This window comes from Providencia rustigianii DSM 4541 (assembly GCF_000156395.1).
GTDB classification, from domain to species: Bacteria; Pseudomonadota; Gammaproteobacteria; order Enterobacterales; family Enterobacteriaceae; genus Providencia; species Providencia rustigianii.
The window spans coordinates 168,537-226,207 of the sequence record NZ_GG703819.1 but is presented as its reverse complement, the minus strand read 5'-3'; the positions used below and the strand labels follow the sequence as shown (position 1 = coordinate 226,207).

52 protein-coding genes, 1 other RNA gene and 5 pseudogenes (2 of these 58 cut by a window edge) are annotated in these 57,671 nt (G+C 43.2%); 30 read left to right on the top strand and 28 right to left on the bottom strand.

All coding sequences use genetic code 11. The features are described from left to right. From PROVRUST_RS10955 to PROVRUST_RS10945, 3 genes and pseudogenes are all read right to left on the bottom strand, one after another. On the bottom strand, window positions 1-1,316 hold the 5' portion of the coding sequence (locus PROVRUST_RS10955) for an IS110 family RNA-guided transposase (RefSeq protein ID WP_006814869.1). Its footprint begins 37 nt before the window's first position; the window shows 1,316 of its 1,353 coding nt (coding positions 1-1,316); its start codon is at window positions 1,314-1,316; the stop codon falls past the left edge of the window. Between the two features lie 223 nt (window positions 1,317-1,539). Further along, window positions 1,540-1,792, bottom strand: a pseudogene (locus tag PROVRUST_RS10950) (transposase); the annotation flags it as partial. 59 nt (window positions 1,793-1,851) lie between these two features. Further along, on the bottom strand, window positions 1,852-2,481 hold the full coding sequence (locus tag PROVRUST_RS10945; protein WP_006814867.1) for a glutathione S-transferase family protein: 630 nt from the start codon (window positions 2,479-2,481) through the stop codon (window positions 1,852-1,854). A gap of 242 nt (window positions 2,482-2,723) precedes the next feature. Here PROVRUST_RS10945 and PROVRUST_RS10940 point away from each other — a divergent pair, with 242 nt between their 5' ends. Further along, window positions 2,724-3,326 carry a TetR/AcrR family transcriptional regulator gene (locus PROVRUST_RS10940; RefSeq protein WP_006814866.1) on the top strand — a complete coding sequence of 201 codons (603 nt, stop codon included), beginning with the start codon at window positions 2,724-2,726 and terminating at the stop codon, window positions 3,324-3,326. Between the two features lie 61 nt (window positions 3,327-3,387). Next, a complete protein-coding gene (locus tag PROVRUST_RS10935) occupies window positions 3,388-4,401 on the top strand; it encodes a zinc-dependent alcohol dehydrogenase family protein (protein ID WP_006814865.1) in 1,014 nt (337 codons plus the stop codon). A 13-nt stretch (window positions 4,402-4,414) separates the two neighbouring features. On the opposite strand, the gene PROVRUST_RS10930 is transcribed toward PROVRUST_RS10935, so the two are convergent. Next, entirely contained in the window at window positions 4,415-5,326 is a 912-nt protein-coding gene (locus PROVRUST_RS10930; RefSeq protein WP_006814864.1) for a LysR family transcriptional regulator, read from the bottom strand. Window positions 5,327-5,641: 315 nt separating this feature from the next. Between PROVRUST_RS10930 and PROVRUST_RS20175 the strand changes: the two genes are divergently transcribed. The 8 genes from PROVRUST_RS20175 (at window position 5,642) to PROVRUST_RS10890 (ending at window position 13,819) form a co-directional block, all read left to right on the top strand. After that, complete coding sequence (locus tag PROVRUST_RS20175) at window positions 5,642-6,151, top strand: aldehyde dehydrogenase family protein (RefSeq protein ID WP_006814863.1); 510 nt, start codon at window positions 5,642-5,644, stop codon at window positions 6,149-6,151. 623 nt (window positions 6,152-6,774) lie between these two features. Beyond that, a complete protein-coding gene (locus PROVRUST_RS10920) occupies window positions 6,775-7,941 on the top strand; it encodes an alkene reductase (RefSeq protein ID WP_050767629.1) in 1,167 nt (388 codons plus the stop codon). A 343-nt stretch (window positions 7,942-8,284) separates the two neighbouring features. Further along, window positions 8,285-9,676: an NAD-dependent succinate-semialdehyde dehydrogenase gene (locus PROVRUST_RS10915; protein ID WP_006814859.1), complete on the top strand. Its 1,392-nt coding sequence runs from the start codon at window positions 8,285-8,287 to the stop codon at window positions 9,674-9,676. Between the two features lie 80 nt (window positions 9,677-9,756). Then, window positions 9,757-10,173 (top strand): organic hydroperoxide resistance protein, encoded by a 417-nt coding sequence (locus tag PROVRUST_RS10910; protein WP_006814858.1) that lies wholly within the window; start codon window positions 9,757-9,759, stop codon window positions 10,171-10,173. A 1-nt stretch (window position 10,174) separates the two neighbouring features. Continuing rightward, window positions 10,175-11,332 (top strand): iron-containing alcohol dehydrogenase, encoded by a 1,158-nt coding sequence (locus tag PROVRUST_RS10905; protein ID WP_039855097.1) that lies wholly within the window; start codon window positions 10,175-10,177, stop codon window positions 11,330-11,332. A gap of 12 nt (window positions 11,333-11,344) precedes the next feature. Further along, the gene (locus PROVRUST_RS10900; RefSeq protein WP_006814856.1) at window positions 11,345-12,379 is read left to right on the top strand and encodes an NADP-dependent oxidoreductase; all 1,035 of its coding nucleotides are present in this window, start codon (window positions 11,345-11,347) and stop codon (window positions 12,377-12,379) included. Window positions 12,380-12,535: 156 nt separating this feature from the next. Beyond that, entirely contained in the window at window positions 12,536-13,132 is a 597-nt protein-coding gene (locus PROVRUST_RS10895) for an SDR family oxidoreductase (protein ID WP_006814855.1), read from the top strand. A 9-nt stretch (window positions 13,133-13,141) separates the two neighbouring features. Continuing rightward, on the top strand, window positions 13,142-13,819 hold the full coding sequence (locus tag PROVRUST_RS10890) for a type 1 glutamine amidotransferase domain-containing protein (protein ID WP_006814854.1): 678 nt from the start codon (window positions 13,142-13,144) through the stop codon (window positions 13,817-13,819). 91 nt (window positions 13,820-13,910) lie between these two features. Here the strand turns inward: PROVRUST_RS10890 and PROVRUST_RS10885 are convergent, their stop codons facing one another. The 5 genes from PROVRUST_RS10885 to PROVRUST_RS10865 form a co-directional block, all read right to left on the bottom strand. Next, window positions 13,911-14,942 carry an IS630 family transposase gene (locus PROVRUST_RS10885; protein WP_006814853.1) on the bottom strand — a complete coding sequence of 344 codons (1,032 nt, stop codon included), beginning with the start codon at window positions 14,940-14,942 and terminating at the stop codon, window positions 13,911-13,913. 597 nt (window positions 14,943-15,539) lie between these two features. Next, window positions 15,540-15,995 carry a hypothetical protein gene (locus PROVRUST_RS10880; protein WP_248696638.1) on the bottom strand — a complete coding sequence of 152 codons (456 nt, stop codon included), beginning with the start codon at window positions 15,993-15,995 and terminating at the stop codon, window positions 15,540-15,542. Window positions 15,996-15,998: 3 nt separating this feature from the next. Further along, on the bottom strand, window positions 15,999-16,211 hold the full coding sequence (locus PROVRUST_RS10875) for a hypothetical protein (protein WP_248696637.1): 213 nt from the start codon (window positions 16,209-16,211) through the stop codon (window positions 15,999-16,001). Between the two features lie 97 nt (window positions 16,212-16,308). After that, entirely contained in the window at window positions 16,309-16,629 is a 321-nt protein-coding gene (locus tag PROVRUST_RS10870) for a hypothetical protein (RefSeq protein ID WP_006814849.1), read from the bottom strand. Window positions 16,630-16,722: 93 nt separating this feature from the next. Further along, window positions 16,723-17,457, bottom strand: a complete 735-nt coding sequence (locus PROVRUST_RS10865) for an outer membrane protein (RefSeq protein ID WP_006814848.1) — start codon at window positions 17,455-17,457, stop codon at window positions 16,723-16,725. A gap of 490 nt (window positions 17,458-17,947) precedes the next feature. Between PROVRUST_RS10865 and PROVRUST_RS19290 the strand changes: the two are divergent. Further along, window positions 17,948-18,091, top strand: a pseudogene (locus PROVRUST_RS19290) (IS1 family transposase); the annotation flags it as partial. Window positions 18,092-18,207: 116 nt separating this feature from the next. Here the strand turns inward: PROVRUST_RS19290 and PROVRUST_RS10860 are convergent. From PROVRUST_RS10860 to PROVRUST_RS19755, 7 genes and pseudogenes are all read right to left on the bottom strand, one after another. After that, window positions 18,208-18,429 (bottom strand): DUF987 family protein, encoded by a 222-nt coding sequence (locus PROVRUST_RS10860; RefSeq protein ID WP_006814846.1) that lies wholly within the window; start codon window positions 18,427-18,429, stop codon window positions 18,208-18,210. 8 nt (window positions 18,430-18,437) lie between these two features. Further along, window positions 18,438-18,920, bottom strand: coding sequence for a JAB domain-containing protein (locus PROVRUST_RS10855; RefSeq protein WP_014656726.1), 483 nt, complete (start codon window positions 18,918-18,920; stop codon window positions 18,438-18,440). Window positions 18,921-18,937: 17 nt separating this feature from the next. Further along, window positions 18,938-19,759, bottom strand: a complete 822-nt coding sequence (locus PROVRUST_RS10850; RefSeq protein ID WP_006814845.1) for a DUF932 domain-containing protein — start codon at window positions 19,757-19,759, stop codon at window positions 18,938-18,940. A gap of 101 nt (window positions 19,760-19,860) precedes the next feature. Further along, window positions 19,861-20,295: an antirestriction protein gene (locus PROVRUST_RS10845; RefSeq protein ID WP_006814844.1), complete on the bottom strand. Its 435-nt coding sequence runs from the start codon at window positions 20,293-20,295 to the stop codon at window positions 19,861-19,863. Between the two features lie 240 nt (window positions 20,296-20,535). Then, window positions 20,536-20,961 (bottom strand): antirestriction protein, encoded by a 426-nt coding sequence (locus PROVRUST_RS10840; RefSeq protein ID WP_006814843.1) that lies wholly within the window; start codon window positions 20,959-20,961, stop codon window positions 20,536-20,538. Window positions 20,962-21,052: 91 nt separating this feature from the next. After that, window positions 21,053-21,925: a GTPase family protein gene (locus PROVRUST_RS10835; RefSeq protein WP_039855091.1), complete on the bottom strand. Its 873-nt coding sequence runs from the start codon at window positions 21,923-21,925 to the stop codon at window positions 21,053-21,055. Window positions 21,926-22,336: 411 nt separating this feature from the next. Continuing rightward, window positions 22,337-22,626: pseudogene (locus PROVRUST_RS19755) on the bottom strand (transposase); the annotation flags it as partial. A gap of 75 nt (window positions 22,627-22,701) precedes the next feature. Here PROVRUST_RS19755 and PROVRUST_RS10825 point away from each other — a divergent pair. Then, window positions 22,702-23,094, top strand: coding sequence for a terminase small subunit (locus PROVRUST_RS10825; RefSeq protein ID WP_006814838.1), 393 nt, complete (start codon window positions 22,702-22,704; stop codon window positions 23,092-23,094). Between the two features lie 36 nt (window positions 23,095-23,130). Here PROVRUST_RS10825 and PROVRUST_RS10820 read toward each other — a convergent pair whose 3' ends face one another. Both PROVRUST_RS10820 and PROVRUST_RS10815 read right to left on the bottom strand, forming a co-directional pair. Further along, window positions 23,131-23,823, bottom strand: coding sequence for a tetratricopeptide repeat protein (locus PROVRUST_RS10820; protein WP_169305266.1), 693 nt, complete (start codon window positions 23,821-23,823; stop codon window positions 23,131-23,133). 74 nt (window positions 23,824-23,897) lie between these two features. After that, window positions 23,898-24,317, bottom strand: coding sequence for a hypothetical protein (locus PROVRUST_RS10815; protein ID WP_006814836.1), 420 nt, complete (start codon window positions 24,315-24,317; stop codon window positions 23,898-23,900). Between the two features lie 490 nt (window positions 24,318-24,807). Here PROVRUST_RS10815 and PROVRUST_RS10810 point away from each other — a divergent pair, with 490 nt between their 5' ends. The 10 genes and pseudogenes from PROVRUST_RS10810 (at window position 24,808) to PROVRUST_RS10765 (ending at window position 37,605) form a co-directional block, all read left to right on the top strand. Then, window positions 24,808-24,996: a hypothetical protein gene (locus PROVRUST_RS10810; protein ID WP_006814834.1), complete on the top strand. Its 189-nt coding sequence runs from the start codon at window positions 24,808-24,810 to the stop codon at window positions 24,994-24,996. Between the two features lie 228 nt (window positions 24,997-25,224). After that, a pseudogene (locus tag PROVRUST_RS20785) lies at window positions 25,225-25,494 on the top strand (BrxR family helix-turn-helix transcriptional regulator); the annotation flags it as partial. Between the two features lie 6 nt (window positions 25,495-25,500). Further along, on the top strand, window positions 25,501-26,148 hold the full coding sequence (locus PROVRUST_RS10805; RefSeq protein WP_455566567.1) for a WYL domain-containing protein: 648 nt from the start codon (window positions 25,501-25,503) through the stop codon (window positions 26,146-26,148). Window positions 26,149-26,261: 113 nt separating this feature from the next. Further along, entirely contained in the window at window positions 26,262-28,691 is a 2,430-nt protein-coding gene (locus PROVRUST_RS10800; protein WP_039855086.1) for a type I restriction-modification system subunit M, read from the top strand. Then, a complete protein-coding gene (locus PROVRUST_RS10795) occupies window positions 28,691-29,998 on the top strand; it encodes a restriction endonuclease subunit S (protein WP_006814831.1) in 1,308 nt (435 codons plus the stop codon). Before PROVRUST_RS10800 ends, PROVRUST_RS10795 begins: the two co-directional genes overlap by 1 nt. 9 nt (window positions 29,999-30,007) lie before the next feature. Further along, a pseudogene (locus tag PROVRUST_RS10790) lies at window positions 30,008-30,538 on the top strand (DUF4268 domain-containing protein); the annotation flags it as partial. Window positions 30,539-30,587: 49 nt separating this feature from the next. Further along, window positions 30,588-31,964 carry a DUF262 domain-containing protein gene (locus PROVRUST_RS10785; protein ID WP_006814829.1) on the top strand — a complete coding sequence of 459 codons (1,377 nt, stop codon included), beginning with the start codon at window positions 30,588-30,590 and terminating at the stop codon, window positions 31,962-31,964. Further along, a complete protein-coding gene (locus PROVRUST_RS10780) occupies window positions 31,961-33,907 on the top strand; it encodes a DUF262 domain-containing protein (RefSeq protein WP_006814828.1) in 1,947 nt (648 codons plus the stop codon). The genes PROVRUST_RS10785 and PROVRUST_RS10780 overlap by 4 nt, the downstream gene beginning before the upstream one ends. After that, complete coding sequence (locus PROVRUST_RS10775) at window positions 33,900-36,935, top strand: type I restriction endonuclease subunit R (protein WP_006814827.1); 3,036 nt, start codon at window positions 33,900-33,902, stop codon at window positions 36,933-36,935. The genes PROVRUST_RS10780 and PROVRUST_RS10775 overlap by 8 nt, the downstream gene beginning before the upstream one ends. A 436-nt stretch (window positions 36,936-37,371) precedes the next feature. Continuing rightward, on the top strand, window positions 37,372-37,605 hold the full coding sequence (locus PROVRUST_RS10765) for a lysis system i-spanin subunit Rz (protein ID WP_006814825.1): 234 nt from the start codon (window positions 37,372-37,374) through the stop codon (window positions 37,603-37,605). Between the two features lie 149 nt (window positions 37,606-37,754). Here the strand turns inward: PROVRUST_RS10765 and PROVRUST_RS10760 are convergent, their stop codons facing one another. Beyond that, the gene (locus PROVRUST_RS10760) at window positions 37,755-39,776 is read right to left on the bottom strand and encodes a hypothetical protein (RefSeq protein WP_006814824.1); all 2,022 of its coding nucleotides are present in this window, start codon (window positions 39,774-39,776) and stop codon (window positions 37,755-37,757) included. Window positions 39,777-39,874: 98 nt separating this feature from the next. On the opposite strand from PROVRUST_RS10760, the gene PROVRUST_RS10755 reads away from it, so the two are divergent. From PROVRUST_RS10755 to PROVRUST_RS10745, 3 genes are all read left to right on the top strand, one after another. After that, on the top strand, window positions 39,875-40,105 hold the full coding sequence (locus PROVRUST_RS10755; RefSeq protein ID WP_119246374.1) for a helix-turn-helix transcriptional regulator: 231 nt from the start codon (window positions 39,875-39,877) through the stop codon (window positions 40,103-40,105). Between the two features lie 17 nt (window positions 40,106-40,122). Next, on the top strand, window positions 40,123-41,616 hold the full coding sequence (locus tag PROVRUST_RS10750) for a YfjI family protein (RefSeq protein WP_039855083.1): 1,494 nt from the start codon (window positions 40,123-40,125) through the stop codon (window positions 41,614-41,616). A 305-nt stretch (window positions 41,617-41,921) separates the two neighbouring features. Continuing rightward, complete coding sequence (locus PROVRUST_RS10745) at window positions 41,922-42,593, top strand: inovirus Gp2 family protein (protein ID WP_006814821.1); 672 nt, start codon at window positions 41,922-41,924, stop codon at window positions 42,591-42,593. Window positions 42,594-43,074: 481 nt separating this feature from the next. Here PROVRUST_RS10745 and PROVRUST_RS10740 read toward each other — a convergent pair whose 3' ends face one another. The 5 genes from PROVRUST_RS10740 to smpB form a co-directional block, all read right to left on the bottom strand. Continuing rightward, window positions 43,075-45,216: a DEAD/DEAH box helicase gene (locus PROVRUST_RS10740; protein ID WP_006814820.1), complete on the bottom strand. Its 2,142-nt coding sequence runs from the start codon at window positions 45,214-45,216 to the stop codon at window positions 43,075-43,077. A 100-nt stretch (window positions 45,217-45,316) separates the two neighbouring features. Beyond that, complete coding sequence (locus tag PROVRUST_RS10735) at window positions 45,317-46,948, bottom strand: HamA C-terminal domain-containing protein (RefSeq protein ID WP_006814819.1); 1,632 nt, start codon at window positions 46,946-46,948, stop codon at window positions 45,317-45,319. Between the two features lie 704 nt (window positions 46,949-47,652). Next, window positions 47,653-48,894 carry an integrase gene (locus PROVRUST_RS10730; protein ID WP_006814818.1) on the bottom strand — a complete coding sequence of 414 codons (1,242 nt, stop codon included), beginning with the start codon at window positions 48,892-48,894 and terminating at the stop codon, window positions 47,653-47,655. A gap of 181 nt (window positions 48,895-49,075) precedes the next feature. Continuing rightward, window positions 49,076-49,439: a transfer-messenger RNA gene (gene ssrA / locus PROVRUST_RS19280) on the bottom strand. A 48-nt stretch (window positions 49,440-49,487) separates the two neighbouring features. Beyond that, entirely contained in the window at window positions 49,488-49,970 is a 483-nt protein-coding gene (gene smpB, locus PROVRUST_RS10725; RefSeq protein ID WP_006814817.1) for an SsrA-binding protein SmpB, read from the bottom strand. Between the two features lie 153 nt (window positions 49,971-50,123). On the opposite strand from smpB, the gene PROVRUST_RS10720 reads away from it, so the two are divergent. Together PROVRUST_RS10720 and PROVRUST_RS10715 are read left to right on the top strand one after the other, a co-directional pair. Then, complete coding sequence (locus tag PROVRUST_RS10720; protein ID WP_039855078.1) at window positions 50,124-50,558, top strand: type II toxin-antitoxin system RatA family toxin; 435 nt, start codon at window positions 50,124-50,126, stop codon at window positions 50,556-50,558. Then, the gene (locus PROVRUST_RS10715; protein WP_006814815.1) at window positions 50,551-50,844 is read left to right on the top strand and encodes an RnfH family protein; all 294 of its coding nucleotides are present in this window, start codon (window positions 50,551-50,553) and stop codon (window positions 50,842-50,844) included. The genes PROVRUST_RS10720 and PROVRUST_RS10715 overlap by 8 nt, the downstream gene beginning before the upstream one ends. A 198-nt stretch (window positions 50,845-51,042) precedes the next feature. Here the strand turns inward: PROVRUST_RS10715 and bamE are convergent, their stop codons facing one another. From bamE to nadK, 3 genes are all read right to left on the bottom strand, one after another. Further along, window positions 51,043-51,450 (bottom strand): outer membrane protein assembly factor BamE, encoded by a 408-nt coding sequence (gene bamE / locus PROVRUST_RS10710; protein ID WP_006814814.1) that lies wholly within the window; start codon window positions 51,448-51,450, stop codon window positions 51,043-51,045. A gap of 112 nt (window positions 51,451-51,562) precedes the next feature. Further along, window positions 51,563-53,224 carry a DNA repair protein RecN gene (gene recN / locus PROVRUST_RS10705; RefSeq protein ID WP_006814813.1) on the bottom strand — a complete coding sequence of 554 codons (1,662 nt, stop codon included), beginning with the start codon at window positions 53,222-53,224 and terminating at the stop codon, window positions 51,563-51,565. A gap of 85 nt (window positions 53,225-53,309) precedes the next feature. After that, the gene (nadK, locus tag PROVRUST_RS10700; protein WP_039855403.1) at window positions 53,310-54,209 is read right to left on the bottom strand and encodes an NAD(+) kinase; all 900 of its coding nucleotides are present in this window, start codon (window positions 54,207-54,209) and stop codon (window positions 53,310-53,312) included. Window positions 54,210-54,310: 101 nt separating this feature from the next. Here nadK and grpE point away from each other — a divergent pair, with 101 nt between their 5' ends. After that, window positions 54,311-54,889: a nucleotide exchange factor GrpE gene (gene grpE, locus PROVRUST_RS10695; protein ID WP_006814811.1), complete on the top strand. Its 579-nt coding sequence runs from the start codon at window positions 54,311-54,313 to the stop codon at window positions 54,887-54,889. A 63-nt stretch (window positions 54,890-54,952) separates the two neighbouring features. On the opposite strand, the gene ung is transcribed toward grpE, so the two are convergent. Further along, a complete protein-coding gene (gene ung, locus PROVRUST_RS10690; protein ID WP_039855076.1) occupies window positions 54,953-55,633 on the bottom strand; it encodes a uracil-DNA glycosylase in 681 nt (226 codons plus the stop codon). Between the two features lie 329 nt (window positions 55,634-55,962). Here ung and grcA point away from each other — a divergent pair, with 329 nt between their 5' ends. After that, entirely contained in the window at window positions 55,963-56,346 is a 384-nt protein-coding gene (gene grcA, locus PROVRUST_RS10685; protein WP_006814809.1) for an autonomous glycyl radical cofactor GrcA, read from the top strand. A gap of 160 nt (window positions 56,347-56,506) precedes the next feature. Further along, window positions 56,507-57,671, top strand: partial view of a Tle-like phospholipase domain-containing protein gene (locus PROVRUST_RS10680; protein WP_006814808.1) — the 5' portion only. The gene runs 284 nt beyond the window's last position; the window shows 1,165 of its 1,449 coding nt (coding positions 1-1,165); its start codon is at window positions 56,507-56,509; the stop codon falls past the right edge of the window.

The window sequence follows — 57,671 nt, the reverse complement described above, 5'->3', positions numbered from 1 at the left end:
CCCATTCTCTCGGCTTGGCGTTTGAGATTTTTTAGTACCCTTTCTTTGTACCGCTCTTCGTAATATTCAGCGCCAGGATCTTTATACTTTGTGCCATATTTCATTGCATTGTAAAACAGTATAGCTATCTTTCTTGCAGTGGCAGTTACCGCTTTTGCTTTACCAATCCTAGATGAGAGCCTTCGATAAAATGCACCAAGGGCTGTATCTGAACGACCAACGGTCGTTGCTGCTAGCCTGAGATGAGCGACAACTCGATTATTACTCTTTAGGGAGTGAGAAGACATGACTTTACCACCACTAATTTTTGAGCCTGGGCATAATGTTAACCACGATGTAAAATGCTTTTCAGTCGGCCATTTATTCATATCTGTACCACACTCAGATATCAGTCGTAACGCAAGAAAAGGGCCTATGCCGTGAATTTGCGTGAAATCAGCCCCTATTAAACGATAAAGCTTTTCTCGCACATCAAATGTCATTGCGTTTGCCTGCTTTGCTCTGTGCTTTGGTTTGGGGATAGGCTCATCGGGTTCGCTCGAATTTATGCAAAGCCTATCGAGTACAGCTTCAATTTGTACATCACATTCATTTACTTGTCGCTGGTACACATCATACAAAATAATAGCTTGACGTAGAGCAAATAGATGTTCTGGCTGATAGTTACCTTTTAGGGCCGCACAAATTGTTTGTTCATCCGCTTTACAACGTGGATCTCTGAATTTTGCTAATATAGCTGGGTCGTGCTCGCCCGCAACGATGGCTCTTACAATCTTCATCCCCGTTACACCTGTGATATCAGAAACGACTATATGCAATTGAACGTTCATGAATGTGAGTGCTTTTTGCATATGTTGAATATGTGCTGCTGCATAATCCAACATACGTTCTCTGACTCGCATATATGTCCGAAGTTCAGCTATTGTAGCATCGGGTCTAAAACTGGCTTTTAGCAAACCACATGCATGAAGCCGCTGGATCCATTGTGCATCTCCCACATCAGTTTTCCTACCTGGTACTGCTCGGGTATCACGTGCGTTGGAAAGGACAACCTCAAAACCATGTTCTTCCAAAATTTCATACACAGGTACCCAGTATACGCCGGTCGACTCCATAGCGACGGTCGTTATTCTACATTTAGTTAACCAACGTGCCATGTTATGGATATCGCCAGTAAAAGCTTTAAACGTTTGAACGGATTTGTCACTGCGATCAGGAGGAACGGCGACAACATGAAAACGGCCACCTATATCTATACCCGCAGCATTAGGATTGATGACAGGAAGTGATTGGGATTTTGGTTTTAATTTTGACATAGTAACCTCGGCTCAATTGTGAATACCGGATGGGGAACTCGGATTAATCACTTTCCTAAACGGGGTCTATGCCACCAACATCGGGTCCGCAGATTTCCCTGGGTCAGGTTTTTTGACGGGATTTATGTCTCCAAAAGGCGTACGACCACTATCCGGTTAATTTAGAGTATAGATCTTTCTATGTTTCTAGTCAGATGGGGGATATCGCGAAATGTAGGCAGTTTTTTAATATTTCGTTTTCCATTTCAATACGTTGAAGTTTCTTTTTGAGTTCACGTATTTCAATTTGCTCTGGCGTGATGGGAGATGCTTTCGACGTTTTGCCAGCCCGTTCATCCCGCAGCTGCTTTACCCATCGGGTCATAGTGGAAAGACCGATATTCATGGCTTTAGCTGCATCAGCAACAGTATAGTTCTAATCAACAACTAACTGAGCAGACTCACGTTTAAATTCTGCACTGAAATTTCGTTTTCATTAAGGCACCTTTATTGTTATGAGGTGAGCATATCACCTCTATTCAGGTGGCCAAATTTATTAAACCACTACAAAACGGTAGGTACCACCTCTGGTTAAGGCAGATTGGTATGCGGGGCGGGCTTGGAGCCGTTTGATCCAAGCTGTCAGGTTGGGGCGTTGGTGTAATAGACCAAATGAGCCTGCAATCTCCCCAACAAAGCTCATCTGGATATCTGCGGCACTGAACAGTTCATCTAGCAGAAAGGTTTTACTCTCCAACGAAGCTTCAACAAAACCCAAATGATTATCTAGTTCGCTGTTTATACGCGGCTGCAGAGCTGCACCTCCATCTCCCAGAGGATCAACATAAACCTTCAACAGCAGAGGAAGCATTGCTGATCCCTCAGCGTAGTGAAGCCATTGCACATATTGCTCATACGCCTGGCTTTCAGGAGTAGGGTGCAGGAGGTCTCCAGCATATTTTCTGATGAGATAATCAATAATTGCCCCGGATTCATGGATGATGAAATTGCCGTCTTCAATGACCGGCGACTTACCTAATGGGTGAATGTGCAACAGCTCTGGTGGCGCCAAATGTGTAACCGAATCACGCTCATAGCGTTTAATGTCGTACTCAAGGCCTAGCTCTTCGAGCAACCAGAGAATACGCTGTGAGCGCGAATCGTTTAAGTGATGAATGAGGATCATATATAACTCCGGAAGATTTGTGCGAGATGAATGAAGAGGCGGTTTTGCTGGGTGACTAGCCACTCAAGTGTTAGATTGTTACTATCTCACATCATATGCGACCAGTCTAATCATAATGTACCGCCGTCTTGCAGCCAAGCGTAATAAAAGTATTCGGTCGAGCGTTTGTTTTCCATAGGTTTCCGTGCACAACCAGAGTCTCTAGTCTAGACAATTGGTCTAGTCCGGCTTAGAATCTACCTATGAAATCAAAAGTTAATGTTCACGATGTACGTAGTCATATCTTGGAAACCGGCCAGTGTATTATCAGTGGTAAAGGGTTTAGTGCTGTCGGATTGAGCGAAATTCTGAAGACCGCTGGTGTGCCTAAAGGGTCCTTTTATCATTATTTTGGATCCAAAGAGGCCTTTGGTGAGGAATTACTAAAGAGCTATTTTTCCGACTATCAAACGTCTCTGGAGACATTGCTTTCGCGATCAAATTTGTCTGGAGCAGAACGATTGATGAGTTACTGGGAAGTCTGGCTGGAAACTCAGTCGGCCTGCGACCCGAAAGGCAAGTGTCTGGCAGTCAAACTTGCAGCCGAAGTTAGCGATTTATCCGAAACCATGCGTATTGTGTTGCAGCAAGGGACGGATCGAGTTATCGCAAGACTTGCTCGAGCGGTTGAAGACGGCATTGCTGATGGCTCGTTATCTGCTCATCTGGATGCGAAAACGACAGCGTCTACTCTCTATCAATTATGGTTGGGTGCGAGCTTGCTTGCGAAAATCACACGCAGCCGTGAGCCCTTGGAATCAGCGTTTGAGGCAACAAAAAGTTTGCTGGGGTTTAAAAAGAATTAATCGGTAAAATTTTTTATCTAATTATAGATGACCAGTCTATTTGTAAAAGTAGGGAATCCTTATGAAAGCAGTTGTTCTGCGGGCTCCAGGTGGGTTGAATCGATTAGAACTGAGAGATCTGCCCGATCCTGGTCAACCTGGACTGGGACAGATACGTGTGGCAATACATGCAAATTCCCTCAATTTCCACGACTTATTGGTTGCTAATGGCAGTATCCCAACTGCTGATGGGCGAGTTCTAATGTCTGACGGTGCGGGAGTGGTCGAGGCTGTTGGCGAAGGTGTGACCGAGTTCGCTGTTGGCGAAAGTGTTGTGTCTGGTTTTTTCCCTCAATGGCAGGACGGTCAGGCATTTGATGACGTAGGCAATTTTTGGAGAACGCCAGGTGATGGAATAGATGGTTACGCAACTGAGTATGTGGTGCGGCCAGCACACTATTTTACCCATGCTCCTGTGTGCTGGAGGCATTCCGAAGGAGCAACGATCACCACGGCTGGCCTGACGGCGTGGCGAGCATTAGTGGTTGAGGGTGGAATCAAGGCCGGTGATAGTGTGTTGTTGCTCGGCACCGGGGGGGTATCTATTGCAGCCTTACAGATTGCTAGAGTCATGGGCGCAAGAGTTATTGTAACCTCTTCTTCTGACAAGAAGCTTGAACGGGCTCGGGCCCTTGGTGCAACCGATGTTATTAACTATCGGACAAGTCCGAATTGGGGAGGCGAGGTGCTCGCATTAACCAAAGGGCGAGGTGTTGATCATGTTGTTGAGGTTGGTGGGCCTGGAACGCTTGGACAGTCATTGCAGGCTGTTCGCGTCGGCGGAAATGTAGCATTGATTGGCGTATTGACAGGACGCGGTGGCGAGGTGCCCACTTCGTTGTTGATGGCGAAGCAGGCGCGCTTACAAGGATTGGTGGTTGGCAGTCGCCGCCAGCAGCAGGAATACGTTGCAGCATTGGAACAGAATAATCTTCGCCCCGTGATCGACTGCAGCTACCCTTTGGAACGTTTATCAGACGCGTTCAAACTTCAGGAAAGCGGTAGTCACTTTGGCAAAATTGTTGTTGAGTGGTAACCGTCTGGCGCCCCTATTGGTTAGCACTCTGTTGCGCCGGGAATTCCTGCTGGAGAAGTGAAAGTATCCACTTGTGCAGCGGATCCTGGTTTGAGCGAAGGTGCCATGCGGCAATGACATCGAAGCTGGGCGGTGAATCATCAAGCTGGATCGGACGAACAAGTGGATTCGGAAGAATGCGTGAAGGCAGGAAAGCTATGCAGTCAGTTGAGGCGATACAGGCCGGCGCAGCGGCGAAACTCGGTACCGACATAACAATGTTTCGACTATAGCCCTTGCTTGCAAACCAGTCATCCGCAGAACCGATCAGGTTTGCTCTTGTTGGGGAGACAATAATTTGGGGTAAATCTGCGATGTCACTAATGGTGAATTGCTGGTTTTGCATCGGAGAATCACTCCTTGTTACGCAGATATGGTGTTCGGAGAACAGCCATTTCGTTTGACAACCATCGGGGACGAACGCAGGAAAAGTTAATGCAAGATCGAGGTCCCCCGATGTCAGGAGCGGATATAGTCGATCGCTTTCAAAGTCCCTGATGATCAGTTTTAACCCCGGAGCTTGGGTTCTTACCTTCGCCATCAATCTTGGCAATATAACTGCCACAGCATAATCCGTCGCAGATATTACAAAGGTCGTATACACTTCGGCAGGGTCAAACCGGTCGGGTGGTGATAGTGCTGCAATGCTTTCGAACACAGTATTTACTCTTGGCTCAAGCTGCTCAGCCAGCGGCGTGGGAATGAGACCTTGTGCGGAGCGCAGGAATAAGTGATCTTGAAATGTATCCCTAAGCTTGCTCAGTTGAGCACTTACCGCTTGCTGGGTGAGGCCCATCTGGGCGGCGGCACGTGTCACATTTCGCTCTTTTAAGAGTGCTTTAAAAACCCTTAACTGTTTTAAGTCGATTCGAGTAATACCATTCACATTTGTATTTATAACCAATAATTACTGTTTCTACTTGTAAGTATGCCACAGTAAGATCGCTCTTGTCATTAGGTGAACGCTTGAGAGTGAATGCGGGGAGCGATGGATCGTGCCCACAATGATATTTCGATAAAGGTAGGAGCAGAGAATGAGTCATAGTTTATCAAAAGAAAAACGTTCAGGAATTTATCAAGCCGAATTATAGCATGCTGATTGGCGGTCAATGAGTGAAAAGCCGGTCTGGTAGGACGGTCTAAACGGTTAACCCAGTAACAGGAGCAGTTTTCTCAAATCTGCAGTTAGCAAATAGTGAAAATGTGGATTTGGCAACAAAGGCCGCACGTGAGGCTTTCCCTGCTGGAGCATCAGCGCGCGTTGCTCTTGATAGCTGATTTACTTGAGACTCGCGCACAAGAGTTTACGTACTTGGAAACTCTGGACAATGACAAGCCGTTGCGGGAATTCTGTCAAATCGATACTCCGCTGGTTGTTGAGCATTTTCGTTATTTCGCAGGTGTTGTTCGTTCTCATAGCGACGAGATCACACAACTTGATAACCAGACTCTGAGTTTAATTTTGAGCGAGCCTGTCGGCGTAGTTAGACAGGTTATTCCTTGGAGTTTCCCTTTTTTGATGACTGCGTGGAAGTTGGCTCTGGCTCTAGAGGTTGGCAACATGATTGTTATCAAGCCATCGGAGATGACCTCAATTACCCTGCTTACTTTGGGGGAAATCCTTAACGAAGTTTTACCTGAAGGAACCGTCATTATCGTAACTGGCTACGGCCCGGATGGGCAAGCACTGCTTGACCATCTGGGGGGATAAGTTGGCCTTTACCGGGGCTATAACTGTTGGCTACCGTTGTAGCTAAGGCCTCAGCTGAAAAGCTGATACCGGTGACTTTAGAGCAGGGTGGGGAAATCAGCCAACATTGTGTTCCCGATGCGAATATCGAGAAGGCTTTGGAAGGGATTATCATATCGATTTTCCTCAATTAGGGAAAAGTGTGTGAGTCCGGCGCTTGACTGTTTGTCCATCGGGCTACCTTTGACGAATTTATTGGTGCGCTTAAGGAGCGTTTTGAGGAGATAAAAGTTGGAGATCCTTGGACCTTAACACTCAAATGGGAAGGCAGTTCAGCCAGCAACAGATGGAAAGGATCCTCGGCTATATCGATCTGGCTACTCTGAAAGGCGCAAGGATAATTATTGCGGGAGCGACTGGTTGTTGCGAGTCTGGCCCGTAGTTGCTTTATCTCTCCGACGATTATTGTAGATGCCAGCAACAAAATCTAGTATTGGTCGGGAGGCTCACAAAATGGTGCAGGATAGTTACACCGAGAAGAAAAATATTATTATCAGCCTGAATGAGTCCGGTCTGAGGCTCTTTTAATGTAATGGAGCACTGTTTGCTCCGGTATGAAAACTTTATTTAAAGGAAATAGCGTTATGAATGTAAACCTTCTTTTTGAGCCCTTTCGTCTGGGTTCGCTTGAACTGAAAAACCGTATTGTCCTGCCACCACTCACGCGCTCAAGAAGCACTCAGCCAGGAAATATTCCGAATGATCTGATGGCTGACTACTATGCGCAACGTGCTTCAGCTGGCTTTATGATCACTGAAGGTGCTCAGATAGAGCCTAGAGGTCAGGGGTACGCGTGGACGCCAGGAATTTTCACGGCAGAACAGATTGAAGGTTGGAGAAAAGTAACCGATTCAGTTCATAGGGAAGGTGGTAAGATCTTTTGTCAGTTGTGGCATGTAGGGCGAGTTTCTCACCGCTCTCTTCAGCCAGACGGGCAGCCGCCGGTAGCGCCCTCCGCCATTCGTGCTAAAGGAGTGAAAGTGTTCGTAGAAACTGCGCCTGGAGAGGGGGCGTTGGCTGATCCCGATGAGCCTCGAACACTTTCAACTGGGGAAGTTCAGGAGCTTGTGAAGCTATATGTTCGCGCCGCTCGTAATGCCATTGAGGCTGGATTTGATGGCGTAGAAATACACAGCGCGAATGGCTATCTGGTGAACCAATTCATCTCAGAGCACACCAACCACCGGACTGATCAATACGGAGGCAGTTTGCGAAATCGACTGCGTTTTCTAGAAGAAATTGTGGCCGCAATTTCAGAGGAGGTTGGAGCTGAGCGCCTGGGAGTGAGATTTGCTCCCTTGTTTGAGAGCACGGAAGGGGAGCGTGTCTATCTCGGGCTGGTTGAATCGGATCCTCATGAAAGCTACTTGGAGGCCGCAAGAATTTTAGAGCAAATGGGTGTTGCCTACATTTCAATCGCTGAGGCTGATTGGGATGATGCCTCAGAGCTGCCGGAACGTTTCTACAGTGCACTCAGAGGTGCCTTTAGTGGCGCTTTGATCTATGCGGGCCGATATACTCCGGAGAAGGCACTTCGTATGCTCGATGCAGGATACGGCGACCTGTTCGCTTTCGGTAAGCCATTTATTGCCAACCCGGATTTGCCGTATCGAATACGGCAAGGGCTGCCTTGGAACGAGGTTGATCCCACAACAATGTACGGTGGAACTGACAAGGGATATGTCGACTACCCCACCTACGATTCGCAGGCTGCCTCGGCGCCCAGAATACATGAGAAGGTGTCGGACTAAATTTATCATCGTTCTGGATATGCGGGGCATGTTGATAACGTCGGCACGGGCCTGTCCAGTTTATGGTGGAAAGGTGTGGCATGTTGAAATACCGATCCGAGAGAATTCATGAGGCGGACTAACGACCTTTTGAGGGGTTGTTACCCTTAAAGATTATAGTTATTTCAAAAAACTTATAGACGACTGGTCTATTCGAGGTTAAGCTGAAAATTAGCATGATAAGCAATTAGATTTCATTGTTTTTATTTTCCCGGTCATCTAGATGACCGGTCTAGTAGTTTGCGGGTTATGAATAAACTCGAGATTTACAACCCAAACGCGCCCCACGCGAAAGGATTTAATTATGGCTTATGAAACACGAAACCCTTACACCGGCGAACTCTTGGAAGCGTACCCGGACGCGACCGATACTGAAGTTAATCAAGCTATTGAAAATGCTCATGCGGCATTTTTATTGTGGAAGGAAACTGAGTTTGCAGAACGTGCCTGTGTAATGCACTCCGCTGCAACCATATTACGTCGTGACGTCGATTTTTTTGCCAAGTTGTTGACAGTTGAAATGGGCAAGCTTGTCTCCGAAGCTAAAGCCGAAATCGCCTTGTCAGCGGATATCTTTGACTATTATGCCAACAATGCAGAAGCCTTACTGGCGCCTGAAAAGCTGCCAGTAGCCAATCCCGATGAAGGTGATGCTGTTCTGTCCGCAGAGCCTTTGGGGGTCTTGTTGGCAATTGAGCCGTGGAACTTTCCGTTTTACCAAGTGGCTCGTATTGCAGCGCCACAATTGTCTGCTGGCAATACCATGTTGCTCAAGCATGCCTCGAATGTTCCGCAGGCAGCTGCAGCATTCGAAAAATTAATGTTGGAGGCGGGTTTGCCCCAAGGGGCGTTCAAAAACCTTTATGCGACACGTTCGCAAATCGAAACCATCATTAACGATCCACGTGTCCATGGCGTTGCGCTTACCGGATCGGAAGGTGCGGGCTCGATTGTTGCCTCGCAGGCAGGCAAAGCACTGAAGAAATCCACGCTCGAACTTGGAGGCGCAGACGCGTTTGTGGTGTTGGCCGATGCGGAAATGGAGAAGACCATTAATTGGGCGGTCTTTGGACGGCACTGGAATGGCGGTCAAGTCTGTGTCTCTTCTAAGCGCATGATCGTCGTTGATGACGTATATGACCAATTTTTTGAAGGTTACACCGCCGGCGTTGCGAAGCTTCGGGCAGGTGATCCGGCGGATCCTACCACGACGTTAGCGCCCCTGTCTTCCGAGGCTGCTGCAAACGAGATTAAAGACAAGATACGCCAAGCAGTTTTTTACGGAGCTACGGCAACGGAAGTTGGGCCAAAGGTTCCCAGTTCGGGTGCTTTTGTACAACCGACTATTCTGACTAATCTTTCAGAAGATAATCCGGCTCGATATTGGGAATTCTTCGGCCCAGTCTCGATGCTGTTTCGTGCGAAGGATGAGGTAGATGCAATACGCATTGCCAATGATTCACCGTTCGGGCTTGGCGGGTCTGTATTTACTGCCGACCCAAAGCGTGGTGCTGATGTTGCGAAACAGATTTCTACTGGGATGGTCTTTGTAAATCACCCGACCATGGCCAAGGCTGACTTACCTTTCGGTGGTATCGGGCGGTCTGGCTACGGCCGAGAACTGATCGGGCTCGGAATCAGGGAATTTGTCAACCACAAGCTCATTTCGGTGGTTGATATTGACGCGCCATTTTAGATGGTGACGCGCCAAAAGATGCCCCCGAGGTATTTTTTTATCATCAAATAGTCGACCGGTCTAATAAGGAGTGATAGATCATGAAGATTTTCTACAAAACTGCGGCAACGGCAACGGGCGGACGCTCAGGAACTTCAACCCTGAACGACGGTAGCTTTTCGGTCCAAATGGTTCGACCCGATAGCGATGAAGATGGTGTAAACCCTGAACAATTGTTTGCACTTGGTTATGCCGCTTGTTTTGACAGCGCGATGGAGATCACCGCAAAGCAACTCAAGCTGAATGCCAAGGGGGCAAAAACTTCGATTGAAGTGGGTATCGGCCAACGATCCGGTGGTGGATACGGGCTTGACCTCGACATCACTGCTCACTTGCTAGGAATGGCCCGCGAGGACGCACAGCGACTGGTTGAGGCGACACATCAACTTTGTCCTTACTCCAATGCCATCCGCGGGAATATTGATGTCCGCTTACATATTGAAACTGAAGGAAACTGATATGAAAAATTTCAACTTTCACAACCCTACCAGAATTTTGTTTGGCAAAGGCAGCATTGCGGAGCTGAAAGATCAGGTTCCCGCTGATGCGAAAGTTTTGATTCTATATGGCGGTGGCAGTGCCGAACGTACGGGTGTGCTGGACCAAGTACGCGAAGCTCTTGCTGGCCGGGCAATCCTGGAGTTTGGAGGTATTGAACCTAACCCACGCTATGCTACAACGCTAAAAGCAGTTGAGATGATTCGCGAAAATGCCGTTACTTTCTTGCTTGCCGTTGGCGGCGGGTCGGTCATCGACGCCACCAAGTTTATTGCGGCGGCGGTAAAGTATGACGGTGACGCCTGGGACATTCTTACCTCACGTGGATCAGTCATTACCCAAGCGGTGCCGTTTGGCTCTGTGTTGACGCTACCAGCTACGGGATCCGAGATGAACTCTGGCGGGGTGATTACCAACCCAGAAAAAGAGGCAAAACTGCCGTTTAGCAGCGTTCATTGCTACCCGGTGTTCTCGGTGTTAGATCCAGAGGTGACCTATACCTTGCCACCGCGTCAGATTGCCAACGGTGTAGTGGACGCCTTCGTTCATACGACCGAGCAGTATCTGACCTATCCAGTTGCCGCGCCAGTTCAGGACGGTTTTGCTGAAACCCTTCTGCGCACATTGATCGAGCTTGGCCCCAAGGCGCTTGAGACTCCCGAAGATTACGACATTCGATCCAATTTGATGTGGACCGCGACAATGGCTTTGAACGGGCTTATCGGCGCAGGTGTACCTCAAGATTGGGCCACTCATATGATCGGGCACGAGATTACTGCACTGAATGATACCGATCACGCCCGTACCTTAGCGGTTGTTCTGCCTGCATTGTTGAATGATCAACGTGAGGTTAAGCGCGAGAAGCTTCTTCAGTATGCCAGCAATGTCTGGAATATTCGCGAAGGCTCTAACGATGAACGAATTGACGCTGTGATCGAAGCGACGCGTGGTTTCTTCGAACAGATGGGCATCAAGACTCGGTTAGGCGACTACGACGTTGATGCGGACGGAATCAATCACATCGTTAGCGCTTTAAAGGAACACGGGATGACTTCACTTGGGGAACATAAAGCTATTGGCCCCGATGATGCTCGCCGCATTCTTGAAGCTGCTTTGTAGGAGGAGTCGAGCATGAAACAAACAGACACTGTAAACCGCAAGGTCGTATTGGCGGAACGTCCAAAAGGCGAGCCGACCGTGGACACTCTACGGTTAGAAGAGGAGGCGATTCCTGTTGTCGGTGAGAATCAGATGCTTTTGCGGACCGAGTACTTGTCACTCGACCCGTATATGCGCGGCAGAATGAGTGATGCGCCTTCTTATGCTGCACCGGTTGAGGTGGGTAATGTGATGGTTGGCGGCACGGTTGCCAAAGTGGTTACTTCGAAGCTTGATGGCTTCGCGGAGGGCGACTGGGTGCTTAGCTTCAATGGTTGGCAGGATTACGCTCTTTCCGATGGCGAAGGGGTTACCAATCTTGGTAATTCGCCAGAGCACCCATCCTGGGCACTTGGAATCTTAGGCATGCCTGGGTTTACCGCCTGGGCTGGCCTGACCCAAATCGGCGAGCCCAAACCCGGCGAGACGATTGTGGTGGCCGCGGCGACGGGGCCGGTCGGTGCAACCGTAGGTCAAATTGGCAAACTGCTGGGCTGCCGTGTTGTGGGTGTCGCCGGTGGTCCAGACAAGTGCGCTTACGCGGTCGACGAACTGGACTTCGACGCATGCATTGATCACAAAGCAGAAGACTTCGCAGATCAACTTGTTAAGGCTAACCCCGACGGTATCGATGTCTATTTTGAAAATGTGGGCGGTAAGGTTCTTGATGCGGTGATCCCACTTTTGAATCCGCATGCGCGTGTGCCCGTGTGTGGACTGGTCTCGCAATATAATGCTACTGAACTGCCTGGCGGACCAGACCGAATGAACTGGTTGATGGGACAGATTCTGCGGAACAAGGTCAAGGTGCAGGGATTCATCATCTTTGACAGTTTCGGTCACCTATACCCGGATTTCGCCGAACAGATGGGGGCTTGGGTGGAAAGCGGGAAGATCAAATATCGTGAAGAGATTATCGATGGCCTGCAAAATGCGCCGGAAGCGTTCATTGGTTTGCTCAATGGTGAAAACTTTGGCAAGCGGGTGATCCGGGTTGGCCGAAATTAACACTAAAACGTATGTGCTAGCTTATGGAGTCGACGTATTAGTTTTCGTCGCTAATTCACTGTTGTCGTTGGCGCGAAACCAGGCTGGAAATTTTCGGCCTGGAAGGTTAACGTCAGTAAACCATGAAGCCTCAAATCATAATGAATGGAGTAGATAATGAAAATTCTTGTCGCTGGAGCTACCGGAAAAACCGGGCGTCGCTTGATTGGTGAGCTTAAATCTCGTGGCCATTATCCTATTGCGTTGGTTCGTGAAAGTTCCGATACGTCCACACTGTCTTCTGATGTTGAGCTACGCTATGGCGATTTGACCGACTTGCAAGAGGATGTCTGTGAGTGTTGTGACGTTGTCATCTTTGCAGCAGGTTCCGGTAGCCACACGGGGGGCGATATGACCGACAAGGTAGATCGCGATGGGGCGCAGCGTCTCGTTGATATAGCAGTGAAATCAAAGGTATTGCGTTTCGTTATGTTGAGTAGTGTGGGCGCGGACAAACCCGACCCTGAACATAAGCTCGCACATTACCTTCAGGCCAAACATTACGCTGACGAACACTTGATAGCTTCTGGTCTGAGCTATGCCATCGTTCGTCCGGTTAGACTGACCGATGAAAGCGGGACCAGGAACATGCGTTTTGGCGATTCAGTTGATGTTGGTGGAATCGCTGCGAGAGGCGATGTCGCCGCAGTTTTGGCCGAGGCGGTAGATGATGAAAAGTGGGATAATAAAGCGTTAACCATGCAGTCAATTTAAGGAAAGTACATGAAAATTTTAATGGTACTGACATCGCACGATGAGATGGGCGATAGCGGCAGGAAGACTGGCTTTTGGCTGGAGGAGTTTGCTGCGCCCTATTATGTCTTTAAGGATGCCGGAGCGGATATTACTCTGGCCACGCCTAAGGGGGGGCAACCACCCATTGATCCGTCCAGCGATAGTCTGGAAGCGCAAACTGACGACACCCGTCGTTTCAAGGGCGATACTGAGACGCAAAAGCATCTTGCGACAACGGTGAAACTATCCGAGATGACAGAAGACAGGTTCGATGCAATCTTCTATCCCGGTGGTCATGGCCCTTTGTGGGACCTAGCCGAGGATGCAGACAGCAAACGCCTGATCGAAGCCTTTGCGGCTGCTGGCTTGCCTGTTGGGGCTGTCTGCCACGCCCCCGCCGTATTCCGCCACACTCAAGGCACAAACGGCAAGCCCTTGGTCTCAGGGCGACGTGTGACAGGCTTCACCAACACCGAAGAAGAGGCTGTTGGCCTGACCAACGTTGTGCCCTTCCTGGTCGAGGATATGCTTAAAGTTAATGGTGGCAATTATGAGAAAGGCGCTGATTGGGCCAGCTTTGTTCTGCGGGACGGCAAGCTTGTCACCGGTCAGAACCCTGCCTCATCCGCTGCCGCCGCGCACGAGATTCTGGCGTTGCTGAAATAACGGAAAACGACGACCGAATTGATTCAGTGCCACGATGAATCCTCCTTCTATTCCGCTTAGGTTGGAATAGAAGTAAAGGGTTTATACCGATTTAACTTGAAGATGCAGGTTTCAGTACTTGAAAGTTATCGTTAATTCGACGCGACAACGTCCCGGCAATATCCGGTAATATTTCCCTAAAAAATCGCCGTATCTCTGCTCTGAATTTTGCCGCAGTCCTGAAGTACCTGTTATTTCTCACCGCTTCATTCATCACCTTCCACAACCGTTCTATCGGATTAAGATTCGGGCTGTAAGGCGGCAGATAGTGGAGCTCGATATTCATCACATAAGCCCAGTCTTTCACCAACTCCGACCTGTGATAACCTGCTCCGTCAAGGATAATATGGACTTTCTGCCCGACCGGATAGGTTTCCCGTATTGCGATAAAGAACCGGGCGATATTTTCCGCATTTAGGGTGTCGTATTCACGGATGATCGTCTTGCCGATATCAGTCAGATTCAGAGCTCTCATGATGTTAAGACGCGTCCGGCTACCCGGTGTTTCTATCTCTGTGCTTTTACCTTTAGGTATCCAGCCATAAGCCAGTTTCGTGCCCTGCGTCGGGTGAACTCCGTCGATAAACAGGATGGGTTCATCATCTCCGGCTTCCTGCTTCAGTCTTTCGTAGGTTTCCATGAACGCCTGTTGGGCTTCAGCACTGAACTTATGGGGTACACCGCTCGGTTTTTTGTAGCTGAAGCCGTTACGGTGCAGCCATTTATTCATCCCAGGCACGATGTAACGAATAGACCACCATGCTTCAACCAGAGCGATGATAGCCTGTGTCGTGGGTAGAAGATTCACTGTCAGGTAGGCGACAAGCTCCGAGGTCTGTGCTTCACTGAGATGACTCTGTGAGCCGCCATTTTCGGATTGCAGCTTCTCATCATGAAGCCAGTCATTGAGATGACCTCGAACCGTGGTTTCATCAATACGCTGGGATTGAGCGATCATACGGGGAGACCAATCTTCAGCAGAAAGGAGTACGCACCGTATTCTGTCGCATATCCTACGATCACGATTCTGACGATGCTGTGCTTCAAGGGCACATTTCTGTTCAACGGTTAGCTCAATCTTCATATCGCCAGCATGATCTTATTTTCGACAAAATCAAGCATTTTCAATGATTACTGGCATAGATCGTAAATTATTAAAATAAAGTGACACAGAATTCTGAACACTTTCTACCTGCGAAGTGATATTTCATTCGTCACTAACGAGTGCCATTATGTTTAACGAGAAGGTAAAGTCTTCGCTCATCAGAGAGCTTATACTCTTTGTCTTTAGGTTTGGCAGTCTGTATCTGTCAGATGCTGAGTTCGGTGAAGTTATATGAGTGATAATACAAGGAATATAAAGGAGTTTACTTGACTTGAGGATGCCACTGTAGAAATAAAGGTAGCGGACTGGGAATCGACTTTTCATCATAACATCATATAGTTAAAGTGATTAATTTAGTTCTGTTTAATTTATACCCTCAATTGTGCCCTCAGCTTTTAAAATGGTATTTGCCGAGCACCAAAATAGTCTCTTTTTTGAGAATATGATCTCGAAAAGGGTAGGGTGCCATATGGAGACCTGTTTATTTGAACTCTTGAAATAATAATGAATGAGATGATTGATATCAATGAAAAATGGCCCAATTTTGATGGGCCGATAAACAAAATAGAAGGGGGATCAGCGGGCAATATCGCGATAAAATACGGCATTACAATCAAAGTCGGCAAAAATTTTTGCCCTGTTTTTTGGATTGGGGTTAAACTGACCAATCGGTTTATCATTGGCGTACACTGTAAATGAGTTCGCTTTTGTGATCGCTTGCGTAAAGAGAGTCCAGGCATTACCTTCACTACGCGTTTTGGTTTCCTCCGGAATGTAATAGACTTCATCGTCAATAACAAAGGCGATATTGTTTGTATCGATAGGATGTCTATCTTGATAAAGATAAACGCCATTATCATATTCCTCATCAGCAGCAATATTACAGGCAAGAATAACACTGAGATGTTTATCATTACTGATGCCGTACTCCATATAGCCTTGTGCGAAGGTTGCCGACCAATAATTGGGGATAGCGAACGCACTTAGTGAGCCGCTCATGAGAACACAGGCTAATAGTATTTTTTTCATCATCATTTAACCTCTACGATATCGAGAACAATATTGAAGCGCTTTGGCGGAATAACCGAGATATTGGCGTTGTTCTTCCGTTAATGATTGTGCCGTATTGATTTTTGATGTCATAAATTGGGCGAGTTTGTCTTCAGGGAATTTTTTAGTCAGAAGAGTGAATGCGCATTCACATTCCTGTTTATTAAAGGCATTACTGTTGTTAACACATTGATGCATAAAAACCTCTTTGGGCGACTCTGAACAACTGGTTATCAGGAATAAGCTTACAATAAGCAGATATAAACGAAATAGGTTGCGATTTTTCATTGGATATTCAGCCATAAAAGAAAGAGTACACAGGGATCAGCCCGACAAACCAGCCAATGATTTGAGGGCCGATAGCCCAAAAGAGCTTGGCTTGTATCAGCCCTATCGCACCTTCGCGTGTTGTGATGTAATCTGGCATAATCGCGAGTCGTATAGCATTACCGATAAACATGCCCACTCCGGTGCCTAATCCCATGACAACGAAAAACTTAATCCCCGCCCAAATACCGTAGATATGACCGGTAGGCGAAATCCAATTATAAACAACGACAATTGCGCTAATGACAAAAGCAATCAGCAGGTATTTAATAAAACAAGATGAGTTCATGTAACCACCTTTTTAGGATGTAAAATAGCCAACATCAAAAAGGCATGTTGGCTAGGTAAGTTGAGGGTAATCTTTAAGGCTGAATGCCAGAGATTAGAATCGGTAAGTTAAACCAAGCATGATATCGTTGGCCTTCACTTTGATTTTTGAGGTGTTTTCCCCATCGCCTACCGCTGTCGTGATGTCGGCTTTTCCAGCATCTAAATAGCGATAACTTAGCCCCATATCCCAATCGTCATTGATGGCATAGTTCACCCCCGCACCGACACTCCAGGCAAAGTTATTGGCGGTATGGGTGTGAGTATCATGCAGAGAGAGTCCTGGGGTATAAGAATCAGCGCGGGTGGTTTTAAAATCCACGGCCGCATAGCCTAGCCCGACAGAGATATACGGCGTGAAATTTGAGCTATTTTTAATGTCGTAGTACCCATTGACCATTAACGTATTGAGTTTGATTTGGTTTTTAATATCACGAGTTTGATGTACGCCATTACGCACACGGTCGCGGATGTTGTAGGTTGAATTTGCTTTATCACGCGCCATAAATTCCAATTCAGCGCGAACAGGGATATCAAACTGATTGGAAAAGTCATAACCTAACGCAAGTCCACCGCCAAATACGCCAGTACGATGGCTATCTCCATTTTTTGTACCATTATCACCGGCATCAGCATAGCCGCTGTAGACAAACTGCTGGCCAGACATTTGCACAATGGATGCGCCCATTTTACCCGTGACATAAAGCCCCGTTTTACTGTCATCCGTGTTAGCGAATGCTGGTAATGAAATGCACCCCATTAGGGCGGGAACAATAAACGCTTTTTTCATGATTGATTTCCTTTTAATCAATATCACATTAAGTATGGTTGAATCGCGTTATGTCAGTGGAAGGCATGAAAGATTTGACTCAATCACCTTAATATCACTGATATAAAGCTAATTTAGCGTGAGACAGTTTAACTTAATAGATCTGTTTTACCTATCAATAATTAAAATACGATCGGTAATATCGATCGTAACTATCAATAAACGGTTATCGATCGGCGTAATCGATCAACTGTTGTTTTGGTGCTTAAATAAGAAAAAGCGTTGATGAGAGAGTGAGTCAAAATGGAAGGGAATAAAATGATGTTTAAAGAATGCTCTCCTTTCTTGAATAGGTTGGTATGCTCGATATTATCAAGCACCAAAATACGGGATAAGTCTTTATGTTAGCGCTAACGCTTTATAAGCAACGCCGTTTCTTCATGTTATAGATATGAAAACCGAACTCCGTTAAGATCCAACGGTTTGATATGTGCCATTGAATCCAGTCTTTTTTCTCCAGCGAATTGAGCGTGAAAATCTGACGTTGCGTAACCGATTGAAACGACTTAATCGCAAGACGTTAGGGTATTCAAAATCATCTGGCATGCATGACAAGATCATTGGGACTTTCATTGAGCGAGAGTATTACGTTTGAAATGCCATCAACCCTTTGGATACGTGACCCATTTTTTATAAAAATAGTAATCAAAGTGGAAGTAGGCTTAATTTATCCATCCAATATAGGATAAACTCAAAGTGATCAGTACTTATTCAATTCAATGTCACACACATGACACACGCATAAGGGCCATCTCTGTCTTGGCGACGTTCAACATAAACAGCTAACACGCCACGACAATCTGGCACCTCCTTACCAATATAATGCTCGCTATTACCAACCCATTCATACTTTCCCCCACAATAACGAGCAAGGCGAGAGCCTAAATGTTGCTGATGGATCTTCATTGCTGCGGATTTACGGATGATATTCATGGTTCACCTCATACTAAGCCATGCTCAGCGAAAGAGAAGATTTGCTGACCACCGATGATCAGATGGTCAAGTACTCGTACTTCAATTAGCTGCAATGCTTTTATTAATTGTTGCGTGATAGATTTATCCGCTTGGCTTGGCGTGATATCGCCTGACGGATGGTTGTGTGCAAAGATAACGGCAGCAGCATTAAAATGAAGTGCTCGTTTGACGACTTCACGAGGATAAACCTGTGTGCTGCTAATCGAGCCAGCAAACAGGGTTTCACTGCTTATCAACTGATTTTGTTGATTCAAGTAGAGCACAATAAACGCTTCACGCTCTAATGCTGACATTTTTAGCCGTAACCAATCCCTCACATTTTGCGTTGATGTAAAAGCAATACCCGGTTCACGCAGATACTTATCCAGTATGGTCAACGCACGTTTGATAGTACGTTGTTCATTAGGAAGCAGTGTTAAGGTATTCGTATAAGTATTGATACTCTCCATCGTTAATATCTCCATCATTACGAAGCTAGTTGAAGCATATTTTCAGCCATCACCCACAAGGCTCGGTTAAGCTTCACATCCCCATCAATCCCATTCACTGAACGCGTGCGAGCGCGTTTACCTTTCGCATTTCTGCCTGATAATCCCCCTTTAATTAAATTTTCTTGCAAACGTTGGTACACCGTCCAAAGATCGTCCTTCTTATCTTCTACACGGCGTGGCTGTAATACTTGCGCTTCGGTCACAGGTTGATGCGCTTCACCATAACGATATGTGAGAGCAGATTGAGCAAAGATGTGTTGGGCTGGTGGCGGTAATAATAGGGACTGCATGGCATCACGTTGCTCATCCATGCGTTCAAATAGCCCTAACACTTCATAAGCCCCTTCAATCACTTTTTCCACCACATCACCTTTATGCGGTACACGCACCTCACCAAAGGTTTGTCCGCAAATTAAGCCATTCTGACAAACGAATCGGAACATCCCCGGTAACATCTGATAACTCGATGAGCCATCATGACTATTGAGCAAGATAATCTCAGGCACTTGCTGACTGGTGATTTGACCTTCACGACGTAGACGTAACATATGCTTGGTGTGCTCTCGGCGACTAGCATCACGTACACGAGTCTGGCAAGCAAAGAACGGATAGAAGCCTTCTTTTTGAAGACTATCCAATAAGGTAATAGTTGGGATGTAAGTATAACGTTCACTTCTGGATTCGTGTTTTTCTTCTGAAAATACGCTAGGTACTGTGCGGAACAATTCTTCAATGGTTAACGGGCGGTCACGACGAATGCTATTTGCCGCACCAAAGCGAGAAGCTAAACGAGACATAGGGGCTCTCCTCAGTGATAACACTGATAAATTAAAATAAGATAAAGGAAATAAGTGAGGTGATAAGCTGGTGGACGCTGTATTAAAGCGTTATCAATAACTTAGTCAATTAGGTGAAAGATTTGTGCTTGCTCGGGATGTTGCATCGCATAGTCACGAAGTTGGTAAAAATACTCTACCAGCACAGAACTCTCGGTTTTAAACGACCAGATGCTATACACCATTAGACAGACTGCGATACCGGCTGCTTCAGGGCTTAACTCTGCTTCATTTCCGTTATGCGGGTTAAACATTTGCAGGGAGGGTTCGAGCATATCAGGCCAGATAAATGCGCCGCCATTAGACAGCATACTGAACTCCCAGAAGGCTCCATGATAGACCTCACACATCTTATCCATCAGATTAAAGATATCGCCTTCTAAACGCTGCCAATCAGGTACTGTGCTGAAATAGAAACGCCAGAAGGTACTACGACCACGGGAATTGACGAGGTTGGTTTTGATAACAGTTGATTCTTGCTCTTGTAAGGTAAACATAATAGAACTCCAATTCAGTCGATATTGATAGACAGTAATAAGCAAAAAAGCCCTACACCTTGCGGTGCAGAGCTTTCTAGAAATGATAGGTATATTGAGTATCATTTTTAGTGACTCATTCTGATGATTGATTCATTAAAATAATATAGATATAAAAATAAATGTAAGTTAATTAATGGGTTAGTCTGATGATGCTTTTATAATGAATCAGATAATACGAAGGCGTAAATAAGGACGTGGTTAATCGATTAGATGGAATATGACGGAACGTTCTGGGTGTTGCGCCGCATAATCATGCAATTGATAAAAGCGATCGACGAGGATGTCACTTTCTGTTTGAAATGACCATAAACTGTACATCATCAAACACACGGCAATGCCTGCGGCTTCACAACTGACGTTGGCTTCGTTACCGTTATGTGGGTTGAACAGCGTCAGTGTCTCTTGAGGTAAATCGGGATAAATAAAGGCGCCACCATTGGATAAGGTACAATATTCCCAATACCCGCCGTGGTAGTCCTCACAAAACTGTCCCATAGTGGTAAATATGACCACTTCAAAGGTGGTCCAGCCTTTCACGCTCCCGAAGTGGTTGCTCCAAAAATCCAGGCGTTGCTCATCGGGAACGAGTGTCATTGTAATTGCACATTCAGTTGAATTATTCATCAGTTGATACTCCAATAAAAAGAAATAAAAAAGCGCCAATCCTGTTAAGGACTGACGCTGAGAGTGATAATTAATGGGGTAATGTAAGAGGTTAAAAGAACATTCTCCACAGGGATTTAGCGACGGAGACGATACTGTTTTTAACGGTGCTAACCGTACTTCTTATCAATGGCGGCAAGGGAATGATATTGATTAAGGTATCCACAATATCACTGACACATTGACCAAAATCGTTACGTGCGGTGTTCTCCACCGATTGCGTCCGGTAAGAGGTGTTCAGTTGCCTAGCTACTCCGCTACTGGCTTGCGCCGGTAACGCCTGTATGAGTTGCTCTGCTAATTCAGTGAGTTGATAGTTTTCGACCGCAGAAACCGTCATCACAGGGTGATGCGGCTTAAATGCTGTTATCACGGCTTTCTGCTTCAATAGTAAGTGAGCTGTTTGTTCAGCGGATGGCTGGTGGTACTGTTCATCCCACTGGCGACAGGGCTCTATCTTGTCGGCTTGGTTCAGCACAAATAGAAATCTCTTAGGTTGATAACCGCATTGCTCAGTGAGAAAGCGATAGCACTGTTCATCCGAAGACCATGCTCTGTCATCCGCCTTGAGTACCCAGATGATTAAATCCAGTTCTGGTAATAAGTTACGATATAGCTGGTGGTACTCTTTATCTCGCTCAAGGCTTTCCCCCACGCCGGGTAAATCAATAAAGGTGAGTGTATGGTTGTTCACCGTCATACTGAAGCGTTGCGCTTGGCGTGTGCAGCCGGAGACATCACTCACAGGCGATAGTTGGCATTGGAACAGCGCATTTATCAGACTGGATTTTCCAGCCCCTGTTTTACCCATTAGACCAATGGTGGGGGAATAGTTGATTAGGTGATTGATTTGGTTGAAAAAAGAGGTTTGGAATGAAGTCGGTAGAGTCGATAGGAGGGTTTTAAAGTGAGCGTTGTGATGCATATTACTCCTTGAAATAAAAGAAAATTATAGTTATTCAAGGAGATAATATATATCTGAGATTTTTTGTAATACTGAGTTGCCCTTATTAAATATATCATGAGTCGCTTACACTAGATTATCTACATGTTCTTTCTATCAGGGATCTCTTTAGCTACCTAATTCTTTATCAAATGGAATAATCAATACTCCTGCTTGCTCAATGAAGATAGTCAGCGATGGGGGGGGGTACGCTTAACTAAGGTTACTCAACAGATTGAATATATCACCAAATTGTGGGGGGGATTTGAATATAGTAAATAAGATTGATGATGAATAAATTTTTTCATTGATGCTTGTGAAATAAAAATTGATAACAGGCTATATGCTACAGCTGCTACATGTAGCAGCTGTAGCATATACTTAGAGCCTACCGTCCAGCTGTTTACATGCAAGCAAACCGTTCTGCCAAAAGCGCTCAAAGACACCGGTATCACGCCATTCCTGGAAGCGCCGATGTGTAGAACTCGAAGAACATATCCCGTGGCATTCAGGGCGTTCCACTAACCGCCAGTCCTGAGCAGAAAGAATATGGCGTTCATTGCAGCGCGATTATCAACCCGCTTGCGGTGCGTACCCAGCGGGTGTTGAGTTCTATGCTCCGGGATGAGAGGAGCCATTTTCTCCCAGAGTTCATCACTGATTTGCCACTTGTTGCCCACCATGCTTTGCCCTCATAAATTATCATTATGTATTATCTGACAATTCCTTTTGGGATAGGTTCTAAATGAGGGGGATAGATGCTAACAACTAAACAAGAAAATTTCTGCCTTGCCTATATTGAAACGGGCAACGCAAGCGAAGCCTATAGAACGGCATACGACACGGCAAAAATGAAACCTGAATCAATCAACAGGAAAGCCAAAGAGCTATTGGACAACTGCAAGATTACGGCAAGGTTGGACGTGCTACGGCAGGATATTAGAGCGAGGCACGATATTACCGTTATGAAGCTATTGGAAGAATTGGAGGCTGCCAGATTGAAAGCCCTGAATGCTGACACACCTCAAGCATCGGCAGCAGTAGCGGCAACGATGGGGAAAGCCAGATTGACAGGGCTGGATAAGGTTCTGGTTGATTTAAGTGCCAATGTGAAAGTAGAGACACGCTCAATCAAGGATATTTTTGATTAAATATCAATAGATAATAATACTACCTCACTCATTCTATTAATTTTTTTTAGATAATTTACTATAGGCATAGCAGCCATCTTGAAGACCTGAATCGCAAGCTTTTCTAAAATATTTACTTGCTAAGGCTTCATTTTTTCTAACTCCATCTCCTGTTAAGAATAAGAAGCCTAAAATAAAATGCGCTTTAGGGTTATTTTGTTCTGATGCTTTTTTTAACCATTTTGCTGCGATTTTAGAGTCTTTATCTACACCTTTACCTTCATAGTACATGGCGCCCAGTAAGGCTTGGCTATATGAATCTCCTTGCTCCGCGGCCTCCATAAACCATTTTGATGCTATTTGGTAATCAAGAGGAACCCCTTTACCCATATAGTACAGGGTGGCTAATTGCCCTTGAGCCATAGAGTAACCTTGTTCTGCCGCTAATTTATACCACTTAGCTGCTTCCGAGTAATCCTGTCCTACGCCTTTACCTTCATAATACATTGCGCCTAATATAGTCTGTGCTCTTGCGTTGCCTTTTAAAGCTGCTTGGGAGATTAATTGAGCAGTTTTTTTAAAGTCTTGCTTTACTCCTTTCCCCTCATAATATAATGTTCCTAACATTATCAGAGCATCCTCATTCCCCTGTTCGGCAGCCTTGCACAACGCAACTTCTTGAATCTCACAAGTATTAGACCAAGCAATAAGCGGAAGTAATAGAGATATACAAAGTGCTATTTTTTTCACGTGACCCTCATTTAGGAGTTTTACCATCCCGTTTATGTGTAATGAAATAATTATTCAACACAATATACTAGATCTTATGCTCGTAATTTAGCTAGGATATCTTTGTGCCGCTTCCACGCTGAATAAATATCCTTATCCCACGCTTTGCCGCCTTTCGTTTGATAGCCAGCCTCGTTAATTCGTTCAGCAATAATGCGCCCGTTATCTATGCCCTCTGATAGTACCAAATTAACCACAGAAACGACAGCAGGCTCATTATAGGTATACGGTGGGATATCTGCCTTTCCAGCAATTAAAGACGCTACAGACGATTCTAGGTGTTCCACCAGCGACAGCATACGAGCGTCTGGATTACTGTCTGGGCGGTTTAACTTCTTTTTGATAGCCGAGACTATCCACGCTGTTTTATCAGTACCAGAGTTCGCTACAGCATCATTAAACAAGGCTTGCAGTTCAGCAGGTAGGCGAAAGGCAATAAGATTAGATTTATTCATGATAATAGTCCGTTATTAACTCAATGAATGCTTATTATATCAGTGTATAACGATGTTATACAGATTAGAAAATATAAAATTGCTGGTGGATTTAACGAGTAATTGTATAACTTAATATAACAAAGCCAGGGTAACTTACTGTAAAACAAGCAAAGCGTATTATTGCGCCTTGTAACTAGCTGAATACATAGCAAAGCTCAAATTTGAGTGCTGAACTATGGTGATTATCGCCATAGTCGGAAAGGGTGACAGTTGAAATGCTACCCTTGGAATCAAAACCACAAATTAGTGATTTTAGCTAAAGCAGCTAAATATTAGCCAGTACAGCTAACCACTCAAAAAACGCGGCGTTGCTGTAATGATTGCAAGGTTGCCACTTTGGTTGCCAGCAAAACGGTATATTTTACGCTAGTGGATTGATAACCTTTGATTGTTCCAATTCAGCACAATCAAGGTATAGCGATAATCACAACACCTTTGAGGTATAGCCATGTTACAGCGTGAAACAATAGAAGCCGTCATGATGGAGTTAGCCCACCAGCAAGGTCAATCACTCAATGGACGCGATAGGTTAGCCATCAGAACAGGTGTAGCGCAGACAATACAGGCTAAAGAACGCCACAGACGGAGAATGACAGCACCAACCTACCAGTGGACTAAGCCAGCACCAAAACGGTGATGCGAAGATAATCGCAATGGTCAAATATTAAGCGATGCAAGAAAAAGTGCGACGGTATACAGGCTATAGGTTGCCTTGGAATCAAGGGTACTTAAGGCGGTTAAATAGGACTCATTGAGATTAAGGAGTCATGAGGCTCTGAAATTGGAGGCTCGTCACTGGTTGGCAATACCACAATGCAAATAAGCAGAGTATTAAGACATTGGTTGAATGGGATAAACAAGACGTATGACAAATGATAATCTGAAACAAACGTTAGGGGCGAAGTCATATAGGGTTTCGAAGATAGCGCAGTTGCCACAAGCAATCCGAGATCGCATTGCTCACATCGATTTCACCTTATTGTTTAAGGGTGAAGCGGTACGGGCAGATTTAGTCGACCGCTTCAGCATAGCTGCTACACAAGCAACGAAAGACTTCACGCTATACAGAGTGCTTGCACCAGGTAACATTGAGTATGACCAAAAGCTCAAGGTGCATAAGCGAGGTGAAGCATTTGAGCCCTTGTTCGACTACGACGTCGTTCGAACATTGGCGACGATTAGCCAAGGATTCGGAGATGGCTTTACTGGCAAGATAAAACCGCCTTTTGCGTGTGAAGCGCCTTATCACCTTAACAAGCCGAGTTTATCGATAGTGGCGAAAGTTACCGAGGCCATCCATAAAGGCAAAGCCTTGCGTATCACCTATGTGTCGTTATCGAGCGGTGAAACAATACGTGAAATTGTGCCGCATACGCTGGTGGACAATGGCCTGCGTTGGCATGTTCGTGGTTTTGACCGCGAGCATAGTGAGTTCAGAGACTTTGTACTGACTCGAATTAAAGCAGCTATTGTGCTTGACGATTCCACGCTGTCTGAAATGGAGCTCGAACCCCAAGACCGGCAATGGAACCGATTTGTAGAGCTAGAGTTAGTGCCGCATCCTCGTATTGAGCACAGCGAAGCGATTGAGCTAGACTATGGCATGACGGGTGGCGTGATGAAAGTTGAGATTAGAGCGGCTACTGCTGGCTATTTGCTTCGCCAATGGCATGTGGATTGTTCTACGGAACACTCATTAATGGGCTTTGAGTATCAGCTTTGGTTGCGTAACAGCCAGGCACTTTATGGTGTCATAAACTTAAATCTAGCGCCGGGTAGAACAAGTTAATCGAACGATGTAGCGGCCATTTAGGCGTTACAGAAAGAACAGAATTTTAAATTTATAGTGAAGCCGTTGCAGCAACTTTGTGGGGTGCAACCAACACTAAACAGGAAAAGAAAATGGATCATAGTGTACATAACAAGCTCATCTCATTTATTTGGAACATTGCCGACGACTGTTTACGTGATGTGTACGTTCGCGGTAAGTACCGCGATGTGATTTTACCTATGGTGGTATTACGACGTTTAGATACGTTACTTGAACCCACCAAAGAAGCCGTGCTTGAAGAGGTCAAGTTCCAAAAAGAAGAGATGCAAGCCACGGAGCTTGATGATGAACCACTGAAGGCGGCTAGTGGTTATGTTTTTTACAATACATCTAAATGGACCCTGAAATCCCTGTTCAACACCGCAACGAATAACCAACAGATATTACTCGCCAACTTTGAAGAGTACCTGCTTGGCTTTAGCGATAATGTTAAAGAAATCATTGAATGCTTTAACCTCAAGTCGCAAATTCGTCACATGGCCTCAAAGCAAGTCCTGCTTGATGTCGTCGAAAAGTTTGTTTCCCCTTACATCAACTTAACTCATGAAACGGCCGAAGACCCAGATGGCAACAAGATGCCAGCCCTTACTAACCTGGGTATGGGGTACGTGTTCGAAGAGTTGATCCGCAAGTTCAACGAAGAAAATAACGAAGAAGCAGGCGAACACTTCACGCCACGTGAAGTGATTGAGCTGATGACGCACCTGGTGTTTGACCCAGTGAAAGACCAGTTGCCGCTGACCATGACAGTGTACGACCCTGCGTGTGGTAGCGGTGGTATGCTCACTGAATCTCAAAACTTCATTGAAGAGAAATACCCGAACGACAGCCGAGATGTTTACCTTTACGGCAAAGAGATCAATGACGAGACCTACGCGATTTGTAAATCGGACATGATGATCAAAGGCAACAACCCTGAGAACATCAAAGTAGGCTCAACCTTGTCTACCGACGAGTTTGCGGCTTCACGCTTTGACTTTATGTTGTCTAACCCGCCATACGGTAAGAGTTGGGCGTCTGAACAGAAGTACATTAAAGACGGCAGTGATGTGATTGACCCGCGTTTTAAGGTTAGCCTGAAAGACTATTGGGGAAATTTCGAAGTGGTGGATGCCACGCCACGTTCGAGTGATGGCCAGCTGCTCTTCTTAATGGAGATGGTCAACAAGATGAAAGATCCGAGCGTAAGTCCATTAGGCAGCCGGATTGCCTCTGTTCATAACGGCTCATCGCTCTTTACCGGTGATGCGGGCGGCGGCGAAAGTAATATTCGTCGCTTCATCATTGAAAACGACATGCTAGATGCCATCGTTCAGTTACCTAATAACCTGTTCTATAACACTGGCATTACCACTTACATTTGGGTGTTGAACAACAATAAACCTGAGGTACGTAAAGGTAAGGTGCAATTAATTGATGCCAGCTTGCTCTACCGTAAGTTGCGCAAGAACTTAGGTAACAAAAACTGCGAATTTGCGCCTGAGCACATCACGGAAATTACCGATACTTACCTCGCGTGTAAGGATGTTGAAAGAGCACTGGATGCAAACAATGATCCTGTTGGCATCGCCAGTAAGGTATTCAGCAATGACGATTTTGGCTACTACAAAGTCACTATCGAGCGTCCTGATCGCCGCAAAGCCAAGTTTACTCAAGATGCCATAGCCCCACTGCGTTTTGATAGGCAGCTTAGTGAAGTGATGGAGTACGTTTACGCAGAGCATGGCGAACGTGTATATGAAAAAACTGGCTATGGTTCAGATCAGAAAAAGAGCTTCCTGAAATCCATTGAGAAAGACATTCTTTCTTGGTGTGAAGAGAACGATATCAGTCTCAATGCTAAGGCTAAGGCCAAACTGCTTGATGTGAAACACTGGCTGGCGCTAAAAGCATTGCTTGAAACTGCACAAACGCTGATGGCTGACATTGGTAGCATTGAATTTGATGACTTCAATAGCTTTAAAACCCAAGTTGATAAATCACTAAAAAACCATGCCATTAAGCTTTCAGCACCTGAGAAAAATGCCATCCTGAACGCGGTGAGCTGGTATGACGAAACCGCCAAGAAAGTGGTTAAAAAGGTAGTTAAATTAACGGGTGATAAATTAAACGACCTGCTGGAGCGCTATGAGTGTGAAGTCGCTGACCTGCCCGATTTTGGTTATTACCCCCTTCCTGCAACAGAAGGCGGTAAAAAAGGCGAGTACATCACTTACGAGACCAACTCAGACCTTCGTGACACAGAATCTGTTCCATTAAAGCAAAGCATTTACCAGTACTTCAAGGGCGAAGTGAAGCCTCATGTCGATGAAGCATGGATAAACCTAGATACGGTAAAAATTGGCTATGAAATCAGCTTCAATAAGTATTTCTATATGCATAAGCCATTACGTAGTCTTGAAGAAGTAGCAACTGATATTATTAATCTAGAGCAGAAGTCTGAGGGTTTGATCGCACAAATATTAGGCGTGAAAGTGGCGGAAGTTCAGGGAGAAGCCTAATGGAAAACATTACCTCAACGCCGAAGTATGATCAATATATTGACTCGGGTTATGAGTGGATTGGCGAAATTCCACTGCATTGGGACTTGGGTAAGTTGGGCTCGTGCCTATTCCCAGTATCGGTCAAAAACTGCCCTGAATTGCCACTGCTTTCGATAACACGCGAACAAGGTGTTATTGAGAGAGACGTGGATGATCAAGAGTCAAATCACAATTTTATACCAGATGATCTTAGCGGCTATAAAAAGCTTGAGAAAGGTCAATTTGGTATGAATAAAATGAAAGCGTGGCAAGGTTCCTACGGTGTATCAAAGTTCACTGGAATTGTAAGTCCTGCGTATTTTGTTTTTGATTTTACAAAGGCAATAAATCCTGAGTTTTTCAATTGGGCGATACGCAGTAAGTTATACGTATCGTTTTTTGGTAGTGCATCAGATGGTGTAAGGATTGGTCAGTGGGACCTTTCAAAAACACGGATGAAGGTGATTCCTTTTGTCCTGCCTTCAGAAGAAGAGCAGTCCCTAATTGCAAATTTTCTCGACAAGAAAACCGCTCTAATCGACGAAGCGATTTCGATCAAAGAGCAGCAAATTAGCCTGCTGAAAGAGCGTAAGCAGATCATCATCCAACAGGCGGTGACCCAAGGGCTTGATCCCAATGTGCCAATGAAAGACTCCGGTGTGGATTGGATTGGTAAGATTCCAGCGCATTGGGAAGTTAAGCGGCTTAAATATGTAACCAAAATTTTAAAGCGAATAATTGGTTATGAAGGTCCTGATGTACTTTCAATTACTCAAAAGGGCATAAAAGTCAAAGACATAGAAAGTGGCGAAGGACAGTTGTCAATGGACTACTCGAAATACCAGATTGTTAGAGTCGGTGACTTTGCTATGAATCATATGGATTTACTAACAGGATATGTAGATATTTCTCAATTTGAAGGTGTAGTTAGTCCAGATTATCGGGTATTCATTAATACTTATAATGGGTTGCGTGATGATTTTTTATTATCGATTTTCCAACTAGGTTACCAGCAGAAGATTTTTTATCGATATGGGCAAGGTGTTTCCCTTTTAGGGCGCTGGAGGTTTCCTGCTGATAATTTCAATAATTTTTTTATTCCAGTTCCTCCAATCGAAGAGCAAGCTGAAATTGTTCAAAGTGTACAACGTGAATGGCTAAAATTGGATAATGCCATTGAGCTACTTATTTCTCAGATTGAAAAGCTCAAAGAATACAAAACCACCCTGATCAACAGCGCCGTGACAGGAAAAATAAAAATCACCCCAGAAATGGTTGAGCAATAGGAAGCGAATATGTTCACGGTAAATCATCAGACCAACAGGATTAGTCCGGTTAAGACGAAGAGATTCAGTGAGTTGGGCTTTACTGAGCGCAAAAATCTTCAGGAATGGTTGGCACACGAGCCTTCCGCACTGGGTGAAGAGCTACTGATTATTCAAAAGGAGTTCGATGGCTTTGATGACACCCGTGAACGTTTAGATTTACTGGCACTGGATAAAGATGGCAACTTGGTCATTATTGAAAACAAGCTGGACGACAGTGGCCGAGATGTGGTGTGGCAAGCGCTTAAATATGCCTCCTACTGCGCCAGTTTAACTAAAGCGCAAATAGTTGACATTTACCAGCAGTATTTAGACCGCTATGAGCCTGTAACAGGAGAGGTTGACCTGTTAAATGCCCCTGCAAGTGCTTCGGCGAGAATATGTGAGTTTTTGGATGCGCCTGACCTGGATAAGTTAAAACTCAACCGAAGAAATAGCCAGCGCATCATATTAATTGCGGCAAACTTTCGCAAAGAAGTGGCCAGCACCGCACTGTGGTTAAGGCACCACTGCTGCAATCTTCTAACAGATTAAAACATAAGGAAATGAAATGACGGTAAGTGTCGCAACCTGCTCAGTGCAACAACTTTTTGAAGGTCAGAAAATACAGGGAAATAATGGCAAACAGATTACTGGAGAGTTAGTTATTCCTGAGTATCAGCGGCCATATTGTTGGCAAAGTCAGCAAATTGATAGCTTGCTAGAAGATTTAGATGCACATTTTCGCAAGCATAATGAGCTATCGTATTATTTGGGTAGCCTCATTCTTCACCACGATGAACAACAGCTAAAAATTATCGATGGTCAACAGCGTATTACGACATTAGCTTTATTCAGTTTTCTATCTCAACAACACCAACAGCTTGATCTACGTTTTGAGTCTCCCCGTAGTCAACAACAAATCAAGACAAATCTTAATTGGTTAGAAAATCATAAGGAGAAATGGGCGAAGCTTATCAATTTTGAGCGTATTCAATTTTCATTGGTGGTCACTGAGTCAGAAGATGATGCATACCGCTTTTTTGAAACGCAAAATACTGGCGGTGTGAGACTTGGTGGTCCCGACATTATCAAAGCTCATCATTTAAGAGCTGTTCCTAAGGTTCATCAATCAAGATTTGCGCTCCAATGGGAAGGATTGGGTAATTTAGATAACTCCGTAAAATTTCTTTTGAAAGGACGATATTGGCAACTGTTGAATATGCGAGATCTTGCACCACATCAGCAGACAAAAGTGGTAAGGGATCAAATTGTCTCCGAACTAGGTGAACAAACGACTGATGGTGACGACATTGCTTATGGACAAGTACTGCGGTTAACAGGGATTGGTGGGGATGTTGTTCAAAAAGCCGCGCAACAAGGGTACGAAATCAGACAACCGCTTAATGCTGGTGTCAACACTATTCGTTATCTGGCGTATTTTCAAAACCTGTATCAGCGATACTGGGTTCATCCAACTTTGCCCCATCAAGAAGGCTACAACCGTTTTGTTTGCTGGCTTAAGGGGTTGGAAGGATGTGGTTATCTACAAGGTTTATATGAAGCATGTCTGATGATGTATATCAGCCAGTTTGGTGAATATCAGTTGGAGTTGGCCGCGAAAAAAATATTCAGAGTCGTTTACTCACGCAGAGTGAGTAATCAGAAAGCAGTGAGAGAAAATTCAATTTCAAGGTTTGTGAAGGACTATCCCGTCTTGGATTGGATTGCCTTGAGCTATACGCCTAAGCAGTGCTTTGTTTTTTTTGATGCTTTTGATTTGGCCGTCGATCCTAGCAATTTAGATTCAGATACCAATAGTGTTAAGAAGCGCTTTATTACAGAAGTAAGTAAGCATTTCCAACTGGCTTTGTCGCCAGAACAGTACGCGACTTCATTTGCTAACTTATTAACCTTCAATATCACCAAAATGACGGAGAAAACATGAGTTCAAAAGTTGAAACGGAGCTGCTCTCATTACGAGCTATTGCGTCAAAAGATTTGGGCTTCGTTATTCCATGCTATCAGCGTCCTTACGTTTGGCGTGAAGAAGAAGTTATCAAGTTATTTGATGATATTCGTGATGCTTATTTAGCTAAAGAGCCTTATTACTTTATTGGTAGTGTTTTGAGTGCGTTAAATAGTGATAAAAGCGAATATGAGCTGATCGATGGGCAGCAAAGAACCACAACATTGATGTTGTTATCACTTGCTTTCAAGTCGGTAGGGATCGAGACTCAGTTGGCTCATGTGAGTATCAAAGGTGAAAATCCGAGGTTAACGTTTGAAATTAGAGAGTCGGTTCGCAACTTACTTGGCAGTTATGCGGGACTGGAAAAGATTACGAAACCCGGTGAAGAAGATATTCGCAAAGATGAGTACTTAGTACATCTAGAAGCTAACCTCACCATTTTGAAGCAGCAAGTTGATAAGTTAGCAAAACAGCCCCACTTCGATATTTATGATTTTGCTAAATACATTTTTGAGCAAGTGCAATGGGTCAACAATATTGTTCCAGCATCGATGGATCTGAACCGGATGTTTTCGAGTTTTAATACGGGTGGCATACAGCTAGAACCGGTCGATTTATTGAAGGCAAAGTTGTTCAAACACATAATAACAGATAAGGACGTTTATAGTAGTATTTGGCAAGCCTGTGAACATACAGACAACTATTTTGAACGCAATCTGAGGCAGATATTCAAAAATGCCGACTGGCAAACGCTGGAGTATTCAGATCTTGCCAAATATCAGGCAGGGCTATTTCCTCTAGTCGGTTCTAGTCACTATATTCAACGAGTCGGTAAATCAATTGCTGAGATAGCATCAGGTTTACAAGACTTTGATGTCGACCCCGAACAAACTCAAAATCAAAGCGATGATTTTGATGATGAGACCGTTTATTGTCGTTCAATAATCAGTTTTGAGTTGCTATTGATTCATGCGCTCAGAATTTTTTGCACCCAAAAATCGTGGGATGATCTTGCTCCTCGTATCCGTGCTAGTAATCTGATGTCGTGTTTTGAAAGGTTACTACAACAAGATGAACGAACCATTAAATCGTTTATCGAGTTGTTATGGCAGGTTCGATATCAGTTCGACACTTGGGTTGTGAAATGGGTAGAGCATGATGATAGAGAAGATGCTCAGTTACGTTTAACCTCGATTAGCAAGAATAAAACCTATATCAACCGTAAAGCCAAAGAACTTGGTTTACTGGCACAATTGCAAGCCGTACGTAACTTTACCGGTGATCACTCAGCCCAGTATTGGTTAACTGCGTTTCTAAGTCGATTGGTTGCTGATCCGAAAGTGAAAGATGAAGACGTAGTTACGCTATTGGAGAGCATCGATAACAAAATGTCACTTGCTAGGGAAACGCAAAAAGAAGCCAGCTTTAAACTTGCATCAGACATATCGCCACAAACGATACCCTGGGAAGAACAAGCCACATATTTTAAAAGCCCTTTAGGAACTCGATTCGAGCATTATTGGTTTCAGAAGCTGGAATACTTGCTCTGGAAAAACAGTGAAAAAGCCAATGATGATAAGTTAAAACGTTATCGGATTACTTCGAAAAATTCGGTTGAACATGTTCACCCTCAAAAAGAAGAGTACCATCGTGAGCTAGAAAATAGCCCACTAAATTCTTTTGGAAATTTAGTGCTTCTAAGTCCAGGTGAAAACTCTTCGTATAGCAACCAAACGGTAGCAAAGAAAAAAGCAGATTTTGATTCTAAGCCGCGTTACGATGCGTTGAAGCTGAAAGATATTTTTGAGACGTACACACAATCAAATAACCAATGGTCTGCTATCGAAATAGATAAACATCAGCAGAGGATGTTGAAATTATTAGAAAAACATTACATGCAAGGAGTTATCAATGGTTAGTAACACTAACGAGCAGGCGTTAGAGGCTAGTATTGAAAGAGCACTCACTGGTCATTGCCTTGAAGATCAAAAAACAGGCATTTCTGATGGTCTTGTTATGCCATATAGAGTGAGCCATTGCGGCTACTCATCAGGCTCCCCATCTGATTTCAATATAAAATATGCCATTGATGAACGTTTTTTCTGGCAATTTCTGCAAAAGACACAAGAAGTAGAGTTGGCCAAACTGCAAAAGAACAACCCCTCAGATTGGCAGCGTAAGTTACTCGAACGATTTGACCGACTGATTAAGAAGCATGGCATTCTTCATTTACTTAAGAAAGGGTTAAGCGTAGACGATGCTCATTTCAATTTGCTCTATCCAGCCCCTTTGGCAAGCAGTAGTGAGAAGGTAAAGCAAAACTTTGCAGATAACGTGTTTAGTTGTACTCGCCAAGTGCGCTATTCCATGGTAAATCCCCAACAAGAAATCGACATGGTATTGTTTATCAACGGAATACCCTTGATAACGCTGGAGTTGAAGAACGCATGGACCGGGCAAACAGCACGTTATCACGGCCAAAAGCAGTATCGAGATGATCGGGATGCAACTCAGCCATTGCTGACCTTTGCCCGCTGCCTAGTGCATATGGCGGTCGATACCGACGAAGTGTATATGACCACCAAGTTATCAGGTAGCAGTACATTCTTCTTGCCGTTCAATAAAGGTCACAATCTTGGACAAGGCAACCCGCCGAATCCATCTGGCCATAAAACGGCATACCTATGGCAAGAAGTATTCACTAAAGAAAGCTTGGCGAATATTATTCAGCATTTTGTGCGTCTGGATGGGTCAAGCAAAGATCCATTACCAAAGCGAACCCTGTTTTTTCCTCGATACCACCAATTGGATGTGGTGAGAAAATTAGTAGACCATGCCGCCCAGCACGGTGTCGGTCAGACTTACTTAATTCAACACTCTGCCGGTTCAGGTAAGTCTAACTCGATTACCTGGGCAGCTTATCAGCTAATTGAAACCTATCCTGCTTCGTCTGATGTAGCAGGCGGAAAAAGCTTGGAGCAGCCGTTATTTGACTCTGTAATTGTAGTTACCGATAGACGCCTATTGGACAAGCAGCTGCGGGATAACATTAAAGAGTTTTCTGAAGTAAAGAACATTATTGCCCCGGCGAACAAGTCTTCTGAGCTTAAGCAGGCGCTGGAGAATGGCAAAAAGATCATTATAACGACGATTCAGAAATTTCCGTTCATTATTGATGGTATCGCCGATCTTAGTGACAAGCGCTTTGCGGTGATCATCGATGAAGCACACAGCTCACAGTCTGGTTCGGCGCATGACAATATGAACAGAGCGATGGGCAAGTCTGAAGTCGAAGATGCAGAAGATGCTCAGGATAAAATCCTTCAGGCGATGAAATCACGCAAGATGCGCGGGAATGCGTCGTACCTGGCATTTACAGCGACACCCAAAAACAGCACTTTGGAGAAATTTGGTCAACGCCAAGAAGATGGCTCTTACAAGCCGTTTCACTTGTATTCGATGAAACAAGCCATTGAAGAAGGCTTCATCTTGGATGTGCTGGCAAATTATACGACGTACAAAAGTTATTATGAGATTGAGAAATCAATTACTGATAACCCTGAGTTTGATACCAAAAAGGCGCAGAAAAAACTCAGAGCTTATGTAGAACGAAGCCAGCAAACAATTGATACCAAGGCAGAGATTATGCTGGAGCATTTTGTTCCGCATGTCGTGAATACGAAAAAGCTCAAAGGTAAAGGTAAAGGAATGGTGGTCACTCAAAATATTGAGACGGCCATTCGATACTACAAAGCGATAAGGCGAATACTTGAGGAGCAAGGGAACCCCTTTAAAGTTGCCATTGCTTTCTCAGGAACCAAAGAAGTTGATGGTATTGAATATACCGAAGCAGATATTAATGGTTTTGCCGAGTCAGATACCAAAGATATGTTTGATACCGATGAGTATCGACTTTTAGTGGTTGCGAACAAGTATCTGACTGGGTTTGATCAGCCTAAACTTTGCGCCATGTATGTAGATAAGAAGCTCGCCAGTGTCTTGTGTGTTCAGGCGCTATCTAGGCTCAATCGCAGTGCACCTAAGCTAGGGAAGAAAACAGAAGACTTGTTTATCCTGGATTTTTTCAACTCGGTTGAAGATATTCAATCAGCATTCGATCCTTTCTATACAGCAACGTCATTGTCCCAAGCTACAGATATAAACGTGCTGCACGAGTTGAAAGATGAAATGGACGATGTCGGTGTGTACGAGTGGTATGAAGTTGAAGACTTTGTGACGCGTTATTTCAAGAATGAAGACGCCCAAACACTCAGTCCAATCATTGATATTGCCGCAGCGCGGTTTGACCATGAACTAGATCTTGAAGCTGAAGCTAAAGTGGACTTTAAGATTAAAGCCAAACAGTTCGTTAAAATCTATGGGCAGATGGCTTCTATCATGCCTTATGAAATGGTCAGCTGGGAAAAACTGTTTTGGTTCCTGAAGTTTTTAATACCGAAATTGAAAGTGGAAGATCCCGATGCTGATGCTATTGATGAGCTTCTCGATTCTGTCGATCTGAGTTCATACGGTTTGCAACGTGTGAAGCTTAACCACAGCATTAAACTTAGTGACCAAGAAGCGGAGCTTGATCCTCAAAATCCGAACCCACGTGGGGCGCATGGCGGTGAAAAAGAAACTGACCCGCTGGATGAAATCATTCGCACATTTAATGAGCGATGGTTCCAGGGCTGGAGTGCCACACCTGAAGAGCAAAAGGTTAAGTTCGTGAACATCGCTGAAAGTATCCGCAATCACCCTGACTTCGAATCGAAATACAAAAACAACCCAGATCCCCATAATCGAGATTTGGCCTTCGAAAAAATGCTCAAGGAAATCATGCTGCAACGCCGTAAAGATGAACTTGAGCTCTACAAGTTGTTCGCAGGAGATTCAGCATTTAAAGCCTCGTGGACGCAAAGTATGCAACGAATGGTAGGTAGGTAGAAAGGAGTGATGGTTTGCTGAAGGCAGTCTCAGAGTTATTAGGTGGGTCACCAGGCCTGAAAGGACGTCAAATTGCCAAGGAGCTGGGGCTGGATAAGTCACAAGTGAACTCGTTTCTTCACAAACACCAGGATACGTTTGTCAAAAACTCAAATCATGAATAGTGTCTGATATGAGGTCAGCATGTGGAAATTGATTTGGTGATTTTTTGAAGATCATTGACACCAGTGGCACACCTGTTGAGATAAAAGAGCTTGAACCAAGGTGGCGTGTTGCAGCGGCCTTCGGCGTTTTGTTCCATGATATTAGCCCGTATCAGACTAGTCCCTAACAGACGAAGATGGCGGCTATCAGTGGAACCCTTTTAAAAGGCAGATAGCGCCCACTACCTGCCTAAGTAGCTTCTAGTACTGACTATAGCCTAGCCATATGGGGAATGTGGAAACAACACGAAAGGATAGGTGAGCTAAACACTAAGAATGCCGAATTACTTGTTGAGCTGACCGAACAAGTCAAAATCAATGCAGATTATCAAGAACGCGTCCAATCCCTCCATCAACTCGATACAAAACATACTCAGGAATTAGCTAATGCAAAAATTCAAATTGATAAGTTGCGTAACCCGATGATATTTTTTTGCTCTATAATATTCCTCTCTGTCATCAAGTAGGTATTGCCTAACTTAAAAATCATAAAACGAATTAATAACAAGTTAACGGGCCGCCTACTAGCCAATAAAATGTAAAAATAGAAGGTATACCCTGCAACAGCTGCGACATGTAGCAGCTGTTGCAGGGATATTGATTGACATGAATAAGATTAGTTATCTTTATTAGTCTGTTTTTCTTTTACGATGCGTAATGCACGACGTAATGTTTCTCTTTCTTCATTTTCATCTTTTGATATCCCTACGAATGATAATATGTTTGGAAGTGATTCGCCAAAACTCACTAGGTTTTTATATAAATAAGAAAGGCAACCAAGGCAATTATATAATGTAGCCTCATTGAGTATACCTATCAGATTATCATTGGTTTCGTGTTTCGTTAATACTTTATTTTGAATGATAAGGCTTGCCAGTTCTTTATCTGTATGCAACATTTTCCCCTGAAAAAAAGCTTCTCTTAATTTTTTAAGGGCGAGCTCAACCGAATCAAGAAGCCCATAAACGGATTGTGGGGCAATGAGCTCGGAGTGATCATTATCATAAATAATCATTTTTTTTATCATTCTATTATATATCATGATTGAATGCAGAACTGTTTGGTTGTTGGGATCATTAATTACAGGGTTTTCTATATTAGAAACTGACTGAGTGGTGTTTTTAATATCGGGGGTAACAATGATATATTCATTATATACACCTTGATTTGTTAAAATAGGATTGATATAGGAGAGCAATGATCCGTATCGAATCGATTTTGGTTCAAACTTTATTTTTAATGCGAGATTGATAATAGCAAGTGTAGATGTAAAAAAACCTAATGGGAATTCTTCAAATGAGATTTCGTTAATAACCTCTCTTATGTTATCTAACTCGTTAGCGTAAAGTAGCTCAAGAATATAAGGGATTTCTTTGTATAATTTAAGAGATGGCACTTCGTCACAGAGCTCATCTAAGTGTGATGATAATTCAAAAATGCTTATTTTTTTTGGGGGGGAAAACTTAGATAATTTTATGGAAGGCACAAGAGTAGGTAAAGGCAGATGAGATTTATTTTCAAATATAAAGTTTTCTAAAATAGTAAGAATACCGTAACAATAACTAGGGATACATTGACACTCACATTCAGAGCCTTGGCCGCAATCATAGTCATCTTCACAACTAGAGATATCTATTTTCTCGTGAGAAATTAACACCTCGATATACTCATACAGTGCATTTTCCCCCAAAAAAATAGGATCATTTTCAACATTTTGGTAAAGATACTGTTCTAAAAAGAAGAGGGGATCTGGCGCTTCAAGTTTATCTTCAAGTAATTTTTTATAATTTGATACAAGTGGCGTCAGTAGGTGAGTGATTTTTTGAAAGGCGAGCAGGACACTAAGAGAAGTATAAGCAACTCTCAATTGCTCAAATTGGGTATCGTGTGGTTTACCTATCTCGCTCGCTTCTTTTTTGCAAGCATCAATAATCGTATCGATGTTACAAATTGTTGTGAATGATGAGGTTCTTATATTGTTAATTGAGGTTGTAATTTCAAAAAGATTAACAATGGGGTTGAACGCTAATGTCTTGATGTAGTATTTGAGATAGGCTCTCACCCCCTTACAGAGCGATTCGAGATTATTGTGATGATTGTCGTAGTATTCACTCAGTATAAAATGATGGATATGACTGTAAAAATGTAATTGTTCTTTATCGACGGAAAGACTCAGCGTTTTATACATATCTAATGCCACAATGGCGGGTATGGTGGCTTTTGTATATTTTCTTAATATTTCTTTTTTTTCTAAATTAGACACAACGTATTGAGCAATCAATGCGTTATACAGTTGCTCATATTTATAGAAAAACATCTGTCTTTCTGTCTGAGTAAAGACTGCTTTGCTATCGATGATATTAATCAATTTTTGATAAGTTTCTTTAGTATTGATGTTGTCATCACCATATTCCTGCGTTTTCAGATTACCTGTTTTTGCAAAAAAATCTTGATGTAATGAAAAATTTTCAATTTTTCTCTGGTTAGCTAGATTTAGCGTTTTATATTTTTTATTTTTATTTTTATTTTTATTTTTATTTTTTCTTTCTTTTGTGTTGATTTTTTCTATTCTTTCCTTATTTAAAACTGTTATGTCGTAGGCTGTTAACATGATATTAGCAAAAATATGGGTGTACATGACATTCTCCAGTTGGTTTCCAATTTTCTACGAGGACATATTGCCAGATGATGTGGAAAATGAATATCTCTTAAGAACGTGAATCAATGGAGAATCAAATGCATCATCTAAACGAAAATATGAGTCAGAATAATTTGCCTATACGTATTTTACGTATGACCGAGTTAACGGTAATGCTAGGGATATCCAGATCGAGCATTTATGAAAAATTGAACCCTCGCTCTAAGTATTACGATGAGAATTTTCCTAAACCTATCAAGCTTGGCGCATCATCAGTTGGCTGGCACTATGCTTCAGTTGAAAAATGGTTAACTTCAAGAATGGTTTAATCAATAAGGCGGATGAAATGTCACAAAAAAATGAAGAGTTATATTTAAACATAGAGAAATTACCTGATTATTTTCGACGCATGGTTGAGCTAGTACATATAAAAACAGACGCGGCGGCTGAAATTATTTTGCCTACTCTGTTAAGTGTGATGTCCTTGTCGTGTCAGGATAGCTTTGATATTGAACCGATAAGTGGACGAAAATATCCACTGTCACTTTATCATGTTGTTTTGGCGAGGTCGGGGTGCCGAAAATCTACTGTTTATAAACTGCTCACAAAAGCAATTTCAGAATTTGAGCAACAACTCGAACAGGATTTTTATATTGAAAGAGATAATTATGAGCGGAGTCTGGTGCTATGGAATGTAAAATTTAGCGCATTGAATAAATGCTATCAAAAAGCGCTGAATCAGGGAATAAAAGTGAATGAAGCTTTTTTGAATTTAGAAGAGTGCCTTGTTCAAAAACCAGTAGCACCAATAAAAAAACGTTTAGTAATCAATGATTCAACAAGTGAAGGTCTGGCTCAGGAGTTGGGGGATGGATATCCCGTATTGTCGCTGATGTCAGATGAGGCGGGTGAATTGTTTGAAAGTAGTTTATTGCGAAAAACACCATTACTAAATTCGCTTTGGTGCGCAGAGGGGAAATCGGTAAGCCGAGCATCTAGAGATAACTATGTCATCAAAGATTGCCGTTTTAGTCTGTTACTTATGGTCCAGCCAGCGTTATTTGACAGCTTTATGGATAAAAAAGGAAAGAAAGCAAAGAGTTCAGGTTTTTTAGCTCGCAGCTTATTAGTGGATCTAGATCAAATTCAGCAATTATGTGAGATAAAAAATGTTTCACATTCAACTGAATTAAGTTTAGCAGATTTATCGGCTACGTTGATAAACCATTTACAAAAAGGAATAAAACGTCGTGAGAATGATGAAGAACGCCATTGTATTACTTTAGCACATGATGCCCAAGGGGCGTGGAATGGCTATTATCAAGCTGTTAAAAAGATGATGGAGCCCGGCGGGGAATTACATGCTTATGATGATTACGCATCGCGCTTTATGGAGCATGCTTCACGAATTGCTGGGGTGATGCAAATGTTTATGACACCCGATTCCACTGTTGTTACGTTGGAAACGCTGGAGTCGGCAGTCTATATTACTCAGTGGCATCTTAATCATTTTATCAAAAAAATAGATAATTTTAAGGAAGTCAGTGATGCTGAAAAACTCCTGTTATGGTTGGAGGAGCATCTTGTCAGTAATAAATCTTATGATTTTAGGCGAAATGACATCATTAAAAATGGCCCCTATTCACTGAGACGTTCTGACCGTTTGCGGCCTGCATTAGAAAAACTACAGCAGGAAGCTAAAGTTCAATTATTCGAAAAAAATGGGATTAACTATGTCAAGTTTACGGGGGCAAGAATGACACCTGAAGAGCTAGCCGAACGATTGAATATTCCGTTGAGTAGCAGAGGAGTATTCATACTCAATAACTCACCAAGATAAGGATAACTTCAGAGTTATTTTTAATAATATCAGTGAGTAGGATTACATCACCAAGCGAGGTTTATTGCGGCTTTGGGGAGGGTTGAGTCTGTCTTTTATTAAATGGAATTATGTCGGTATAGGTAATATATGCCATCTTAACTAAATACAATATGGCTCATAACTATAACACCTATCAATCAACAAAGCAATGTTTATTTAATCACCATGCCTATTGTGTCTATAACTCACTGTGTTATGGATGCGATAGGTACTTAAACATGAATACAGATATCGCTATTTCTATGATAGTAAGGTAATAAAAAATGTCAGATTATGCATTAACTAAAACAGAATTGGATCAACTGATAACTATCGCGAGTGATCGCTATGATTCCTCGATATCGTATTATATCCTTCGTCGATTACTGGCAGTGGTTGAGAATACACTAGAACACCATAACCGAGTATTTGCAATCCGAGTTGATTTACGATTCGCTCAGGATAGTAGTCCTGATGCCCCAGATATGCCTATATGTTTTCAACGCACGGATGAGCGAGCCATTACCCGTTTTATCGAGTCACTGAAAAGCCAACTGAGAGCCGCACATCATCGTACGGGGCGTTCAGGTACACCTGCACTCCCTTATTATGTTTGGGTAAGAGAACGTAATGAAAGTGAATATCCTCACTACCATTTAGTTTTGTTATTTAATCGAGATATATACGGCTATTTAGGCAACTACTTACAAGATGATGCCAATAATATGGCGACTAGAATACAACGGGCATGGTGTAGCGCCATTGGCTTAGCGTACCCAGACTATGCACCATTAGTTAACTTTCCTAATAATCCCGTATTTCGATTTGATAGACGAGATGCTCTGACCCGTCATTCTAATTATCTTGATTTCTTATTACGAATAACGTACCTGACTAAAAAGAATACCAAGGAACTCAATACTGATTTTCGAAACTTTGGAACAAGTCAGGTTTGATTGAGAGGCATTAGCTCAGACTTGAACTGACAGGTATCGTTGGTAGAACACAATTACGCCTGATAGTCTGGTCTGAGCGAAGAACGGTGTAGAGGCGTTAGAAAAAGCCCTCAGTAATAAACAAAGAGCTATTAAATTGGATTATTTAACTATTACATTTTCGGTTGCTGCCAAGAGGCATGTAATATCTGCGATCCTCCCAGTAAGCACGGATAGAAAGTGAAAGGTATCGTTTCCCCGTCCATAGTGCTTCCCATTGTTTTTCTTTGTAAGACAGCTAGCGTTGACCAGCGCATCCAACCTATTGGGGACTGATTTATTGAGAATTTACTGATGTTTCGCAATTGGGATAAGGGATTTTCCTTCAATATTTCATGTAGTTATCATTGCATTGGGCTTGCTTGTTACTCTGCAACGGTGAAATGGGAGTAGCAAGGTACGCCTTTATAGCTATTCAGGGTGTTGCACACAGCTAAGAATGCTACATTTCGGACACAGCCCAATACATTAAGTTTTTCTCAAAGTGAGTCAGTTGAAGGTGCTCTATTTTAGGAGCCAAACTTCGAAGTTTATCCAACAGGTCATTCAGATGTTCCGATGGCAAGATGAGATTCTTAAGCTGAACCGAAATCTGAGTGGGGATTCCGTATTCATCCAATGCAGTGAGCAGCGGATCGAGAAACATATTTTCAAGCTGCTCGGCAAAGAAACGGAAATCTCCCGGCTCGACCCCTTTTTTCGCCAATACGTCGGCCTGAATGTTATTTACTGCCATGATGTCCCGGGGCAATCGGAAACACACCATATTTCTGATGAACTTCAAACGTAGATTGATCGCTTCGCTGGGTGTATGTTCTTGCCGTCGATTTTTCACCGCATCGCTTAGATAAGCCGGGAGGTTTTTCTGAGTTCGAAGCTCATTGATGTGCCACACCAATTGTAAGCTCGACGATATCCCATAGTCCATCAGGTTACCCCCTTCTAGATTGTAGACCAGTTCACATAGGTAATTGAGCTGGCTCGGCTCTGGAATACCTTTCCAGTCCAGAAGGTTGCTGTTGGACTGTAGGTCATGAATAATTGTTTCTGCTACTTCCACTTGCCTCTCAATTGGAACGTGTCGATTCTCTATCAGAGTTGTAGGCGATAGTACCGGATTGGCGTATACATCTTGGAGACGACCACGTGAAATATCCGTCAGGTATTCGTTCTCCAGTTGCATGAGGAGCCCCATCGGAGAGTTTTCATCCTGATGACCGATAGGGTATTCGACTGTAAGTCCCTGCTCAAGGGGAGGAGCTTCGAGCATAAAGACTTTTCCAATGAAGTACTTATTCATACGGCCTGCACGACCTGAAATATTCTTGTAGGTAAAATAGTCGAATGTTGAATTCTTCAGGCGTCGGTCATAAATGATCACGTTCTCTGCCGATGTGTTGACACCTTCGATCATCGTAGATGTACAGATAATTCTCTTGATGATGCCATCGTTGAACAACTTAACGATGTACTGCTGCAATGCGCGTGGCACTCCTCCATGGTGAATCCCGATACCCAGAGATATTGCCTTGGCAACGTTCCATTCAGGGTGGTAGTGCTCAGAGATCCATTCAGCTATTTCCTGAGTCTCTGGTACTGGAGTCAGCTTAGCTTCCTGAATTAAATACTCGGCGACCCTATTCGCACTAGGAGGAGCCTGACAGTAGATTAAGGTTGGCGTGTCTAGAGTTGCAACCAATTCTAGCAATTTTTCCTTTCGCTCTTCGGACCGCATCTCCAGATTGAAGTTCTGGATGTCTACCGCAACCGTGCTGTAATCGGATGGGATGAAGTGGTACTCATAGTCATCCAAACCAGAGATCTTCTGAATGTGAGGCCCGAGCATGTAGAACTGAGCACCAGTCTTTGCAAGCTTGTGAAAGGCCAAGCTTAGGTCAACAGCACGTGAGCTTCCATCAGTGGAGCTCCCCAAATCTATTTTGTAGAACTCGTCTAAGACAAAAAATTCTACATCAGCAAGATCAGTACGCTGGATGACTCGCTCTTGGGTCAGCAAGTAAACGTTGGTTGTCTCGATCACGGATTCTTGGCTCGGATGAGTGATTAGGTTGAAGTCCTTAAAACGTTTGACCAGTCGGCGGCGTGTTTCGTCGATCAGCGCAATAGTTGGAACGATCACTACAACCTTTTTAAACCGTCGCTGTGCTAGAACAGCATCAATGACTAGACTTTTTCCGACGCTTGTAGAAGCACTGAGTACTACATTTCGGCCTTGCATGATCAAGCTGAATGTATGGGCTTGCAGATGATGAAACACCATGCCTTGTTCTACTCCCTCTACCCTGTGAGCTTCATAAGCTAAGCGGTCAGAGATCGCCATGCAGCTAAGGTGAGGTGTGATATAAGGGAATAGTCCAACAGCTCGTACCATGTTTAGCAGGAGCGACTGCTCTACAGAGTCAAAATACGTAAATTTGTCGAGTGCTCGGATCACCAAATCGCGGCCTTCCCACTCTGAATTGCTTCTGTTTACGATGGTGTTGATGGCGAGCAGCATATCGACCGCTTTTGTGTTATCTTCACCGAGCTTCGCCAAGATGTTCTTAATTTTTTCGTAGTTCATAGTTGCTTCGTTCCTTGAGACACACGCGACTGAATGATTTGCCTAGGATATCTTCATATTCTCATATCTTATGCTCAGTCATCCTTAGACCATGTACTAGTTATGCCTGCAATTTTTCCAGCTTTTCGCAGTGAGCGTTGAAAGCCTTGGTCAGATTTTCAATGCTTTCCATAGGCACCAAGAAGACGATCACCTTAACTTGTTTGATGTTCTCCGGCAGTTTCGAGGTGAACGTGCTGAAGTGGGTTTCGATCTCTATCTTGATGTTATCGACGTAATCAGCGAGCCAACCTGACAAAAGTGCTGTACTATCGTAGGTCAGCAATATGGGGAAGCAGATAATATTCAGTATGTCATCGACAGAAGAATTCCGATGCAGAGCTTGATTGAAGGAATCTGATTTTGGCTGGTGATGTAAAGGTTCGCGTAGAGAAATAATAATTTCGCGCTCTGTCGACAGCACAGTTTCTGATATGGTTTTGTCAAGAATTTCTCGAATTTGCTCTAGTGTTTTATCCATGTCATTTACTTTGATCAAGCGAGCAAGACCTAGCCACAACTGGTCATCTTGATCAGGAATCTGAACGATGTGAGCATTGCCAAATTCTGAAAGCCTGCCAGCAGATTTGTAGAAGACTTTACACGCAACGGGTTCGCTGTTTTGGTGGCTTCGCAGGATGGAATGGAGGATTAATTCTGCAATGAGCCTGTTGCGTGGAAGCTCACTGTCGCTGAAAGTGCTGATTGACCTAGCCAGTATTGTTTCGGCGTTATGCGCAAGGATGTTTACTATTTCACTGGCCTTTAGAGAAAACTCGGGTAGCCATTCGATGAGATGCTTTGCGTAATTTTCATGTCGCCATTTCTTAAGCGCATAGCGCACATCAAAACCAGAAAATGAGTGCAATAAACCCTCTTTTTTGTTGGCGTGAAACTCGACCAAGAACGGATCCGGTCGCTTTTTATATGGTTTGGATGTGGCCGCTGACTTGTCATCAGCCTTATCTAATAATTTCCTGAGGTGAGCCAGCGTCGGAGCTCGAAGGATGATCTTAGATGCTGCAGATGTTTTTACGCTAGCTGTAGCCGCTTTGTCAGCAATCTCTAAAAATTCTTCGTAAATTGCCTTTAGTTGCGTGAAGTTGGGGCGATTTCCTTGCTCCTCCGCAAGCTGGGCCAACGCCTTTATATTGACGGCCTCCAGCGCCTCGACATCACCGTATACCTGCCAGACAATGTTTTCAGCCCAGTACAAGAAGTCCCGTTTTTGAGGTGATACAAACGTTTTAAACTTATTGCGCAGTGCCACACCTCGGGTAGTGGTTATGTCGGGCAGCATCCGCTTATCTATTTCTTTCTTGAATCCTTCAAGAATTCTTGCAACGTCACGCTTGGTCACGATTCGGAAGCGCGCAATACCTGGACGTACGTCGCATTTCAGCGATTTATGTAGCAACGAAGAATTAGCCTTGGTGCCATCTAACGCTGTTATCTCTTTCAAGTTCCATTTACCATCACTTTCGGTTGTTTTGACCTGAATGTATTCGTTTAGTATCTGGCCTGCGTATTGGTATACTGCCACGATGTCATCCGCGGTCTCGCATTCCACTTGGGAGTAGTTGCTGTCTCGTAGCATCTTGAAGATGAAGCTGACAGCCACGTGATCTTGATACTTAAAGCCTTGCCTTGCCGCAGGCCCACCTGCATCGGATAGGCTAGTAATGCTCATCATGACATCCTTTCATTGCGAGAAGATTTGCAGAAATTGGACATTTTAGCTCAGTCAAGTCAATAACTGTGAAACCTGCTAATACTACCCTACTATTTCTATTGCAGTCATTGGCTGGTCATATGCAATATTTATTGGCACTTTATGCTGCTCTCAATAGTCCAAGGTAAAAGCAATATTTTGATTGAATCACACCATAGTCGTAAACACAAGTTAACCGCTTTTGACCGAAAGAAGTTATTTATACAAATGGATAATAGACGAAATAAATCATTGCGTCTCTGCTTTGTAGATCGAGCTGCTCCAAGTTCGCTGTCTACTCATTCTTAACAGGCTTGGCTATAGGCATACTTCTGGATCCCTGACACCTACTCAACTGTCTTTCAGAGCTGGGTCTGCACATTTGCACCTGCCATGAAGCTCAGAACACAGGGACGACCGTTGACATGTCCAGTAGCCTTTCTTGACTTGACTCCATCACCTTGTCCGTGACTTTAACCCGTGACTACGCATTATCAAGGCGTACCACTTTGTTGTGCGTTTGGGGTTCATCTATTATCCACTTTTACCCTTGACGTTTTTTTCGCTGCTGCATTCCTTTGACCAGCTTCCAGTCGATTGAAATCACAGCACATAGCCGACATCTGGATGATATATAACTCTGTACAGTTATAGTACCAGCTAAAATTTGAGCTGATACACATAAGTTATCCAACTAGCGATATTCCTCTTATTCCACCCTTAATCATACTCCCACGATCAGCTTCCTCAATAAATTCAGCCCACCATTGCATCATAGGGCGGCGTTGTTCTAGATAATCACTGCGGTTATAAGCACGTCTAACTTCGTTTTTATCAACGTGGGCCAGGGCGGCTTCAATAACATCGGGTGGGAAGCCTTGCTCATTGAGTGCGGTACTGGCAATTGAGCGAAGACCGTGTGAAACCAGTACACCACTAAACCCAGCACGTTTTAAAGCAGCATTGACGGTTTGGCTGTTCATAGGCTGAGTAGGCTTGATACGGCTAGGGAAGATAAACTCACGATGATCACTTAGTGGTTTCATTAGCTCTAAGATAGCTAAAGCAGTGTCAGATAACGGAACAGTGTGTTCTCGTTTCATCTTCATTCTAGCTGCAGGTATCTTCCATTCCTTGGTTTCGAAGTTGATTTCATCCCAACGGGCTTCAGCTGCTTCAGCAGGGCGGGATATGGTAAGTAGCTGCCACATAAACAAACATCTGGTAGGCAAGATAATATTAGCTGTACGCATCGTTTGCATCAGTTGCGGTAATTGCTCGGGGCGAATACTTGGCATATTCTTTTTCTTGGGTTTTTCAAAAGCCTTACCAATATTGATACTTGGAACAGCATCAATTAAGCCAGTATTTTGAGCATAGATCATCACTTCGTTAATGCGCTGACAAAGGCGACGAACGGTTTCTAATGCACCTCTGGCTTGAACGGGCTGTATTGCTTGGACCAATATATGCGCTTTGATATCGGTAATGCTGATATCTCCTATAGCGGGAAACACATCTCGTTCAAGCGAACGCCAAATATCGTTACCGTAGTCTTCTGTGACGGTGGACTTCTTCACTTCCCACCAACGTTTAGCAACAAGTCGAAAGGTATTGGTTTTGGACTCTTGAGAACTTCTTATTTGATCTTTTTGATATTCTTGAGGATCAATATCTTTTGCCAGTAATGAGCGAGATTCTGCTCTAAGTTTTCTAGCATCGGAAAGTGTGACAGCAGGATAGGCCCCAAAACTTTGTTTGGTCCTTTGTTTTGTGTACGGGCGGTAGTAACGGAATTGCCATAATTTGCTTCCGCTAGATTTGATTAGCAGAGTGAGTCCGTCACCATCATACAGCTGATAGTCCTTGTCTTGTGGTTTAGATGCTTTGATTTCGGTATCGGTTAATGGCTTAGTTTTTCTTGCCATAAAAAATCTCCATGCGTTTAGGCCCAACAAAGATGTTAGTTCTTTTCGTTGGGCCTATCAATGGGCCTAAAGGAATTAGCTTGGGTGAGATGAAATAGGACAGTGTAGGACATAAAAAAGCCCGCAACTCATTGAGTTAGCGGGCTTTTCAGTCTTCTTTGGACGTCATTAGAAGATAATTTGGTGGAGCTGGCGGGAGTTGAACCCGCGTCCGAAATTTCTACATCCTCGGTACTACATGCTTAGTCTAGTCTTTAAATTCATTTGCCAACTGCGGACAGACACGCCATCAACAAACTATCCTGATTAAGTTTAACGCTTCAACCCCAGGCAAGGTATTCACGCGATCTCTTTTGGGTTTGACCTCTCTTGATCCCCGTCCTAAGAGCGGAGGCTAGGGAGAGAGGGCTCTAAGCAGGTTATTAAGCTGCTAGTGCGTAGTTTTCGTCGTTTGCGACTATTTTTTTGCGGCTTTTTACGAGGCCAACCGCCCCTCGGCATGCACCTTGGGTTTCGCAAATCCCGTCGAATCCAGAATCAGCCCCAAGTTGTTGAACGCAGTATAACAGAAAATAACTCTATAAAGCTAGAACTTAGCGATTAGAATGTTTCATTATACGCGCTTTATCTAACTGCCACTCTCTATCTTTGATATCAGAGCGCTTATCGTGGGCTTTTTTACCTTTGGCAACGCCAATTTTGACTTTGCACCACGCATTTTTCCAATATAAAGAAAGCGCGATAACTGTGTACCCTTCACGGTTAACTTTGCCATAAAGAGTATCTAATTCACGTTGATTAAGAAGTAGTTTACGGCTACGGGTTGGGTCGCAGACAACATGGGATGATGCGACAGTTAGTGGTGTAAAGTTTGCACCAAACAGATAGGCCTCACCATCACGCAGTAAAACATAACTATCACCAATATTGGCTTTGCCTGCACGTAATGATTTAACTTCCCAACCTTGTAGGGATAAACCCGCCTCGAACTCCTCTTCGATAGAATATTCGTGGCGAGCACGTTTGTTCATAGCAATTGTTGCTGAACCGGGTTTATATGGTTTTTTCTTTGTCATAGTTCAATCATTATACGTTAAGATGAGTTGAAATAAATCTTTCAACGCCGATATTTTTCTAATTGTGCATTTCTTGCCCTGCACAGGTTTTGTTTTTTGTGTAACCCGTCAATGGTGCTATTATATGCGCAGTTTTTGGGGATAGGAATTGATATGCCACAGATTAGTCGCTCTGCGTTAGTCCCTTTTAGCGCGGAACAAATGTATAAATTGGTTAATGATGTTATTTCATACCCAAGTTTTTTACCAGGGTGTGTTGGAAGTCGAATTATTAGCCATAGCCCTGATGAGATGACAGCGTCGGTTGAAGTTTCCAAAGCAGGGATCAGCAAAACCTTTATTACTAAAAATGCATTGGAAGATAATAAACGAATCCATATGCAATTGGTTGAAGGGCCTTTTAGTAAGCTAACAGGGGGATGGCAGTTTATTCCTCTTAGTGATGACGCCTGTAAAATTGAATTTCATCTTGATTTTGAGTTTTCCAATAAATTAATTGAGCTTGCATTTGGTAAGATTTTTAAAGATCTTGCGAACAATATGGTTCAAGCATTTACATCAAGAGCTAAGGTTGTTTACCGTGTCTGATATCAACATTGAAGTCACTTATGCATTGCCTGAAAAGCAGTTCTTGCTATCAGTGGCTGTGCCTGAAGATACAACTATTGAAGATGCAATTATTGCGTCAGGTATTTTGGCATTACGATCTGATATTGATTTAAAAAAGAATAAAGTTGGTATTTATAGCCGACCAGCTAAATTAGGGGATAAGGTTCAGGAAGGGGATCGTATTGAAATTTATCGACCACTGATTGCTGATCCGAAAGAGTTACGTCGTAAGCGTGCTGAGAAATCTAAAGAGAATAATAAATAATAGATTAGTGTAATCATTATTGATAATGAAGCCGAGTGGAAACTCGGTTTTTTTATATATTTTAAAATGAGTTTGAAGCATTTTCTAAATACTAATTTGCAGATTTAGCAACTACCTGTAGTTTGAAAGACATAAATTAATCTTGGTTTCACAGGTAGTTACCGCGCGCTAGCAAAAGCATTGAGCTTTATTAGTGCGTTATTCCGCTGCTTTAGTTTCTGAAGTTTTAGCTTCGGATGCTTTTATTTCATTAGCTTCCATTGCTTGCTGCGCTTCAAGATTCTTTTCATTTTTGATATCAGTCAGAATACCTGTGCGATCAAAAGTTAGCGTTAAAGTTTCTTGTTTTACAGGGTCATGACCAAGCTCTTGGCGGAAAACATAAAACCAAGTCTGAGAACCAAACGGGTCAGTCATCATTGGGGTGCCCAAAGTATAAGCGACCTGTTGCTGTGTCATTCCTTTTTTGATCTTAGCAACATCTTTTGCAGTCAAGTAGTTACCTTGATTAATGTCCGGATGGTAAACAAGACGTTCCATCATTGAACAGCCTGTAGACATTAATGCAAATGATAGTGCAGCAGCAGTTAACAATTTATAACGCATGGATATCTCATTCCTTTTGGAGTCAGAACATCAATGATAATCGACATTGATACAATTTAAAACCTTCCATATCGACTCTAAGACAACAGGAGAGAAAAAAAGTTGTCAAAATTTATGCTGCAAGCAACTCTTTTGCATTCGCTAGTGTATTTTTTGTTACAGATGAACCTGCCAATAATCTCGCAAGTTCTTGTAATCTTGATTTTTTATCTAGCAGTTGCATATGCGTTTCCGTTTCTACACCGTTCGTTTCTTTGCTGACATAAAAATGATGATGACCACAGCCAGCAACTTGCGGTAAGTGAGTAACACACATTACTTGGGTTGATTCCCCCAGTTCGCGTAACATTTTGCCGACAATCGCGGCTGTTGGACCACTGATACCAACATCTACTTCATCAAAAATTAGGGCAGGAGTATCCATTTTTTTCGCTGTAATTACTTGAATTGCTAAAGCAATACGGGATAACTCACCACCAGAAGCAACTTTAGCCAGGGCTTGATGAGGTTGTCCAGGGTTCGTTGTGACATTGAATTCCACTTTGCAAGCCCCATCAATTTGCAAATGTTCCGGCACGAATTTTACATCAATAGTAAATAGGCCATGCGGCATCGATAATTGATGCATGCTATCCGTGATTAATTGGCTTAATTCTTGTGCGTAGTGTAAGCGCACATGATGTAAGCGCTCAGCACAAGCTAAAGCTTCTTGGTGGGCTGCAACGACTTGAGCATTTAAGACTTCACAATCTTCATTTTGATTGGCAATTTGTTCTTGCTCTTCCACTAGCTGTTGAAAAAGCTCAGGTAAGGCTTCGGGAGTTACATGATGTTTACGCGCAAGACTAATTTGTTTAGAAATACGTTGCTCAAGCTCAAATAGACGATTTGGGTCGAGTTCATATTGGTCACAATAATGTTTGATTTCATCGCTGACTTCACTGACTTGAATTGTGGCTTCTTCCAACATATCGAGCAAACCAGAGAATTTAGGATTAAGAGAGACTAAGTCTGCTAGCTCACTTTTTGCCATATTTAATAAGCTGATTACATTAGCGTCGTCGCTTTCAGTTAAAATTTGGGCGGTAGTTTGTCCGATAGTCAAAAATTGACCATGATTAGCGAGTTGCTTGTATTCTTGATCAATCTCTTCAAATTCACCTTGGACGGGCAAAAATTCAGTTAGTTCTTTCAGATGATAATCAAGTAATTGTTTGCGAGATTCTCGCGTTTGCATCTGTTTTTGAAATACAGCGAGTTGTTGGCACGACTCGTGCCATTTTTGCCATGTATGCTTCATTTGTGACAATAATTCTTGCTGATTAGCATAGGCATCAAGCAACGATTGTTGATGACCATTATCTAGCAATAATTGGTGTGCATGTTGGCCATGAATTTGAATAAGCAGGGCGCCAAGTTCCCTTAATTGAGATAAGGGAACAGAAACACCATTAATAAAGCCTCGGGAACGGCCATCTACCGCGATAGTTCGGCGTAATAGACATTCATTGTGATTATCTAACTGATGCTCTACCAGCCAATTTGCTGCCATTTGTGCATCAGCAAGAGAAAAGCGGGCACACAGATCGGCTCGTTGGGAACCAGGCCGCACCATATTGGCTTCACCTCGGTTTCCTAAACATAGCCCTAGAGCGTCGATAGCGATGGATTTACCTGCACCAGTTTCACCTGTAATTGTGGTCATACCGCTACGAAAATCAATTTCTAACTCACGAACGATAGCAAAATTATTGATGGTTAATTGGGTTAGCATCTGCGCTCTCCTGTGAAAATACACAACTGTGTTTTCATACAGTTTAACCTGTTTTTTTATACAGTAAAGAGGCAGAGTGAAAAAATTAAAAAGTTTTTTTGGACCAACCTAACTTTGAGCTTAACGTATTGAAATAATTGTAATCTTTTGGGTGTATTAAGTTTAAGCTCTTTGAACTACGTTTGATGATGACTTCTTCGCCATCCTGTATAGGTAGCATAATTTGGCTATCACAGCTCACTTCATAGTCAATGTTGGTACGCAAAAATTTCAAGCGAATGCTGCTGTCACTGCTGATCACGAGGGGACGAGATGACAATGTATGAGGAAACATTGGCACCAATACAATGGCGTCGAGATTGGGTGTCAAAATAGGCCCGCCGGCAGATAATGAATAGGCTGTAGAACCCGTTGGGGTGGCAATAATTAATCCATCAGAACGCTGAGAAAAAGCAAATTTATCATCAATATAGACTTCAAACTCAATCATGTGTGCAACTTTGCCTGGGTGAAGTACTACCTCGTTGATAGCACTACTTTTACGTGATTTTTGATTTGGTTTGATCACTTGCGCTTCTAATAAAAAACGCTGTTCTTCATGATACTCACCATCCAAAACTCGGGAGAGTTGTTGCAGAGCATTATCGGGATCGAGGTCAGTTAAGAATCCTAAATTACCACGGTTAACACCGATGACTTTATTGTTATAACGAGATAAAATGCGTGCCGCTCCAAGCATATTGCCGTCACCACCAACAACAATGACCAGATCGGCTTGTTGACCAATTTCAGTCAATGTACCGGCATTGGCATTTGCCAATTTCAAATCTTTGGCAACTTGTTTATCAATAATCGCATGGTAATTTTTCGAAATTAGCCAATGATAGATAAGTTCATGGGTTGCCAGTGCTTCAGGATGCCTAGGGTGCCCAACAATACCGATAGTTTTAAATGGTGATTGTGGTGTTGTCTTATCCGTTTGCATACTTTTTTGGCCTCTCATTGTATGGCTTCCCTTGAATCCCTGTATTAGATCCCCATAATACTCTCATATATCGAATTATTGCTAAATACGCGGAGATATTCATGAGTAGTAAAGAACAAAATGTGCATGATGAGCAAACTTCTGAGCAAACTGAAACTCAAAAAGTTGAAGCAGAACAAGAAGTCGATACTCAACAAGCTGAAGAACAAGCGTTAGCCGCGCGCATTGCTGAGCTTGAACAGCAACTTGAAGCTTCCCAAAAAACTGAGCGAGAAGCAATGTTACGTGCTCACGCAGAAATTGAAAATGTTCGTCGTCGTACTGAGCAAGACATCGAAAAAGCACACAAATTTGCTCTTGAGAAATTCTCAAATGAGTTATTGCCTATTATAGATAACTTAGAGCGTGCTATTGATGCTGCTGACCACGAAAACGAAGAATCAAAAGCGATGCTAGAAGGCTTGAATCTGACGCTCAAAATGTTCTTGGATGCTGTCGGAAAATTCGGTATCGAAGTCGTTGATGCTGCTAACGTACCATTTAATCCTGAAGTCCACCAAGCAATGACCATGATCGAATCCCCTGATCACCAAGCTGGGCAAGTGATCAATGTGATGCAAAAAGGTTATACATTGAATAACCGCTTACTGCGACCAGCGATGGTTATTGTTTCTAAGTAAGTTTAGGATATTTAAAATAAAATGGGATGCTTAGCATCCCATTTTTGTTTCTATCAATTCATGTTATTCGTCAATGACAGGATTCCAATTGATAGGTGTAAGACCTTGTTGTTCTAACAATTGATTGGTTTTTGAAAAATGTCCGCATCCAAGAAAACCTCGATGAGCTGAAAGTGGTGATGGATGAGGCGCTTTCAATACATGATGGCGTTTAGTATCAATAATTCGTCCTTTCTTTTGGGCATGCGCTCCCCATAAAAGAAAAACAACGCCTTCAGTATGCTCATTGATTGCTTCGATTACTTTATCTGTAAACGTTTCCCAACCCAAGTGGGCATGTGAATGCGCATTTCCCTGCTCAACGGTTAATACCGTATTGAGAAGTAACACCCCTTGCCGCGCCCAACTCAGTAAATACCCATGATTAGGCCGCACAAAGCCGGGGATATCTTGTTCTAGCTCTTTATACATATTGACTAAAGATGGCGGTGCCTTGATGCCAGGAAGCACGGAAAAGGATAAGCCGTGGGCTTGTCCCGGACCATGGTAAGGGTCTTGTCCTAGGATCACGACTTTGACATCGGCCAGCTCTGTATAACGAAAAGCGTTAAAGACGTCTTCTTGTGGTGGATAAATAATTTTTCCATTTTGGCGTTCTGAGGCAACGAAAGCCAGCGTATCTTGAAAATAGGTTTGTGACTTTTCTGAGCCAATCACATCGTGCCAAGTTACCGTATTTGACATGAAATATTCCATTGCTATCTATGTATAAAGGTAGCTTACTGTTTCCTTGGTCAGAGATAAAGTATTGTTCATTGCTAATGTCTTCAAATTATTTTGAAAATTTACAAAAAATAATTAAAAGAATGCAAATATGATTTTTGATTTAAATCAGAAACATGCGAACCCCAAATTGATCGCCACACAAAATATTTGATAAATATCAAAGAAAGCAGGGTGTCTAGCTGGTATATATTAGATAAATAGGTTGGTTAGACCAATTATCCAATCAAAAGCTATTAAAGATGGTTAGCGAAGATTGATCAAAATCTGATTCGAACGTGGAGGTCGACATGATTACTGGTATTCAAATTACTAAAACTGATAATGCAGCACTGCTGAACTCATTCTGGTTACTGGATGATGAGACAAACGAAGCGCGTTGTGTGTGTGCAAAAGCAGATTATAACGAAGGTCAAGTAGTTGCTAAAGATGAATTAGGTGCTTTTGAGTTCCGTGAAGTTCCTCTGGAAATGAAACCAACCGTTCGTGTAGAAGGTGGTCAGCACTTAAATGTTAACGTATTAAGCCGTGAAACATTGGAAGATGCAGTAAAAAATCCAGAGAAATATCCACAGTTAACTATCCGTGTTTCTGGTTACGCAGTGCGTTTTAACTCATTAACGCCAGAACAACAACGCGATGTTATTACTCGTACTTTCACAGAAAGTTTGTAATAAACATTAAGGGGTCAATAGATCTCTGAGCTTAACAAATTCTAAAAGCCATTGTTATCAATGGCTTTTTTATTCCCTTCTAATAAAGTCGATTATTTCCCCTGTTCGCGATTTATATTTCAATACTCTTCCTGAATAACGTATTTGTTAGGGAGAGTCTATGCCTTTGAGTACAACCTTACAGACGATAATTAAAAAAGATGAACTTTCTTTAATTCAAGAAGGTTTAAATCTGTACATACAAAACCCATTTACCGAAACATTTTGCAGTGTTGGTGATAAATGGTCACCAAATATCACTAAGGAGGATTTTTTAGGAAGCGATGCACAAAATAAGGATTATCTTTTAGCGCTACTGTCACGAGGCGCATATTACAGCCGTTGGCAAGAAATTCATGGAATAGAAAAACTAAATACAGAACAAATTAATCAGTTGGGAATAACGGCTGAACTACTAAGTGATAATTTTACTGGATTTCAAGCAAATATTTGCCGTTTTAATAATTTATATATTCTATGTTTTGCTGGGACTAACGATATAGTCGATTTTTATGCCAATATCAGACAAGGATTGGGATACTATGAACCTCAATATTTTCAAGCTGTTGGATTAACAAATATTCTATATAAAGCTGTTCAGGGTAATATTATTTGTACTGGACATTCTCTTGGTGGTGGGCTCGCATCCATTGCAGGGCTAGCTAGCCAGTCCCCTTGTATCTCATTTAGTCCTGCAGGGCTAGCGCAAAGTACGGTACAAAAAATTGGTATGGATTATCACTTAGCTAAGAAGATGGCAGATAATGGATTAATGCGCTTTTATACTGTCCAATATGATTGGCTTGATGCTCTTCAAAACACGCTACCAATCCCTCCTGCGTTGGGAAATCGTATTAAAATGGCCTATAGCGAACAAAGCTCTTGGAAAGACTGGCTCCCTCATCGTCTCTTAACCCGAAGTTTTATTGCACATACAATGGTGAAAATAACTAGGATGATGTGCAAGTATAAACCATGGAATAACTGGAATGCCATTACTGGGGAATTCGATAAGCAGGTAGATATTATGCTTACAGAGTTTCCAACTGTTGAAGAGCAGAAAATTATAAACTGGCAGGAAAGTTGTAAAAACGCAATTAAACAGGGAAATATAAATGAATTTTCTACACTGCTGTCGATGAGTAATAAGCAATGTAATATTGATAGTTTGGCAATGCAATCAGTTCGCTCGGTGAATAGCCAGTTTATTAAGGTATTACTTAAATCTTCATATGGGAAGGGAATTCAAAATATGAAATTAGCACAGCAGAAAAGTATTTTACATA

Excerpts from the sequence above, each read along its gene's own strand:
- ung (WP_039855076.1), bottom strand. The coding sequence starts at position 55,633 with ATGTCAAATACGGTAACTTGGCACGATGTGATTGGCTCAGAAAAGTCA.
- PROVRUST_RS20175 (WP_006814863.1), top strand. The coding sequence starts at position 5,642 with ATGTGGATTTGGCAACAAAGGCCGCACGTGAGGCTTTCCCTGCTGGAG.
- PROVRUST_RS10855 (WP_014656726.1), bottom strand. The coding sequence starts at position 18,920 with ATGGAGAGTATCAATACTTATACGAATACCTTAACACTGCTTCCTAAT.
- PROVRUST_RS10800 (WP_039855086.1), top strand. The coding sequence starts at position 26,262 with ATGGATCATAGTGTACATAACAAGCTCATCTCATTTATTTGGAACATT.
- PROVRUST_RS10920 (WP_050767629.1), top strand. The coding sequence starts at position 6,775 with ATGAATGTAAACCTTCTTTTTGAGCCCTTTCGTCTGGGTTCGCTTGAA.
- PROVRUST_RS10815 (WP_006814836.1), bottom strand. The coding sequence starts at position 24,317 with ATGAATAAATCTAATCTTATTGCCTTTCGCCTACCTGCTGAACTGCAA.
- grcA (WP_006814809.1), top strand. The coding sequence starts at position 55,963 with ATGATTACTGGTATTCAAATTACTAAAACTGATAATGCAGCACTGCTG.
- PROVRUST_RS10850 (WP_006814845.1), bottom strand. The coding sequence starts at position 19,759 with ATGTCTCGTTTAGCTTCTCGCTTTGGTGCGGCAAATAGCATTCGTCGT.
- PROVRUST_RS10910 (WP_006814858.1), top strand. The coding sequence starts at position 9,757 with ATGAAGATTTTCTACAAAACTGCGGCAACGGCAACGGGCGGACGCTCA.
- PROVRUST_RS10795 (WP_006814831.1), top strand. The coding sequence starts at position 28,691 with ATGGAAAACATTACCTCAACGCCGAAGTATGATCAATATATTGACTCG.
- PROVRUST_RS10780 (WP_006814828.1), top strand. The coding sequence starts at position 31,961 with ATGAGTTCAAAAGTTGAAACGGAGCTGCTCTCATTACGAGCTATTGCG.
- PROVRUST_RS10845 (WP_006814844.1), bottom strand. The coding sequence starts at position 20,295 with ATGTTTACCTTACAAGAGCAAGAATCAACTGTTATCAAAACCAACCTC.
- PROVRUST_RS10765 (WP_006814825.1), top strand. The coding sequence starts at position 37,372 with ATGTGGAAACAACACGAAAGGATAGGTGAGCTAAACACTAAGAATGCC.
- PROVRUST_RS10810 (WP_006814834.1), top strand. The coding sequence starts at position 24,808 with ATGTTACAGCGTGAAACAATAGAAGCCGTCATGATGGAGTTAGCCCAC.
- PROVRUST_RS10740 (WP_006814820.1), bottom strand. The coding sequence starts at position 45,216 with ATGAACTACGAAAAAATTAAGAACATCTTGGCGAAGCTCGGTGAAGAT.
- PROVRUST_RS10860 (WP_006814846.1), bottom strand. The coding sequence starts at position 18,429 with ATGAATATCATCCGTAAATCCGCAGCAATGAAGATCCATCAGCAACAT.
- PROVRUST_RS10730 (WP_006814818.1), bottom strand. The coding sequence starts at position 48,894 with ATGGCAAGAAAAACTAAGCCATTAACCGATACCGAAATCAAAGCATCT.
- PROVRUST_RS10755 (WP_119246374.1), top strand. The coding sequence starts at position 39,875 with ATGCATCATCTAAACGAAAATATGAGTCAGAATAATTTGCCTATACGT.
- PROVRUST_RS10825 (WP_006814838.1), top strand. The coding sequence starts at position 22,702 with ATGCTAACAACTAAACAAGAAAATTTCTGCCTTGCCTATATTGAAACG.
- PROVRUST_RS10940 (WP_006814866.1), top strand. The coding sequence starts at position 2,724 with ATGAAATCAAAAGTTAATGTTCACGATGTACGTAGTCATATCTTGGAA.
- PROVRUST_RS10785 (WP_006814829.1), top strand. The coding sequence starts at position 30,588 with ATGACGGTAAGTGTCGCAACCTGCTCAGTGCAACAACTTTTTGAAGGT.
- grpE (WP_006814811.1), top strand. The coding sequence starts at position 54,311 with ATGAGTAGTAAAGAACAAAATGTGCATGATGAGCAAACTTCTGAGCAA.
- PROVRUST_RS10750 (WP_039855083.1), top strand. The coding sequence starts at position 40,123 with ATGTCACAAAAAAATGAAGAGTTATATTTAAACATAGAGAAATTACCT.
- PROVRUST_RS10720 (WP_039855078.1), top strand. The coding sequence starts at position 50,124 with ATGCCACAGATTAGTCGCTCTGCGTTAGTCCCTTTTAGCGCGGAACAA.
- PROVRUST_RS10775 (WP_006814827.1), top strand. The coding sequence starts at position 33,900 with ATGGTTAGTAACACTAACGAGCAGGCGTTAGAGGCTAGTATTGAAAGA.
- PROVRUST_RS10870 (WP_006814849.1), bottom strand. The coding sequence starts at position 16,629 with ATGAACTCATCTTGTTTTATTAAATACCTGCTGATTGCTTTTGTCATT.
- PROVRUST_RS10880 (WP_248696638.1), bottom strand. The coding sequence starts at position 15,995 with ATGATGAAAAAAATACTATTAGCCTGTGTTCTCATGAGCGGCTCACTA.
- bamE (WP_006814814.1), bottom strand. The coding sequence starts at position 51,450 with ATGCGTTATAAATTGTTAACTGCTGCTGCACTATCATTTGCATTAATG.
- recN (WP_006814813.1), bottom strand. The coding sequence starts at position 53,224 with ATGCTAACCCAATTAACCATCAATAATTTTGCTATCGTTCGTGAGTTA.
- PROVRUST_RS10760 (WP_006814824.1), bottom strand. The coding sequence starts at position 39,776 with ATGTACACCCATATTTTTGCTAATATCATGTTAACAGCCTACGACATA.
- PROVRUST_RS10835 (WP_039855091.1), bottom strand. The coding sequence starts at position 21,925 with ATGCATCACAACGCTCACTTTAAAACCCTCCTATCGACTCTACCGACT.
- PROVRUST_RS10735 (WP_006814819.1), bottom strand. The coding sequence starts at position 46,948 with ATGATGAGCATTACTAGCCTATCCGATGCAGGTGGGCCTGCGGCAAGG.
- PROVRUST_RS10865 (WP_006814848.1), bottom strand. The coding sequence starts at position 17,457 with ATGAAAAAAGCGTTTATTGTTCCCGCCCTAATGGGGTGCATTTCATTA.
- smpB (WP_006814817.1), bottom strand. The coding sequence starts at position 49,970 with ATGACAAAGAAAAAACCATATAAACCCGGTTCAGCAACAATTGCTATG.
- PROVRUST_RS10875 (WP_248696637.1), bottom strand. The coding sequence starts at position 16,211 with ATGCATCAATGTGTTAACAACAGTAATGCCTTTAATAAACAGGAATGT.
- PROVRUST_RS10885 (WP_006814853.1), bottom strand. The coding sequence starts at position 14,942 with ATGAAGATTGAGCTAACCGTTGAACAGAAATGTGCCCTTGAAGCACAG.
- PROVRUST_RS10935 (WP_006814865.1), top strand. The coding sequence starts at position 3,388 with ATGAAAGCAGTTGTTCTGCGGGCTCCAGGTGGGTTGAATCGATTAGAA.
- PROVRUST_RS10900 (WP_006814856.1), top strand. The coding sequence starts at position 11,345 with ATGAAACAAACAGACACTGTAAACCGCAAGGTCGTATTGGCGGAACGT.
- PROVRUST_RS10890 (WP_006814854.1), top strand. The coding sequence starts at position 13,142 with ATGAAAATTTTAATGGTACTGACATCGCACGATGAGATGGGCGATAGC.
- PROVRUST_RS10745 (WP_006814821.1), top strand. The coding sequence starts at position 41,922 with ATGTCAGATTATGCATTAACTAAAACAGAATTGGATCAACTGATAACT.
- PROVRUST_RS10895 (WP_006814855.1), top strand. The coding sequence starts at position 12,536 with ATGAAAATTCTTGTCGCTGGAGCTACCGGAAAAACCGGGCGTCGCTTG.
- PROVRUST_RS10840 (WP_006814843.1), bottom strand. The coding sequence starts at position 20,961 with ATGAATAATTCAACTGAATGTGCAATTACAATGACACTCGTTCCCGAT.
- nadK (WP_039855403.1), bottom strand. The coding sequence starts at position 54,209 with ATGCAAACGGATAAGACAACACCACAATCACCATTTAAAACTATCGGT.
- PROVRUST_RS10945 (WP_006814867.1), bottom strand. The coding sequence starts at position 2,481 with ATGATCCTCATTCATCACTTAAACGATTCGCGCTCACAGCGTATTCTC.
- PROVRUST_RS10915 (WP_006814859.1), top strand. The coding sequence starts at position 8,285 with ATGGCTTATGAAACACGAAACCCTTACACCGGCGAACTCTTGGAAGCG.
- PROVRUST_RS10905 (WP_039855097.1), top strand. The coding sequence starts at position 10,175 with ATGAAAAATTTCAACTTTCACAACCCTACCAGAATTTTGTTTGGCAAA.